Below are 49,660 nucleotides of genomic sequence, written 5' to 3'. Positions count from 1 at the left end.
GGGAGTTTCATAATGATTGTGCATATTCTGAGGCATAAGGACAGATTCCGGACAAGCCGGAATGACGGGAATAAGGGAGGCAATTTCAAATGCGTTTGCCCTGAGGATTTATCATTGACTTATCTTTTATCAGTAACTTATGATTAAGACGTATGTATTGTTAATCTAAAGATATTTCAGGTGGTGTGGTAGGGAGAGTGATGGCGTCTTTGATTCTATCGTTGGTTTCAGTCATAGTTCAAGCTGTAGCCGTGTACATGGCGTTAAGACTGATAAGGGTTACAAAAAATAGCTCCGCATGGGTTTTTATTTCTGTAGCTATTTCTCTAATGACGTTAAGAAGATTGGAAAATCTCTACAAAGTTACATTCGATAGCGGTGTTGTGAACCCTGTAGGTTTTGAAGTTCTTGGGCTTGTTATCTCAATATTTATGCTTGCCGGGGTTGTCAGGATTGCGCCGATTTTTCTTTCCATAAAAACGTCCCACGATAAGATACAGGAATCTCTCTCCGAAAAAGAGATACTCTTAGGTGAGTTAGGACAAACAAAGCAGCTCCTGGAAGCTGTGGCAAACGGAATTACTGAGGAAATACTGCTTATCGCAGAAGATTTTAAGGTATTATGGGCAAATGATGCCGTAATAAGAGCGCATAAAGTGCAGCATAATCAAATAATAGGGATGCATTGTCATAAATTAACACACCATCTCGATGTATCCTGTGAACCTCCTGATGATCCATGCCCTATTACAGTTTGCAAAGCAACCGGACAAGCTGCGGTTGTTCATCACACTCATATTATGGACGACGGTTCAAGTGCTTTTTTAGAGATTTCAGTCTATCCTATTCTAAACATGGATGGAGTGGCAGAAAGGTTTGTCCATGTATCTAAAGATATTACCGAAAGGGTAAGGCAAGAAGAGAAAATCCGCAATCTTAATATAATACTTGAGCAAAAGGTTAAGGAAGAGGTATCTTTGCGGGAGCAAGAGAGACAGCTATTGTTTCAACAATCAAAAATGGCAGCCGTGGGAGAAATGATAGCTGCGATAGCCCATCAATGGAGACAACCATTGAATGCAATATCAATAATATCACAGGAAATAAGGGACGCATATGAATGCGGAGAAATGACTAATGAGTACATGAAAGAAATGGTTGATGTTATTATTAAACAAATCAGCTTTATGTCAAAAACTATTAATGATTTCAGGAATTTCCTGAATCCTTCAAAAGATGTGACTACCTTTTCCATAAAGGAATCAATAGAAGAGATTTTATCTATGTTTAAAGATATATTGAGTAAATCCAATATTGCGGTTACATTGGAGGAAGATAGTCTTTCTGAAAAGTGCGCAGTGATGGGATATCCAAATGAATTCAAGCATGTTGTCTTAAATATTATAAACAACTCAAGAGACGCGATATCTTCTATGTGGGAGAAGGATCTTTTGGATAAAGAAATAGGGGGAAAGATAATCATCAGGCTTTCGGGCTATGAGGGCAAGGTATTAGTGTCTGTTATTGATAACGGCGGCGGTGTTCCCGATGAGTTTATTGATAAAATCTTCAACTCTCATTTTACTACCAAATCCGCTGAGAAAGGCACCGGGATAGGCTTATACATAAGCAAAACCATAATTGAGGGTATGGGCGGCACTCTTACAGTTAGAAATACTGATGGAGGCGCTGAGTTTACAATTAGTTTGGATGCAATAGAGTGAAGGGGTAGTGAAGGCCTTCCGCAGGATTAAACGCGTTGTAAAAAATATATTATTGATAACGATACCGGTGGTGGTATTGTTATTAGTTGCCATGGAGATAGTCTTCAGGTATGTCATTCCGGCATCTGAATCCCCCCTCGTTTATTATGACGAGAAGGACAAGATAAGCAAGCTCGACAACCGTGAGACAAGCGACGGCCTGTTTACCGCGGGTAATTTGGCTCAGTTGAGGGTCAAGTGGCACATAAACGGCGACGGTTTCAGAAGCGATATTGCGTATAGTACCGAGCATAAGAAACCCTTGATTGCCGTCATCGGGGATTCATTTGTCGAGGCCCTTCAGGTAAATATGAAAGACACTATGGCCTCCAAACTAAAGGATAAATTACACGGCCAATTCGATGTTTATAGCTTTGGCGTAAACGGCGCGTCTCTAAGCCAATACCTTCAGACGTCAAGATATGTTAACAAGCGGTTTGCTCCCGACATCCTCGTGTTTAACATCGTCCACAACGATTTTGACGAATCCCTCTGCTCAATGATACTTATGAGCGGTTTCATGTGTCTTGAGGAAAACGGTACCGGCTTTACAGAGACGATTAAGCCTGCTGTGGCATCAAGAAATAAGACCCTCTTTAAGAGGTTTATTTTTGAGCGCAGCGCCCTCCTTAGATACCTTTGGGTTAATCTGTCTCTTAAGCGGAGTATATCGTCGCTTTCTATATATAACAAGATATTTGCCGGTGGGACAGGGAAGTTTTATAACGCTAATGTGGATGTACAGAGGCTTGCCGGTTTAAAACCAAAGCTCTACGGCGTTGCCGATTATTTAATGGGCAAGATAAAAGAGGAAAACCCCAATAAGAAGGTTTTTTTCATTATGGATGCCCCCCGCGCCGATATATACGACGGGACGCTGAACAGTAGCAGCGTCATATGGCTTAACCGGCTCTTTATGAAAACCTGTATGGCACATGATTTTAACTGTGTTGACTTGACCGAATATTTTTACAGGCACTATAAGGCCACGCATGTTCACTTTGAATCCCCCTATGACTGGCATTGGAACGAACACGGGCACGAATCGGCCGCCGAGGCGCTGTTTAATGAGATGAAGATGGCCGGAGTTGGGGCGAAATGAATAAAAGGATTAAAAACGAAGGGATTAAAGACGAAGGGGGGTAACCCCCCTTCACCCGTATTTTCACATATGCTTTATCTCAGCAGGAGGGAAGTATCTGTATGTGTCCGCGCCTGCAGCCGCCTTGTTTAATATCACCCCTGAGAGCGTTATGCCTGTTATCGTGATATTTGAGATGGCGGCTTTTAAGGATTCGCGCGCTACAACGCTGCACTCTGCAACTATAATCATTGCCCCGGCCGCGCTGCCAATGAGTACGGCGTCGTCACAGGACAAGACCGGCGGGGTGTCAATTAATATGAAATCAAACTGAGATCCAAGCTCGTGTAACTGCTCCCTGAACTCAGAAGACGATAGGATATTAGAGGCCGGCTCCCCGGTGTTGCCTGCGGCAATTACAAACAGGCCTGGGGTAGAAGTATTCCTTATCAGGCCGGAGAGCGTCATGCCCGTGTGCATATCAGCAAGTCCCGGCGTTTGAGAAAGCCGAAACAGGTTGTGCAGCGAGGGGCTTAGCATGTTGCCGTCTATCGCCAGGGTCTTTTTCCCTGATGCGGCAAGTGTTGAGGCAAGGTTTGCAGTTGTGAAGGTTTTCCCTTCGCCCGTGGTTGCGCTTGATATGGCAAAGGTTTTCGGGGCATGCTTTCCAAGGAAAAGATTCAGACTGTTGCCGATAGTTCGAAAAGAGGCGGAAATATGTGGGTGAGCTGAGTCTGAGTAACTGGCATTGGCCGCGTCGTCCGATTTTGCAATAACGCCGAGGATAGGTAGATTTACAAGGGATTTAATATCATCAGGACATTTAATGGTTTCGTCTGTATACTCCATAAGGAAGGCGCCAACTATGCCAATTGCAAGTCCCATGACAAGGGCTACTACGGCATTAAGCGGCAGATTCGGATGTCTGTGCTTGCTTCCTTCGTGGACAATGGCCTCTTCAATTACCGTGATATTGGACAAGGAGATGTTTTCGGCCAGCTCTATGCGATAACTATGCGTCAGAAAGTTGCTGTAAACGGTCTTGGTAGCCGTGATGTCCTGGTCAAGAAAGTTCTTCATAAAGTACTTATCCGGCAGGGCGTTTAACTCATCCTCATATTTCTTTATTACGGTCGGATATATGCTGCTCTGAGCCTCATACGTACTAAGCTCAATATAGTATTCGAGAAGCTTTTTTCTGCTTTCATTATATACGGTATCAATGCCGAGCAGGTCGGGGCTCATCATTTTCTCGTACTCTTGCTGCATCAACTCCTTTATTCGGACGATTTGATTTTCATAATCCACGATAAGCGGGTGATTTGACGTATATTTGGATTTCGCGTCCGCGAGGTTAAGGTACAGGGTGGCGAACTGCTTTTTATAGGCGGAGAGGACATCGCTCTGGCCCATGTTGGTTATATCGTGAGAGCGCTCGGACATGTTCTTAATCTTTGACTCCAACTGGAAGATGGCGGATTTGGTTTTTGAGATAGCGAGGTCGTTGTTGTATTTATTACTCCTCATCTTCTGCAATTGCTCAATCGCGGCCTGCGCCTGATTGTCCAGGGACGGGGCATTTTCTCTGATTTGGAAATCCTTTACGGCCTGAAGGCTTTTTACATAGTTTTTCCTAATCTTGCTGATATTAGCGTCAATGAAGGCGCGGACATCGCCGTAGTTGCCTCTGAGCCGCTTGATTTCACTATCAACTATGGCGGCGGCCATCGCGTTTGCCATGTTTTTGGCCTCATCCGGGTCAGACGACAATGCAACTACTTTATAAACATCCGTGTCTTCGTACTGCTCTACCTTTATATTCGGACGTGGGAACAGTTTTGCCATCATGGAAGACTCAAGCAGCCTCTCAGCCGTAATCGGTCTTTGGGCCGAGTTGACATCCACGCCAAAGGCCCTCATGATGGGTTTAGAAAATGGTATGGCCTTCATAATCCTGTACCGGACACGCTCCCATTTCAGGTCCAGCTTTTCTATAACCTGCCCGGCATTGGGCCTGAGGGCGGATATAGCGAGGTAGTCCGCCCTGTCGGTACTTGACGTAGCCGACTGGAATTGCTCACCCGTCACGCCTATGGCCGAATTTAAAAAGTAGTTAGCCGGAGGTTTTCTGAGGAGTATTTTGGCCGTAGCATCGTACCACGGTGTAATCAGCAACGTTATCCCTACAACGGTGATAAACGTCACCGCGATGGAGAGGACTATGACCTTTTTCCTTTGTCTTAAGACCTCAAGAAATCTTAATAGTTCCATGGGTTATCCTATTCGTATTATGCACTTTGCGCCTTGTCTTTTAACCGATTTCTCAAGCGCTGTGAGCGTTTCGGTGAATTCGTAATATGAGGTAATCATGTTTTTTATCTGAAGCCGGCCAGTGGAAAGCAGTCTTATGATATTGTTGTATATGCCATGGCCTGAGTGCCCTCTTACGCCGATTATGCTGTTGGCCCCGGAGACCAGTATGTCAAGCTCAACCTCGGCGCTGGTTGCGGAGCGGCCCAGATAGACCAGCTTACCATTTACGGCAAGGGAGTTCTCCATCTCCGGCACTGTGCGGCGCGCCGCTCCGGCCGCTTCGATTTGCAACTCCGCACCGTAGCCGTCTGTCAGATCCATTATCTTTTCTCTGGGTAGGATACCGATTTTTTCTAAGTCTATGATATTAAATACGTAATCCGCGCCCATTGCTTTGGCAATGTCGAGCCTTTTATTGTGGATATCAAATGCGATTACTATGTTAGCCCCCGCAAGTCTTGACAGCGCCACCGCGGCAAGCCCAATCGGGCCGGCCCCGAACACCACCACCGCCGCACCGGGCCTAATCCCGCCACCTCCAATGAAAATCCCGTTATAGGCGCAGCCCACCGGCTCTATCAACGCGCCGAGGTCAAAGATGTCGTCCTCCGAATAAATGCGCCTGAGGGCGTTTATGTTCCAGCAATGGCGTTCCTTCGCGGTGATGAACTCGGCAAGCGCACCAGGGGCGGTTATCCCTATAAGCTCAACATTTTTACACTGGTTAAACGCCCCGCTTCGGCATGGCGTACATGACCCGCACCAGTGGATGCTTTCAACGGCTACCATGTCGCCTGCTTTGAAGTTTCTGACGCCGTCGCCTTTTTTAACTACAACCCCTGAGTACTCGTGGCCTATTGTCTGAGGAAGCCTGGCCGGCCCGGAGAACTGGATATAGCCGTCGGGGGTGGTTTCATATAAGTGGGTGTCTGAGCCGCAGATGCCACATCTCTTCACGGCAATCAGCAGCTCGTCGCTGTCAATAATGTCCGGCGTGGGAACTGTCTTTAGCTCAAAGGTGGGATTACGCCATACGCTGCTTCCGATTACTGCCCTTCGCTTTGATATCTCCTCAGCGGTTGGCTTATAGCCGCTTTTGGGTGCCCACTGTGCATCGGCAACGAAGGCCTTCATCTTATCTCAACTTTTGACAGGATTTTTCCCTCTAATTGTTTCAATTGCCTTTTATCAACCTTTCCGCTTCCTATACGTGGCAGTTCCTCCACTATCTTCACCTTCCTGGGTATCATATAATGGGCCATGTTTTTATTGCAATAGCGTGAGATTTCGCCCTCGGTTATCAATGAGCCTTCTTTCAATATGACAAAGGCGGCGGGGATGTCGCCCCTGAGCTTGTCTTCAACGCCGATGACCGCGGCCTCTTTTATTGCCGGGTGACTGAGCAAGGCCAGCTCCACCTGCATTGGGTAAACCTTCAGGCCGGCAACCTTCAAAAGGCCGCTTTTTCTGTCCGTAAAGTAGAAAAAGCCGTCCCTGTCTTTGAAGCCGAGGTCCCCGCTGTAATACCAACCGTCAACGAGTGGAAGCTCGCTGCCTTCCATGTACCCGGAGATTACGCCTGGCCCCTTAAAGAGCAGTTCTCCTGTTTCGCCTGTTTGCGCCTCTGTGTCGTTTTCTTTTAGCACTTTTATTTCGTAATAGGGGCACGGACGGCCCATTGAGCCATCCAACCGGTAGGACAAAGGGGTGTTGGCTATGGCGATACCCGTGGTCTCGGTGCTTCCCCACACTGATAAGACGGGGATACCGAAGGTATTATAAAATCTCTTCGATATTTCGGGCCTTGTGTACATGCCGCCGCTTTCGGCTATTCGCAGGGTGTCTAATTTAATATTTTCGGCGTGAGATGAGAGCATATCATAAAGCGGGGCAATCCCCATCATGGCCGTAACCTTTGCAGAGCGTATGACGGAGGCCATCGTCTTTGGATTGATTTCCTCCAAAAGGGCAACAGAAGCGCCGGTGAAAAGGGCGCGGGCAAACAGCTCATGCGGATGGGCGAAGGAAGAAAACATGCACATGTGTACATCATCAGCGGTAAGCCCCATAGCCTTGACGGCTGACGCTGTATTGGCGTATATGTTGTCGTGTGTGGTTAGGGCGCCTTTGGGCGTGGATGTAGAGCCGGTCGTGTAGTTTAGATACGCAATGGGCTGCTGCCCCTCGGCGCGTGTCACCACATTTGAAGGGCGGCAGGCGGTGTCCCATGGGATTAAACTTGCCGGATGGTGTCTCTTTTCGCCGATTATTATTATTGTCTTACAGGCTGCCGCGAGAATTTCGTGGTCAACACCGCCCAATAGTTTCTCGTGGATTACAGTTGCCACCGGTTTTACTGCCCGAATGAAAGATGCGGTCTCGATTTTCCCAATTGTGAAGTTGACCGGCACGGGCAGCGCCCCAATGCGCACCGCGGCCAAAAAGGCGATGACAAGTTCAGGTACGCGCGGCAGTACCATGCAGACCTTGTCATCTTTCTTTACACCTGAGGCGCTCAGAAACCCGGCTAAACCGTTGACAAGTTTATAGATGTCGCCAAAGGTAAGCGTATCCGCCTTATAGACGATAAATGTCTTGTCAGGATTGTTTATCCAATTGTCCGCAAGGGCCTCGTCTATGGTTTTATATTCGTCTATATTCAGCAAGAACCCTTTCTCCTGAGAACCGCCCCTATGGTTAGCATCAATATCTTCAGGTCAAGGAGCAGCGATTGATTTTTGACATACTCAATATCATAATTTATCCAGTCGGTGAATTTACAGGTATCTCTGCCCATTACCTGCCACAGGCCGGTGAGGCCGGGTTTTATACTGAGCCTGATAGATTTCCAATTATCGTCGCCAGCCATTTCTTTGTCCTCTAGCGGACGAGGGCCAACAAGTGACATCTCGCCCCTGAGGACGTTGAGTAATTGGGGAAATTCGTCAATGCTCCATTTTCGTAAGAATCTGCCTACGCGTGTTATTCTGGGGTCGTTTTTCACCTTGAACACCGGGCCTTCGACTTCATTGGCAAGCTCATCCTTGATATTTTCAGCATCTTTTACCATCGTACGAAACTTATACATGGTAAAATCCACGCCGCCTCTGCCGCAGCGCCTGTGTGAAAAAAACACCCCACCCTCCGTGTCTATAACAATTAACGCCGCGACAATCAACATATACGGTGAGAATATTATAAGCAGCAGTAAGCTTCCTATAATGTCAAATATCCTTTTTATAAGCACGTATCCCATTAATATATATAAATAAATAACCTTGCCATTGTTTAACGATCCGCTTATACACCCGATTCAACCATGGATATGATAATAACATATCCGGCGCGGCATTTACAACTCGTGAGTGGCCGCATGGCCGCACCGCACTGCCAGGGCAATCGCATTAGAAATTGCCTCCCTTATTTTTGTCATTCCGGCTTGTCCGGAATCTGTCCTTATGCCTCAGAATATGCACAATCATCATGAAACTCCCACTAAAGGGAAGATTCCGGACAAGCCGGAATGACGGCAAGGGACAAAGCCGGAATTATTGCATAGGTATCTTCTGATTTTTTTTCAAATGCGTTTACCCTGCCTGCACTACTGGTACTTTGTAATAATGGCACTATTTTTTGTACAATACCGGATGCTGAACAACTGTGAAGAGTCAACCGCAGAAGAGGCGGGCATGCACAATGCCCATCTTTGTATTGAGAATATCATCAATTTAATGCTGAGGGCTTCTCTGTCGCAGGTCTCCACGCAGGAGCAATTAACACAAATTTTGAGGCTTATCATGTCAGCGCCGTGGATTTCACCCGCTGCCAAAGGGCGCATATATCTTTATGATAAGCGAACGAGGATGCTGAGAGTTAGCGCTCATGTTAATTATACTATGGAGGAGTTAGACTCCTTCGCGCCAATTCCATCTGCCGAATGTCTGTGTGGAACTTCGGCCAGCACAAGGGATATAGTTTTTATGCCAACAGCCTTAGGCGGCGATCAAACACAAATGTGCGGCCACTACTGCGTCCCGATTAAATCAAACGACAGGCTGCTTGGCCTGCTCGGCATCTATGTGGCGGAGGCAGTGGGCTATGGCGCGCAACGGGCTGGCCTGCCCGCCCCTTGTGAGAGGGAGATGTTCTTAAAAATCGCGGCAAACACAATAGCCGGCATAGCGCTGCGTAAAGAGGCACACGAAAACCTGACGGGCAATTACCTGATACAGGATGTCATAAATAAGATACTGCACCTGTCGCTTGAGTCAATATCCCTGCAGGAGCACCTGCAAAAGACCCTCGACATCATAAGCAGTGTGTCATGGCTGTCAAACAAATACACGGGCAGCATATTTCTTATAGAAGGCCATCCTAAGATGCTTGTCATGAAGGCCCACAGGGGTTTTCCCTTAAACCTGCACGGTGTCTGCTCTGTCCTGCCGCTGGGGAAATGTCTCTGCGGCCTATGCGCCTTAACAGGGAAGATAATATTCAAGTCTACGATAGATGATAAGCACGAGGTAAAATACGATGGAATGCCTGACCATGGACATTATTGTATCCCCATAAAGTCAAAAGGACAGGTGTTGGGCGTAATAAACCTCTATGTCAGAAGGGGGCATGTGAGTACTCAGGAGGAAGAGGAGTTCCTTGTGTCCGTGGCCAATACGCTTGCCGGCATTGTGGAGCGAAAGAGGACAGAGGACGAGTTAAAAAAACACCACGACCAGCTTGAGGAGATAGTAAAGGAGCGAACCGATGAGCTGACCATCGCCTGCAACAAGGCGATAGACGCCAACGAGGAACTCAAACAAAGCCAGGAGATGTTGATACACGCGGAGAAAATGGCGTCGCTGGGGCAATTGGTAGCCGGCGTGGCCCATGAGATAAATACCCCCATAGGGATTGCCGTGACCTCGTCATCCCATCTTGAGCTGGCCACAAAGAAAATCTCCGCCATGTTCTACGATAAACAGATAACGAGGACAGATCTTGAAAAATACATATCCGTTGCAAGGGAGGATTCTGATTTAATCGTGAAAAACCTGTTTCGCGCCGGGGATTTGATAAGGAGTTTTAAAATGGTCTCGGCAGACCAGACGAGTTGGGAAAAGAGGCAGTTTAACCTGAAGTCCTATTTAAACGACATCGTGATGAGTCTAAGTCCTCAGTTGAGGAGAACGCCCCATGTTGTCACTATAAAATGTGACGAAACCCTTGAGTTGAACAGCTATCCGGGGGCGTTTGCCCAGATAATCACGAACTTGTTGATGAATTCTGTGCTTCACGCCTATGACGAGGGGGCAAAGGGGACGATCCTGATAGAGGCTGTCCCGTTAGATGATGAGATCATCCTGAGATACAGAGACGACGGCAAGGGAATCCCTGAGGCGAATCTAAAGAAGATATTTGATCCTTTTTTTACGACAAAGCGCGGACAGGGAGGTTCAGGCCTCGGCCTGTATATTACGTTTAACATCGTTACCCAGACGCTCAAAGGCAGTATCGTATGCGAATCTGAAGTGGGCAAAATAACGGTATTTACAGTTACATTACCAAACGTGTTGTAGTATAATATGTCCAGGTGAAATAATATGAGCGATTCGGATAATCTTTTTTGCGACGAGAGTTTTTTGAGAGAAAAGGTGGAGGCCACACCGGCGGAGGCCTCTGGCAAGTCAAACTGGAAGCTCATGGTTGTTGACGACGATGAGGAAGTCCACAGGATGACGGGTGCCGCCCTGAGGGATTTCACGTTTGACGGCAGGGGGCTTGATTTTATATATGCCTCATCGGCGAAAGAGGCGAAGGCCGCGCTTAATAACCACCCTGACACGGCCCTGATTGTCCTTGATGTGGTTATGGAAACCGAGTACGCGGGGCTTGATGTCGTAAAATATATACGTGAAGTCCTGAACAATAAGTTTATGAGAATCATACTGAGAACCGGCCAGCCCGGCATGGCGCCTGAAAACGATGTGATTGTCAATTACGACATCAACGACTACAAGACAAAAAGCGAGCTTACTATCCAGCGTCTTTATACATCTATAGTGACGTGTTTACGGTCGTATAACGATTTGGTAAGGCTGGATGATGCCTATAAGAAACTCAAAAAGGAGGCCGAAGAGCGCATCCTTATAGAGAAACAACTGGCTGAAAAAGAGTATCAGGCGGCAATAGGCATGGCCATTACGCAAATAGTCCACGGGGCCAAGAACATACTAAACGCGCTCAAAGGCGGTGAGTATATGATAAATACCGCCCTGAAAAAGAATGACAACGAACTGCTCCTAAAGGGCTGGGATGCCGCTAAGACAGGCATATCGCGCATGTCGGCGTTGACCCGTGATCTGCTTGATGTTTCCAGGTTCAATCAAATTGAATTTAAATATGGTTCTCTGACCACCCTCGCAGAAGAGGTAATAGGGATGTTTCAGGACACGGGGGACAGTCCTGGGGTTGAGGTATCAGGGGAAATAGATAAATCAATCCCGCCGCTATTATTTGATTACGAGGCGATTCACACGGCGCTGATGAACCTGGCGTCTAATTCAATAGACGCCTGCTCAGGCAAGCAATACACAGACCCTGAAAAAGGCAGGGTCATCATACGCGTACATTCGGACGTTGAGAGCGGTTTTGTAAACCTCGACGTAGAGGATAATGGACACGGGATGGCGGAGGAGGATATAGAAAAGATATTCGTGTTATTTTACTCCACCAAAAACGCAAAGGGCAACGGACTAGGTCTGCCAATAACCAAAAAGATAGTCGAAGGACATGGGGGGACGCTTGAAGTTACATCACAAAAGGGAAGGGGTACGATGTTTCGGATACGGCTTCCATTGAAGAGACAATAATCAAAAGGAGGAACATTAGTGAAAAGGCGAGTGCTGGTTATAGATGATGAGGAAGCCATAAGGGGATATCTTTCCACAATCCTGAGTGAAAGCGGTTATGACGTGGTAGAGGCGGTAGACGGCGAAGATGGGTTAAGCAAGGCGAGGGAGATGAGACCAGACCTGATAACTCTTGACGTGATGATGCCCAAAAAGACAGGGGTATTCGTATTGGGCGAGCTAAGAAGGGACGGTGAGCTGGCAAATGTGCCCGTAATCATGTTAACTTCGGTAAAGAGCTTTATTGAACAGTCATACAAAGAACTTGACAACGTAGATGCTATAAAGCAGATGGAGACCTTGCTTGATGAGCCGGCGAGCAAGATGCAAAAGTTCTTTTTGCGTTTCAAGTCTTTCCGTAAAATGCTACTTATTGACAGGGAGGCAATGATAGAGCAATTTCGCAAGGGAGAGTTAACGCTTGGGGGGATGCCGTCGCTTCCTGACATATTTCTTGACAAGCCTGTGGAGCCGGAGGAGTTTGCCCATGCGGTCAATAAATTAATCGGACAACCGTCAGAATAGAGACGGTCAATTAAATAATTAAGTTGATGTCAGTGCTGGTACGGCAATCTTGCCGATATGTCAGTCTGTGCGGGGTGCGGCCACTGCTTCCGCGCGGTTTTTTTGTAAGGCAATTCGTGCAGTTGCAGATGTGGACTGGGCTATGGTACAATGAAGCTGTCTGGCCGGGATAGCACAGTGGTAGTGCAGCTGATTCGTAATCAGCAGGTCGAGGGTTCGAATCCCTTTCCCGGCTTCCTTTTATTGAAAGGGGTTGCCTTTCATTATCAATCTTAGTTCACCGCCTGACTATGCAGTAAATATGCAGTTCGTTTTTCGTCGGCGTGAACGAGCTGATAGTTGACCCGTGGCTACCCCAGGCCGGTGCGATAAAGTCTGCGCTAAAAAACAGGCAACCTGAATTTCATTGTAACTTCACCGGTTTTCCTGTCAATAGTTATTGCCTTGTCATCTTTATTGGGGATTAGAGGCTTGCCTGTTGACATTTCCATGAGGCCGGAAAGAAATCTGACTCCGTTTTCCAAAACCTCTTCCATTTTCTCTGGTGGCATAAGCAATTGATTCCTATCTCTAATGTTGTTCTCATCATTCTCTTGTATTTCGGTTATTCCGCCATCCATCTCTGAATCAGCAGACACTTCTTCCTCAGCGGAAACATTTAACTCCCCCATTGCCTTTGGATTGAGAAAGTGGGGTGTCGCCTCAGGGATGTCCTCGGTTGAGGACGGCTCCCTGGTCAGGACTATCTGCTCCTCACCCATCATTTCCCGTATTTTATTAATAAATTCGGCTTTCTTCTCTCGTGTAAATTCAACTTTATCTGTAGAGCCTTCGAAAACACCGTCAAAAACCTCCTGTTTCAGCGTTATTCCCGCAAACACCTTCTCTTCAATAGAGTGTTTGGATATCAGGTTGATTACGTTAACGCATTTGCTCTTTTGCCCTATTCTCATAACTCTGCCTATGCGTTGGTTTAACCTTGATGGATTCCATGGCAACTCGAAGTTCAACACGCAATCGGCACTCTGTAAATTCAGGCCAACGCTGCCGGCATCTGTGGAAAGGAAGACTTTACAGTCAGGGTTATCGTTAAACTCATCTACAAGGAACCGCCTTTTATCTGCCGGCACTTTGCCCGTAAACTCTACAAAGGGTATCCCCATATCTGAAAGCATTTTCCCTATAAGATAGGTCATAGTGGTCCATTCGCTGAAGACGACCGCTTTCCGCTTGTTTTCAAGCACTACTTCCGCCAATATCCTCTCCATTTCCACCAGTTTTGGAGATATATTTGTTTTCCTGTCTATCAGGTAAGTCGAGTCGCACACCATGCGCATAGACATGAGAATCTCCTGTATTCGCCGTGCATCCATTGGCGTCTGAAACTTCTTGTTCAGTAGCGGCAGGAGTGCTTGAAGATAACCCCGGTGTATTTCTCTTTGTTCTATGCTCAGGTCTATGTAATAATTATTTGACACCTGATCAGGAAGGTCTTCTATCACTTCCTCCTTTTTCCTTCTGATAACCAGTGGTTTGAGCTTGTTATGAAGGATATCAAGGCCTTTGTATCCTAATATTTTATTCTTCCTGTTGTCTGCAGACATTATAAAGTGCTCAGCGGCGAATATCCATAAAGGCGTCAACAGTGCGGGGTCGGCAAACTGGACTATGGAATACAGGTCTTCCAGTTTGTTCTCTAACGGCGTTCCGGTAAGCACTATTGATTGTTTGTGTGATATTGATTTTATCGCTTCATGTGTCTTGGTTTCAAAGTTCTTGATACGCTGTGCCTCGTCCAGGATGACTATGTCGGGTTTATACCGATTAATAGCAAGGATATCACGCAATACTGCCTCGTAATTCGTGATCGTGAAATAATCCGTGCTGTGTTCATATATCTCCTGACGGTTCTTTTTATTTCCGGCTACGACAATGGCCTTCTCCCCTGTAAAGCGTTCAATTTCCCGCTTCCACTGCTCCTTGAGCGAGGCAGGCGTTACTACCAGGACTTTGCTGAAGTTAAACATTGATTTTTTAAGACATGATAACGTAATTGCCTGCAGGGTCTTGCCCAAGCCCATCTCATCGGCTATGATCACAGACTTCTTAAATAGTCCAAAATCCACACCAACGTGCTGATACGGATAGAGCGGCACTTTAACCACACCGTAATCAGCGGCATAGTTTTCCCTTAGGCCTTCCATTTCCTTTTGGTTCATTGCATCGTCAAGTCTCCTCAGTGTGTAGTCGTCAACCCTAAGCGCCCTCAAGTCTTTGACTTCTTCCAATAATGAGTTTAGCTCAATGATATCATCCTTTCTGTAAAGTCCGTGCTCGTCAAAATAGGGTTTAAAGTGGCCGGTAAATTCCCTGGGGAGCTGTCTGTCAAAGAAATACCGTGGTTTATCTTCTGTGGAATCCCAGTAGATGTGAACGAAAGGGAACTTCTCTTTCTCTATTGTCGCCTTAAAGTCTTTCCTTGTTTTCAGGCTGGAATGTACATAAATTAAGTGCTTGCAAGTCCCCAAACGGTTCGTATTGAAGTCAGGGCAACTACAGTGGCCATTTCCTTTCTCAGGGTCATGCAGGGTAACGATGTACTCCTTGCCTTTTGCATTAACAAGCATATGCTCACCCTTATATGTCTCTCCATCAATGAGTTTGAACTTTTCCGTCTGTGCACTTTTTTGTCGGCTTGAGAGAGCCAGTTCTCTTACCTCATCGTAGGACAAATATTTGTCATTGGCATGGACGGTTGTGCTGCCTTCAGCCGCCTCTCCAGCCGATTTATGGCGAGCCATTCTCCCGATTATATCAAGGCATACAGCAACCGTATGTTTGCAGCCGTCACTGTGATAAGGACAATTGCAGGCGTACTTTACGTCGCCATTGTCAAAAGCAACCCTTACATCGTACTCTCCATAGTTTCCGTCCACAGTATAATTGAACGTCTTTTTCTCATAATCCTCTTCTTTAAGGTAATAGTTGCCCAAGCGGAATATGCCCAGTCCTCTTTCAAATGTCAGGGTTGAATCAGAAATGTTATTTTTTATAAATTCCTTCGTAAAAGATACCACTTAAACCTCCCGTCTTGTCATTTTCTCATAATCCTCTATTTTAAATATTTGGGGAACTTCATAAAAAAATCCCGATATCCTGAAATGCCATAGCGAGGAATGTGTCTGACAGACATAGGGAAATTACCTATGGAGGACAAAAATAGGCCAGATTTATTTTCAGTCGCATCTGTAGCGTATAAAATAAAACCTTTCACCAGCCGAGTTTTAATGTGGTCTCTATCATGTCTTTTTCTTCTTCTGAGGACAGATAGAACTCTACGCCTATGTCGAACCTGTCATATGCCGTTCTTAAATATTTTATCATGCCCTTAATTGACTGTTCTTTAACTGTGCCGCCTGCGGGTAGAAAAAATATATCAACCGCGCAGTCTTCCTCGAATAAGAACTTCGCAGACCATCTGTCTAACATCCCCGATTCATATAAACTGCATCTGCAGCCAGTATGCGTCAGGTCCTCAATGCACGCCTTTATCTTATTTTCCTTTATAACGAGCACACAAGGCAGCTTACAGGTAGTCCTGCGTTTATCCCTGCGCTCTTCTCTTTGTATTGACTCAGGACACCCGATAATAGCCAACATCGTCGGCTCAAAAACCACATTTCTTAAAATACTTTTAAATCTGAATACCGTCTCTCCCGTAAAACATCTCACTGTAATTTCAGTCCCATTTGGTACTTTAGTGTGAAAATCCTCAGTACCACCAGGCCTGATTATAATATTGTCCGATTTTACGTCAACTATAAAACCCGACACCTTAGAAGGCATCGTATCCGATGTTATCTCCACACTTAACCCAGCGTCGAAAGCGTTTAAACGATATGCCTCCTCATTTGCAGCATTTTCTATATCCATATTGTTTCCCCCGCTTAATTAATTATGTGTCGGTTTGCTGTCAAGTGTCAATTTCGAATTCGTATTCCTCTATGACGGTGTTTACGAGGAGTACTTCGCACATATCTTTTACCTGTTTTTCAGCCTCCGCATCGGCAATCCCCTCGTCCATGTCCAGCACGATATACTTGCCTACCCTGACGTCTCTGACGCCGTCAAACCCAAGGGTCTTAAGCCCGCCAGAGACGGCCTTCCCCTGTGGATCCAATACCTCCGGTTTCAGCTTTATGTAAATCCTTGCCTTCATATTCCCCTAAACTACGGACTAATCAAGAATGCTGTCAAGGGCACTTTGAGTCTGGCTTTCAAGTTCCTTTGTCAGTTTCCTGAGTTTAAATAGCTCATCGGTTATGCTTAACGATGCCAGCAATGAGGCCTTCAGCGGATGCACATGAGGCGCGCTCTCAAACACCTCCTGGCATTTCTTGTTCAGATACAAGGCCAGCTCCATTACGTAGTCATCCGGCCCATCCCCGCTCAGGATATACTTATGCCCCATTATATATACTTCGGCGCTGCCCATAGGTCTTACTTATATCTCTATCGAATCAAGCTCGCCAAGTATGGCGTCTATCTGCTCAGACACAGAGTTTTTATCGCTTCTTACACTGGCAATCTCCATGTTTTTGTTGTTAAGCTCTTCCCGCAGGGAGTTGCACTCGTTCTGACTTTGCACAAGCTGCCCTTCAAGCTCTTCAACGCGCTTTTGAATGTTGTCTTTTTCCAGCTTCAACGCCTTTGCCTTTTCTATGACGGAGGATATCTTTTCCTCCAAACTCCTTAATTTTTCCACAGCACTGCCTCCTTAACTAACTTGGACTCATAATAAACCTGAACTCTGGGGATAGGATAACAAAAAGCCATATCTTATGTCTACATCATTTGACAGTCAAATGCAAAATTTACTGCCTCGCCGTCGGGATTAGATTCTCTTGTGTATTGAAAATATGTCTTTAGCACCCTCTTGACGTACTTTTCTGTTTCGTCGTATGGTATATCTTCTATGAACTCATCTACGGCCTTGTAATGCCCTGCCTCCAGCCACTTATACACGACATGCTCCCCCGCGTTATACGAGGCGACGGCCGCGGCCACACATCGCATCTCCTTCACAAGCTGGCTTACGTAGTACCCCCCGATGAGTATATTTTTTCTCACATTAAATATATCGCCTTCGTTATCTATTCTCTCCTGTACAACTCCCGAATATTTTTGCGCCGTCTGTGGCATCAACTGCATTAAGCCGATAGCCCCCGCCGGTGAAAAGGCATCCTCCTGAAAACGGCTCTCTTCCCTTATCACAGACAATATGAGCAGCGGATTAATGGAAAACCTCCGCGCGGCCTCATCCACCGTCGTCTTATGCCCGTACGGGTACAGCAACCAGTGTGTCTTTGCCGAGTACTGCAAACTCCCCGCAAGCATGATGGAATGGCGGTACATCGCCGCCTCATTAAGCATCACCGCCGCTTGCAGCATGACATTTGCCGGATACATCTGGGCATGCTTTGCTATGTAGAGGCTCTCTGTCTTAATGGCGTCGTCTATGTTGAGTTCAAGCAGAATGGAAAGCCTTTTCAGCTCGTCGTGGTCTCTTGCCGCCTTTAGCTCCGCCTGCGGGATTAACGACGGCTGGCGGCCTGTCTTGTAATATGACAGAAAGGCATAAAAATCATCGCCGGCGGTTAACTGTTTATACAAGGCAGAGGGGTCTTCTTTTTTGTTTTCAAGCGCTCTGGCCATCCAGTAAAGGTATTTGGAAGCGCCATATTTCGTGTGTAAGGTGTTGAATATCTTATATGAGTCATTGTATTTTCCTGTGAGGAACAACGTCCAGCCGATATGCCAGAGCGCCTCCTCTGCCATAAACTGGTTACCCCTCAGGGAGGTGAACACAGCCAGCGCCTTGTCAATGTCTCCACTGCGCCGGTAGTACAGGCCATGAATAAGGGTTAACTCGGCAGCCTTGCGGTCACTGTTTGGGTCTAGTGCCGCTAACTTTTCGCGAAATTTATCATACATCCCCGCCCTGAACAGGCAACGGGCCTCGAAATAGTTCATGCCGATTTTATTAAAATATCCCGCCGCTTCTTTGTAGTTCTTTTGTCTGAAAAGCGCCATGGCGATATTTTCAGTGTACTGCTGCTTCAGGGATTCGGGGGCGCGGGAGATATTAGCCATTAGCTCGTTTTCAGCATCCTTGTACCGGAACTTCCCTATGAGGTTTTTTGCCCTCGTCAGGATGGCCGATGGACTTAGGCTTGCGGTGTCTATATATTTTGCCGCCTCAGCCGAACTCGGTCCCCCGCTTAAGTATATGTGTGTAAATTCACGCAGTGAGTCCTGTTCTCTGCCATGCTCGCCAAGCATCTTCGCATATGTCAATCTCAGAGCGTTGTCATCAGGGTTGTCTTTCAGGTATTTTTCAATCAGCACGAGCGCCCTTTCGGAGTTCGATTTAGTCTCTATTTTGATCTCATATTGGAGGGCATTTTTTAAAAGAGGCGAGTTGGGGAATTCGTTTTTGATTTGATGAAGGTCACTCAGTGCCTTTTCCCTCTCCGGGAGGCCGTCATATGCCTTAGCCCTCCACAACAGGGCATAGTCGGCCAATAGATTTGGCTTTTCCAGAAACGCTGACAGCTCTGCCACCGCTTTTTCATAGTCCTTGTTATTCAGCGCGGCGCGGCCTTCCTTTAGATGCAGGTACTGTGCATCAGCCGCGTGGCAGTAGCCCGCCCCTACAAGGACAAGCAGCAGAGATACTATTAAAATTCTCAATCTCATGTATTCGCCTGAAAAATCCCCTTCCCCCGCGCCATCTCTAAGAGCTTCTCAAGTGCCCGTCGTCCTTCGCCGCCGGAGTCCATAGTATAGTTGTTTACGTAGAGATTGATATGGCTCATTATAACCTCATCCGAGAGTTCCTGGCTGTGGCGCCTGACATAGTCCATAGTCTCATCCGTATTGGCGTACGCGTATGAGATTGACGCCATTATCGCATTTTCTATCTGTGCGCGTGTATGGGGGGGAATGTCATTTTTTGCCGCAATCACGCCAAGGGGAATCGGCAAGCCGGTTTTCTCTTCCCACCATTGCCCCAAATCGGCCACTAAATTCAGGCCGTAGTCCCTGTACGTAAACCTGCCTTCATGGATTATCAGGCCACAGTCCGCTACCCCGTCCCTAACGGCAGGGATTATCTTATCAAACGGCATCACAATTATGTCCTTCCTTAGTTCAAAATCAAACAGGCTGGCAAGGCAATACGCGGTCGTCATCAGCCCGGGGATGGCCAGCCTCTTTCCCCTGAGACCTGAAAATCTCTCCCTTGATACCAGAAGAGGCCCGCAGCCCCGCCCCGCGGCCCCACCACTCCTAAGCAGCGCGTAGCCGCCGCTGATGTGTCCATAGGCCGCCGCCGATACCTTAGTTATGTCCAAACGCCCCTCAAGGGCCATCTGATTAAGCGTCTCGACGTCCTCTATGTGCCCGATAAAACTAATCCCCCCGCAATCTATCTTCTTATGGACAAGGGCATAAAAGATAAACGTGTCGTTGGGGCAGGGCGAATACCCCAATGTCATCATGTTGCCGGACGTGTCCACTACCCCGGCGGCCACGATAAAGACCTTCCACCAAGGAGATGAAGGTGGATATGAAACACGCTCTGCCCCGCGTCTTCATTACAGTTCATCACCAACCTAAACCCCTTGCCAGCAATGCCCCGCTCCCCCGCTATCTTGTTTGCCACCTGAAACATGTGGCCGACAAGGGCATTGTCCGTGTCAGCGATTTCAAGGTTGGTCGGGATGTGTTTTTTCGGTATTATGAGGACATGGACGGGGGCCTTTGGGTTTGTGTCCTCAAAGGCAACCACAAGGTCGTCTTCATAGACAAGCCGCGCCGGTATTTCTCTATTGGCTATCCTGCAAAATATACAGTCCATGCCATAAATATACCACAACGCGGGTGGTTTTATACAGAATAATATTGACTATACCATCAGGATGTTACTAATATACCGAAGCAAGGGTACTATTATATTCGGATTGCCAGAAGGGGGTTGACATGGATACGACAACTGAAACGTTGGTTGTAAACCGGAGTAAACTCAGATTGCTGCCATGTCTGTCGCGCCTTGGCGCTGATGAGTTTAAATCAATTGAGAGTAAGGCCTTTATCAGGAAAATAGCCAAAGACGATATGCTTTTTTCATCGTCCGACGAGCTAAAATACATATTTATTGTAGTGTCAGGCTCCATTAAATTATTTAAGGCGTCTGAAGAAGGCAGAGAAATAGTTATAAAGACAATGTCCACCGGAGAACATTTCTGCTGTGCCCCGCTGCTCACGGACAGGAAACAAATGGTAAACGCCATCGCCCTTGAAGACTCTTCAATTATATACATACCTGCTGAGATGTTTCTCGAATTGATGTGTGACGGCCTCAGCGGACAGGGCATTAAGATGCTGCAAACGCTTTGCGGAAAGGTACAACATCTGTCGAAAATGGTCGAAACCATGACATTCAAAGATGTTGAACAGAGAGTGCTGTCGTGCATATTAGGACTGGCCTCAGGGAAATCGCCTTCTGAGAACATAGTCGTAGTAGATATCACACATCAGGAACTTGCCTCAATGACAGGCAGTGTCAGAGAGGTAGTCTCCCGTGCAATGTCAAAATTAAAAAAATCGGGGATTATCCTTGAACGTACCTCCAGTGGATTTAAAATAGATAAACAGCTTGCCGTTGATTATATGAAACGCCTCGATACCCGCGTGCGCCGCTGCGTAAAGGAGGGCTGCCCAACAATAAAGTAAACAATCGCAGGGGCGGACAGACTCGAAGGATTAAGGGACTAAAAAATTAACGACGAAGGGGGGGTAACCCCCCCTTCACCCCGTATTTTTGCCATGTTTTATTTATTGATTTCCATCTGCCGCCCGTTGGCGGCTTCCAGTACTCAGATACTCCTCAAAACTTGTTGCAATCTCGTCCCACAGAAACCTCCTCGCGTAGTTTCTCCCGTTTTCGCCAAGCCTCCTGCGCGTGGCGTTGTCTCGTATAAGTTTTAACAAGGTATCAGCAAGGTCAGCGCTGTTACCACTTTTGAAAGATAGCCCAATGTTGTTTCGCTCAACAAAAGAAAGCTCCTCAATGTCGCTGGTCACTACCGGCACCGCGCACGCCGCGGCCTCTAAAATACTCACAGGCGAGGATTCGTGCCGCGACGGCAGGACAAATATCATAGCGCCGCTCAGCAGGGTTTGTTTGCCCGGGCCAGTAATAAATCCGGCGTATCGTATTTTGCCTGCCACCTTTGGAGGTACCTTCGCAATCAGCGCGGCGGCCTTGTCAAATTCATATCCCGCAAGGATAAGCTCTATATTGGGAAGTTGCTTGTTTATCTCAATAAATGCCTCAATTAACAGGTCAAGTCCCTTGGTGTAGGTATCTATTCTGCTAAAAAACAGGATGTATTCATTTCGGGAGGCGGCAGGGGTGGTCTCCAGAAGCCTCAGGTCTATGCCGTTTGGGATAACCGTGTGAGGTAGCCCCCTCATCCCGCGCCGCGACATTACCTTACCTCTGGTTACATCAGAAACGAACATCAGATTCTTATACAGGGCGGGGTAAAAACTCTCCACCGCATACATAGGGATAGAATAGAGTGGGTTGAATTTCTTTATTGAGTGATGCTCCATTATACCCTGTATTTGCAGGACAACGGGGGTTGTAGTAAGAAGTGTTGAGAAAAACGGCGTGGAAGGCAGAAAGTTCTCAACTATCACGTCGTAATCCCCTCCGTGTTTTTTTACGAATATGGATGATTTTATGGTATAGGACAGGACGCTCTTAGTAAGACTATTGCTTTCAGCGCCAACGAATTTGTGGTCTAAGCCTTCAATAAGGCCATCCCTTGCCCCCGGATATTTCATACACAAAAGGGTAATATCGTGTCTGTCCTTGAGCCTCTTATAAATTTCATACGCCCGCACCCCCGCCCCGCCAAATCCAAATGGACTGCTCAAACTCTCATATATAATCTGAAGTATTCTCATAGATACAAAGTATCCTCATTCAGTGAGGCGCATATTTCATAATAAATAAGAGGAATCTTTCTTCATACAGGGTGCTGTTTTCGAATGCTTTAATAAAACTTACATTGTTGTACATGGCAAGTGAATCCTTTGATGGGGGATATGTAAGGACAAGGAGTATGTCTTGTTTTTCCATGAGTAAATATTGCCCGGCATATTTGAGTATATTTGAAGCGTTGACCCCCTCGCGTTTGTTGTCCCATATGATAAAGGTGGCATGTCTTTGTGTTGTGGGATAGTAGATGGGGCGGTTTAAATAGGCCGCAACTCCGCTTACCGCATAGTCCTTATCTCCAAGTATAGGCATTTTGTCTAATCCATTGTCTTTGATAAATGTGGCCGTTTCCTTGTTTGCTGAAAAGGGATAGAGGTAATTCAGCGTGTTGGCGGTGATTGCGGCAACGACATTCACTACGAGGAAAGCCGTAAAGATAGCGCCCCTTTTGTCTTCAATAAATTTACAGATTTTAAATTCACATATTTTATTCAGGACGCCGGTTTGTGAGGCACCGGAATTAAATGGCTTGACTTCGTAGAGATTTGAGAGCCAGACGGCTGAGACAAAAACAATAAAGTAATGCCCCCAGTGTCTTATAGACCCGCCATAAATCGCATAACTAAACAGGACTATCCCAAACGTGCCGACAGTATAATAAAACAACGCGAGGCGGCGGCGGAGAAATAACGTCAAAGAGAAAATCAGCAGGATGATGGACAACACAACTGTCGCCTTTACCGCGTTAATAGGGTCGGCAAACAGATGGGAAACGAAATTATGCCCCCAGAAGTGCATATTAAACATGGGTATCGGCACATAGGCACGCCAGATAAAGGCGACGGCCTCAAGAAATTTTGTCAGCATCACGAGCTTGTTGTCATGAAGAAATGTTGGATGATACCAGACAGAATCATGCGGCGGGTGCATCTGTGCCGCCGAGACTAAAAGGCCACAGGCAAAAATTATGGCCCCGGCGGCAAACTGCCATTTCGTTTTCGTGGAAATAGGGGAGGTTGCATCATTTAAGAAAATTAATTCAAAGAGGAGCGTGAGGGCTAACGCAATCGCTATAACTGCCCCGTAGGGGTTGGTTTGGCAGAGAATGAATAAAACTATTGATAGATTGATGTAATTTTTTTTGACGCCCGGGCGCAACCCGGGTCGAAACATAGACAAAAAAATCAGCAGCAAGAGCAGCCCAAAAGCGTAGTTCCGGCTGATTACGCAGTACTCGAAAAATGGATAGTATCCGAAGATGAACAGGACTTTCTGGATCTTCGTAAATGGGGCAAACCTCAGTGCGACATACACGGTACCCACGGCAAGGGCAAGGTGAAACATTTGCATAATCACAGGGTTGGGGGTTATGCGGGACAGGGCGTACAGGGTCACAAACCAGAGAGCCGGATGTCCCTGATATTTGATATTATTAAACAGCTCACCAAGGGAAGACGCATCCCGCGCCATCATCCAGGCCTCAAGCTCATCGCGCCACATCACATGGTGCAGAATACTAAACAACCCAAGGGCCACAAAACAGAGGAGGCAGCCAAAGAGAAACTTGTTGTCAGGCGGGCTGTTGTCGAAGATTAATTGATTATTAAATGTCTTATGCTCACGGGCTGGCGCGTTGAGCACTATTTCTTTTTTCAGGCTTTTTTGTTTACCTCGCGGCACTGTTGTTTCCCTCATCTAACAAGCATGTGGCAATGGCCGCAATCCCCTCTCCCCTGCCTATAAACCCCATCATCTCGTTTGTCTTTGCCTTTATGTTAATTAGACCGGCGGAGATACCGGCCCCTGCAATGGCATTTTTCATGGAATCAACATATGGCCGCAGGCGAGGCCTCTCCGCTATGACTACACAGTCGAGCCATGTCAGCTCAAGGCCACACCCTGAGACACGGTCAACAACGGCAGTGAGCAGGGCGATACTATCGGCGTCCTTCCACCTTGCCTCTGTGTCGGGAAACATCATGCCTATGTCGCCAAGCCCGGCCGCCCCAAGTAGCGCGTCTATGATGCTGTGGACGAGGACATCGGCGTCGGAGTGCCCGGCGAGGCCCTTTCCATCGAAAGGAATCTCCACACCGCCGATTATCAGTCGTCTGCCCTCTGTCAGGCGATGTGAATCGTAGCCTATGCCAATTCTCATCGCCGCCGTTTTACTGTGGCTGAGAGTAAATAATCCGCGAAGACGATGTCCTCCGGCGTCGTTATCTTGATATTGTTATAGTCACCGGGGATAATCCTTATCCTGCCGCCATAGTGTTCCACAGCCGATGTGTCGTCGGTGAAGTTCAGCCCATCTGCTGCTGCCCTTTTATATGCGTCGAAGATTGTGCCATAGTGAAAGACCTGAGGCGTGGCAACGGCGGCAAGTAGAGCCCTGTCCAGTGTTTTTACCGCAAACCCGTCTCTTACCTCTTTTATCGTGTCCTTTAACGGCACGGCGGAGACCACGCCTTCGCAGCCGTCCAACGATTCAAGGGAAGAAATAATAAGCTCCTGAGACAGAAAAGGCCTCGCGGCGTCATGGATAAGCACTACCGAGTCCTTGTTGTCTACGAGTTTAAGGGCATTGAAGACCGATTCCTGGCGCGTTAGTCCGCCGCGGGCGATTTTTTTTGCCTTGCTGATGCCGTATTTTTTGATAAGAGCTGTGCCTGCCGCCTTATCGCTGTCCTTAAAGACAACTATTACCTCGTCTATGCTCCATGACGTATCCAGTATCTCCAGCACCCTTATCAGAACAGGCCTTCCGCCAACGGGGTGGAAGACCTTGTTTGTGACAGAGCCAAATCTGCTGCCCGCTCCTGCCGCGGGCACTATCGCCGTTGTAAACATGCTATTCTACGTTGGGCTTGGAGAAAATCATTCTCCCCGCCGTCGTCTGCAAGACGCTGGTTACTATGACCTCGACATTCTTGCCGATGAGCTTTCGGGCACTCTCCACCACGACCATCGTGCCGTCGTCCGTGTAGGCCACCCCCTGGTTGGATTCCTTGCCCTCTTTTATTATAAACACCTTCATCAGCTCACCGGGCAGGACGACCGGCTTGAGGGCATTTGCCAACTCGTTGACATTCAACACGGGTACTTCGTGCAATTGGGCAACCTTGTTCAGATTGAAATCGTTCGTTATGATTTTGGCATTCATCACCTTGCCCAGTGCAACTAACTTGGAGTCCACCTCTTTTATCTTAGGAAAGTCCTCGTCAATGATTCTCACTGTGATTCCCGCTAGTTTTTGCACCCTGTGCAGGACGTCAAGCCCACGCCGTCCACGGCTTCTTTTCATGGAATCCGCAGAGTCCGCTATATGCTGAAGCTCCTGCAGTATAAACTGTGGAACTATAAACACGCCATCAAGAAAGCCGGTGTCGCAGACATCAGCAATCCTGCCGTCAATTATCGCGCTGGTATCAAGGATTTTTAGATTTTCCTCGCCCCCCTGCCCCCTGAAAAGCCTCATAGTGCTCGCGATGGAGAGATTATCGCCCTTTGAAAAACCGATTAACAGGCCGATATACGATGATACCAGGTCAATTGTGGTTGTTATGAGCTGATTGTCCTTTATCAGAGACCGCAGTGGATATGTTACAAGTTTGGCTATAACTATCCCTATAAAAAGCCCTATAAGTCCGCCTATTACCTTACCCATGCGGAGCTTTCTGAAGAAAAACTCTGAGCCTAACACCAAAACACCGGCCATTGCCCCAACGGCAGGGCCTTCAAACGTGTACCCATAAGGATTAATCAGGATGTAACCGCTTATGACAAAGACGACAAAAATAAAAATACGCAATACATTTGTCATTTATTCATTCACCTCCCGGCTTTAAGATACTACCACCGCGCGAAACACGCGGCACACAGGCTCACTGATTATTTTATTACAGACGGCTATATTATTTCTCATGCTTTTTATTATAATAATCGCGTCGGTGTGTTGTAAACTATGAAAATAAAAAATATTTGCAAACAGCGAATTGTTTTTAAAATAACCGGAGGTGTAAAATGCTAAAAAAGTATCTGCTTGCGCCCGGACCCACGCCGGTGCCGCCTGAGGCCCTTGCCGCTATGTCTATGCCGATGATTCATCATCGCGCCCCTGACTTCATTCCAATCTTTGACGCCGCAAGGACAGGCCTTAAACATCTGTATCAAACCAAAAACGATGTCCTCATCCTTTGTTCCACAGGCACGGGGGGAATGGTTGCGGCAGTCACGAATTTTTTCAATCACGGCGATAAGGCCGTCGTAGTCAACGGAGGAAAATTCGGCGAGCGCTGGATTAAGATATGCAAGGCCTTCGGGCTTGAGATTATAGAAATAAAGGTTGACTGGGGCTATACGCTAAACCCCGCGCGCCTTGAGGAGGTTCTCAACAAAGAGCAGGGTGTGAAGGGCGTCTTTGTTCAGGCCACTGAGACCTCAACCGGCGTAAACCACGACATCAAAGCCATCGCCGGCATAGTTAATAAACATGGTGAGGCGCTTTTGGTTGTTGACGCGATAAGTTCCCTCGTTGCCCATGATTTAAAGACAGACGAGTGGGGCATAGATATTATGATTGGCGGCTCGCAGAAGGGATTGATGCTCCCGCCGGGGCTGGCCTTTATAAGCGTGTCTGAAAAGGCGTGGAAGATGGCTGAGACGTCTAAAATCGAGAAGTTTTATTTTAATCTGAAGGTAGAGCGGCAAAAGCAACAGGACAATCAGACGAATTTCACCTCTGCCGTGACGTTGATAATCGGCCTTAACGAGTCAATAAAGATACTTGAAAGGGAGGGGCTTGAAAACGTATTTAAGCGCCACGCACTATTGGCTGAAGCCACACGTCGGGCAGTTAAGGCCATAGGCTTGGGGTTATATGCGAAGGAGATGCCAAGCGACGCCGTAACGGCCATTGAGGCCCCTGAGGGCGTAGACGGCCAGAAGATATACAAGGTACTGAGGGAAAGATACGGCGTTACCGCCGCAGGCGGGCAGGACCAGGCTAAAGGAAAGATATTCCGCATCGCCCATCTTGGCTACTCAGACAGATTTGACATAATAACGGCCATCTCGGCCATAGAGATGACGCTAAAGACGCTTGGCGCACCAGTAACGCTTGGCAAGGGGGTCGCGGCCTGTGAAGAGATACTGCTGTAATAAAACCATTTTTGGGGGTATTGCCTGATGAAAGTACTTGTAAGCGATAATATATCAGACAAAGGGGTTGAGATATTAAGAAACGCGTCGTTGGAAGTTGACGTAAAGACCGGCATGACGCCGGACGAGCTAAAGGCGTGTATAGGGCAGTATGACGGTATAGTTATCAGAAGCGCCACTAAGCTGACGGCGGATGTGATAGAGTGTGCAAAGAATTTAAAGGTAATCGGGCGTGCAGGCTCCGGGCTTGACAATGTTGACAAGGCCGCCGCCACAAGCAAGGGAATCGTCGTAATGAACACACCCGGGGGCAACACCATTACCACAGCCGAGCACACGATTGCCCTTATTGTGTCGCTTGTGCGCAAAATTCCACAGGCCACGCAGTCTATGAAGTCTGGCAAGTGGGAGAAGAAGAAATTCATGGGCGTTGAACTGTTTGACAAGACCCTTGGCGTTCTGGGACTCGGAAACATCGGCTCTCAGGTGGCAAAGAGGGCGCTGGGGCTGAATATGAAGGTTATCTGCTATGACCCGTTTTTAAATGAGGAACTTGCTGGCAATTTGGGTATAAAGAAGGTCTCGCTGGATGAGCTATTCGCCGGTTCCGATATAATAACGGTACACACGCCCCTGACGCACGAGACAAAATATATCATAAACAAGGACTCCATCGGCAAGATGAAAGACGGCGTGAGGATAATCAACTGCGCGCGCGGCGGGATAGTTGAGGAAGTTGCCCTATATGAGGCGATAAAGTCCGGGAAGGTATCAGGTGCCGCCCTTGATGTGTTTGAGAAGGAGCCGCCTGAGAATTCCCCTCTTATGACCCTTGATGAGGTCATCTGCACCCCTCACCTTGGTGCCTCTACCCATGAGGCGCAGGAAAATGTGGCGCTGGCGGTGGCCGGCCAGATAGCGGATTATCTGGTACACGGTACGATTCGTCATGCCGTGAACTTCCCTTCCATACCGGCAGACCAGGTCAATACCCTGAGGCCCTACATAGATTTGGCTGAGAAGATGGGTTGTTTTGCCTCCTATTTCATGGACGAAGAGGTGAAGGAGATAAGCATAGAACTCAGGGGCGAGGCGGCTGAGATAATGAACGAACCCGTTAAGATAGCCGCTGTAAAGGGGTTCTTAACGCCTGTCCTTGAGCATACAGTGAACTTTGTAAATGCAACGCACATAGCAAAAGAGCGCGGGATAATCGTTAAGGTGACGAAAAATGCCGATGCGGGCGACTATAACACGAGGGTTGACCTTGTAATAAAGTCTGCGAAGAAGGACTTTAGCGTCTCCGGCACATTGTTCAGCAAAAAGGACCCGAGGATAGTAGCGATAGATAATTATATAATCGAAGTAATCCCCGAAGGGACGATGTTGTATATAAACAACAACGACAGGCCGGGCGTCATAGGCAGCATAGGAACCCTCTTTGGGCAGAGCGGTATAAACATCGCAAGGATGCACTTCGGCAGGGAAACCAAGGGCGGTATGGCCGTATCTGTGGTCAGCGTAGATGGAAATGTTGGCAAGGATATCCTGGACAAGATAACGAAACTTCCCAATATAATAGAAGTAAAGAAAATAACGATGAACGGTTGAACCTTCACGGAGGGGTGGTGACAAATACGGAGGAGCAATGGCAAATATCATAATAGTGGGCACACAGTGGGGAGACGAGGGCAAGGGCAAGATAGTGGACTGCCTGACGGAGAAATCAAACGTGGTGGCTCGCTACCAGGGCGGGCACAATGCCGGGCACACGGTAGTAATAGGGGGCGATAAGTTTATCCTTCACCTGATACCATCGGGCGTTTTACATAAAGACAAGTTGTGCATTATCGGCAACGGCGTGGTGGTTGACCCATTGGCGCTGATTACGGAGATAGAAGAGCTAAAGGCCAGAGGCGTTGCGGTAATGGAGAATCTGAAGGTGAGTAAAAATGCCCATCTGATAATGCCGACCCATGTGTCGCTGGACTTATCAAAGGAGCTGAAAAAGGGGAGTAAAAAAATTGGCACAACAGGGCGTGGCATTGGCCCGTGCTATACCGATAAGGCGTCGCGCTCAGGCATCAGAATGCTCGATTTGTTTTGGCCTGAGCAATTTAAGGAAAAACTCAGGGCAAACGTTGCCGACGCAAACTATATGCTTGGGCAATTCCCTGACACCAAAAAATTAGGTGCCGATGAGATTTATAATATGTATATGTCCTATGGCGAAAAACTTGCCCCATACGTTGATGACACGGACATAACTATAAATGAGGCGATAAAAAGCGGTAAAAGCGTCCTGTTTGAGGGTGCACAGGGCACACTGCTTGACGTTGACCACGGCACATATCCATATGTAACGTCGTCAAACGCCACCGCCGGTGGGGCAATGACAGGACTTGGCGTAGGCCCTAAGTGTATAGACGAGGTGCTGGGGGTTGCCAAGGCCTATACAACACGCGTGGGGGAAGGCCCGTTCCCATCTGAACTCATGGGGCAGGAGGGCGAACTCCTCAGAGAAAAGGGTGCCGAATATGGGGCTACTACGGGGAGGCCGCGCCGGTGCGGCTGGCTCGATTTCGTAGTTCTCAGGCACGCCGTAAGGGTTAACGGCCTTACGGGACTTGTAATCACAAAGCTCGACATCCTTGATGGGATGGACAAGATAAAGGTATGCGTTGGTTATAGGTATAAAGATCAACTGTTGAAGGATTTTCCAAAAGAGATGCCCATTCTTGAGGGCTGTACGCCGGTTTACGAGGAGCTTGACGGCTGGACGGGACACACTACCGCGGGTGTTCGTTCATATGGCAAACTACCTCAAAAGGCGAAGGACTATATGAAGGTGATAGGGGAGACGCTTGGGATTCCCATTGCTATTGTCTCAACGGGGCAGGATAGAGACGATATAATTTACAGTTGACGGCTCAATGCCATCATATACCAAAATCATGGAGGGGATACTTGGCATACTCTTCCCGTCGCTATGCCCGGTATGCGGCAGGCCCTCTGACGAATTGGCGACATCCCCGATATGTGGGGTCTGCTGGGCGAACATGAGCCGCCTGCCTGCTAATGTGTGCAGTGTGTGCTCTAAACCCCTGCAGGTTGAGGGGATTACTAAATGCGGGGATTGTTATGCGGAGAAACCGTTTTATTCTACTGTAAGGGCGTACGCGCGGTTTTCCGGTGCTATGAAAGAGGCGATACATCTGTTTAAATTTTCAGGTGTAAGGAGGCTTGCGCGGCCATTAGCCGAGCTGCTTAAGAAAATAGAAATACCGGAGGCAGACTTAATCGTGCCCGTTCCACTGACAAAAAAGAGGCTTACAGAGAGGGGTTTTAACCAGAGTCTGCTCCTTGCCAAGGCCATATCGGACTTCACCCAAATACCCCTTTCGTACGATACTCTGCTGAAGGTAAAGGAAACCCCTCATCAAACCACGCTCAGGGGGACAGAGCGGGTTAAATCTCTCAGGAATGCCTTCAGGTCGGCCATAAGCGTAAAGGGTAAAAAGATAGCCGTAGTGGATGATGTTATGACTACGGGAGCTACAATAAACGAATGCGCGAGGGCGCTCATAAAGGCGGACGCCCTGAGTGTCTTAGGCATCGTCGCGGCCCGCACCGTACTGGAGTAGTCCAATATTTTGCCCGATATTTTGCTTAGAACAGGACATTTCTACTTTGGCAGGAATAGGACATTTTTATTTTGGCTTGACACAGGTGTCATAGCGCAATTGACAACAACTCCCCGATTATGTTACCATTTCGCATGGATATTTATTGTCGGCCTTCTACGTGTGGGATTTGGGATGCTTGGGGGCTATGAGGGTGCTGAGGGTGCTGTCCAGTCTTTGGGTGCTGTCCAGTCTTTTCCCCAGTCCGTGTGGGTCAATTAATGCGGGGTAGTCGGCCATAGCAACGGTGTTCTTAACCAGGCTGATATCGTTGAAGATGGTGGCCCTTCGCTTTGTCCGTGAGGTTATAAGCAACAGGTATATGCTCAAATGCCTCGTGATTCGTGACTTGAAGAGCCGCTACACTGGCTCATTCCTCGGAGTTTTCTGGGCGGTCATTCACCCCGTTATCACTGTTATAACCTATACGTTTATTTTTTCATTCGTACTGAAGGCAAGGCTTGGGCCTGAGGCTGGAACCAAAAGTTTCCTGTTATGGCTGCTGTGTGGCCTTGCGCCGTGGTTATATTTCGCTGAGACGGTGCAGCGCAACGTGCAAATCCTCATCGAAAACAAGATGCTTATAACTAAAAGCCTTTTCCCTTCAGAGCTTTTGCCTCTCAGCATACTGCTTTCAAATATGCTTAACCACGCAATAATGTTCGGCATCATTGGTGTGGCCGCGGTGATAATCACCAAAAAGCTCACAATTCTCATACTCTATCTGCCGGTGTATATCTTCCTGTTGAGCCTGCTTATTATGGGTATCAGTTGGATGGTCTCAAGCATGAACATATTTCTCAGAGACATCGGGCAAGTCATAAACGTACTAATCGGGATGTGGTTTTTTTATACCCCCATCGTGTATCAACCGGCGGCGGTGCCGGAGGGTCTGCGAATTCTCCTGAAGCTCAACCCCATGTATTACGTTGTCGAAGGCTATAGACTATCCCTTTTGGGTATTGAGCAAAGCCACTGGAAGGGTATGCTGTTATTATTTATACTGGGAGTGGCGTCAACTGTGGCCGGAGGATTTATATTTAAACGCCTGAAACCGGACTTCGCGGAGGTGCTCTAAGTTCCTGAGTAATATATTATGGATACAACTATTTCGCTTAAAGGCGCGGGCAAGAAGTACAGGATATTCACACGCCCGACAGACAGACTAAAAGAGCTGTTAAATCCTAAGGGTAAAAAGTACCACCACGAGTTCTGGGCACTTCGCAATATAACCTTTGACGTTCCAATGGGTGAGGCGATAGGGCTTTTGGGACGTAACGGCTCAGGGAAAAGTACACTCTTGCAGCTCATATGCGGAATCCTGCGTTTGACAGAAGGGACAATTGAGACAAGGGGGCGCATATCAGCCCTGCTTGAGCTTGGCGCCGGATTTAATCCCGACTTCACCGGACGCGCAAATGTCCTTATGAATGGTGCCATCATGGGCTATACGATGGAAGAGATGGAGGACAAGATGCACTCCATCATAGAGTACGCCGACATAGGGGACTTCATTGACCAGCCGATGAAGATATATTCCACTGGAATGTACGTCAGGCTTGCATTTGCCTGTGCCGTTAACGTAAAGCCGGAGATACTTATCATTGATGAGGCGCTCTCAGTGGGAGATATATTTTTCCAGCAGAAGAGTTTTAATACGATAAGAGAAATCATTCAAAGCGGCACAACCTGCGTCTTTGTCTCACACGACATGGAGGCATTAAGAAGCCTCTGCGACAGGGCAATCCTGCTTGAAAACGGGGAAATCACCTACATTGGCTCCCCAATTGAGGCAATTAATATTTATTCCCACACGGTAAAAAAGGCCTCTGTTTTCATACCCCCGGCGGTTTATCACGCCCCGCTAACACTACCCGGCTCATCAGACGCACACGATGCCAGCAATGACCTGATGTCCCCTGAGGACATCCTTGCTCACAATATCCTCAATGAAAACACCAGAAGCTACGGCACAGGGGCAATGACTATCCTCGGCGTGAGGGTGCTGAACAAGGACGGCTACGATACGTTTCACGCGGAAATGATGGAGACACTCTCGTTTTACGCGCTCATACAGGCCAACGAACCTATATATGACACCATTGTGATTGTAAGCCTGTTTGACCGCATCGGGACATTCGTCTTCGGCGGCGGCAACAAAGAAGTGCGGCATGTGATTGCTGATATGTCCCCCGGACAACGTCTCGTTGTGAAAATAGACATAACGTTCAGCGTCAAGCCAGAGGAGTTTCTGTTTGGACTAGCCGCCAAAGGGGCAATCTACAAGGGTGCTGAGACAATTAATAGCCACGATAGAATTGACATGCTCGGGCCTATTGTCGTCACATACAGCAAGCCGACAAGCCAGATACCGTTTCACGGCATCGCAAGGCTCCCCTTTGAAGTAAAACACTTTTTAGTCAACGGCACCGCCCCGGTTAATGAACACGACAATATATCGCCCGCCCAAACTATCTCGTAACGGTGCCGCTTGAAACCAGACACTGCCCTCAAATCTGACAACCCGAGCCACATACTATGGATACGCACCGATTCCATTGGCGATAACGTCCTGGCAGCCTCTATGTTGGGTGCTGTTGCCGACAAATTTAAAACGGCCAGAATTACCGTTCTCTGTCAGGACCACATCGCTGAACTCTATGCCCCCTGCCCCTTTGTAGATAACGTAATCTCATTTAACAAGACACTTGCCTACACGGACGCCCATTACCGTGAGGTCATCATAAGGCGCATACAAGCCCTCGACGTGGATATCGCAATGAACTCGGTCTACTCCAGAGAGCTTATCGGCGATATATTCACAACCAGAAGCGGCGCTAAGGTCAGGGTGGGGTTCCTTGGAGACCTGTGCAATATCAGCGAGGCACACAGAAGCTCAAATAATTGCTATTATACGGCGCTCTTGCCGTCAGCGTACAGGCCTGAAACAGCCGAAATATATAGACATGCGGATTTCCTGAGGTATTTCGGCATTGAGACAGGAGAACCGCTCCATCCCGCCGTGTGGACAACCACGGAGGACGAAAGGTTTGCCGATGAGTTTTTTGAGCGCCATGACCTTCATAGTGCTCAGACCCTGGCCGTTGCGCCTGGCTCTCAAAACGACTATAAGATATATCCATTATTCAGCGAGGTATTAAAGGGCTTTACAAATTTTAAATTGATACTCCTTGGCGGTATGGACACGGTTGATGTCTCAGCCCAAATATTCGGGAATTTTAAGGGCACATGCCACAACCTGACCGGCAAGGCTACACTTCGCCAGACGGCGGCGATAATCCGCCGCAGCCGCCACCTGCTGTCCTCTGATTCGGCGGCCGCCCATATCGCCACAGCCGTGGGGACACAAAACGTGGTAGTCCTTGGTGGAGGGCATTTCGGGCGGTTTTTCCCATACTCGCGCCTTACGACCGCGGTGTGCCTGCCGCTTGAGTGCTATGGATGTGGCTGGAGATGCCGGTTTGAGGAGAAGTTTTGCATAACGGCCATTGACCCGGCGCTGATTGCAAGGGCAATGAGCGCATCGCTTAAAACGCCTCCGGATAAGCCTCAAATAGTTGCACAGGGCAGCGCTCTTTGGCCAGGGCAGCTACCTCACTGGCACAACGCCGGGACGTTCATTGACACTGCGCTTATCAATATACAAACATATGGCGAAATCCCTGAGCTGGCAGGCAGGACAATATCCACACCTGTCACCGCACGCGGTGATGTACCGGGCAATACGGCGGTAAACGCCATAGTTGAGAGATTAAAGACTGCCTCGTCGCAGCAGGAGACTCTTTCTCTTTATGAGTCATACCTCGAAATTCTTCCATTTGATCTGAACGCGGCACAAACGGCCCACACCCTGAGGCTGGATATATGGCGGCAGCGGCTTCCAAAGATAACCATCGTAACGCCTTCATTTAATCAGGGGGCATATCTTGAGCAGTGTATATTGTCTGTTATTACGCAGGGCTACCCGAACCTTGAGTATATAATAATGGACGGCGGCAGTTCAGACAACTCCGTTGAGATAATTAAGAAATATCAACGCCATATAACATACTCAAAAAGCGCCCCTGACGCCGGTCAGTACGCGGCCATAGACGAGGGCCTCAGACGCGCCACCGGAGAGATTATGGGCTGGTTAAACTCCGACGACAAGCTACACGCGGGTGCGCTTTGGATTGTGTCGCTGGTGTTTAGGGCCTTTAGCGAAGTCCAGTGGATTATGGGACGTCCAACCGTCTGGGACGAAAGCGGGATGCTCACAACAGTCCTTGAGCCAATCCCGCTATGGTCAAGAAAAATGTACCTTGAAGGGCACATAGGCCCGCCGCACATACAGCAGGAATCCACATTCTGGCGGAGGCAGCTATGGCAGGAGGCAGGTGGATACCTTGACACAACCCTAAGATATGCCGGGGACATGGAGCTATGGGCGCGGTTTTTCAGGATTGCGGCCCTTTACAGCGTGGACTCACTCATTGGCGGAATCAGGAATCATCCGCGGCAAAAGACCGCCAAACCCGCCTCAGACGGCAGCGGTTATTACGACTATGGGGACTATAACTCAGAGGCAGGGGTTATTATCGCCCGTGAGGCGGCACTTTACAACAAATCACCTCAGCCCCTCTACCCACCCCCCAGGCCCGTCTGCCCGGGGGATGCCGCCCTAAGACTGAGTGATTCGATTCTACCTGAGAACTTCTCATGTTTTACATATTCAAGGCAATACCACCGGGCATATTTTAACAACGCTGAACTTGACACGGCAGACACCTCAATCGAAGGCTACCGGTATAATCTGGCGGCTGCCTTTGCGGGGTCCAACTTACCGCCGCGTGGCAAGGTCATCTTTGCAGGCGGGGGTATCCGCCCTGGTGCCCTCGTGGAGCTAACCAGCGGATATGAGGTTTGGGTGCTTGGACACAATCCCAACACTCACGTCTCACACGGCGTTGTCTATGTTGAACAGTCCCCCCCTGCGGCGTTGCCACTTAACTACTTTGACCTCGCGGTTGCTGTTGAACCAGACCAACAGATGTGTAATGAGATAGAACAGTTCTTAAAAACAGGGGCATTCGCGATATTTTTCTTTGACGCTGTGGTAACTGACAACACCGTGAGTGTGTTTGGCGTCTTGCCATATGTCTTTTCCAAACCCCATGTGGCACATCCATACGTAGACACCGCGAGTCTGCGGCTTGAGCCGGGGGCATTATGCTTTGACGGTGGCAACGGCAAACATCGGCTGTCATATAACGTGCTATGGAAAAAAATACAAGAAACGCCTGAACCAACTGAGGCTGCCGCTCATTCGTTCAAACACGACACCCCCCAGATTAATTTGATTACCGTGGTTGCCATAGCAAACCACTGCCCGGAGTTCATCAGAGAGACCCTCGCAGATTTGGCAAATCAGACAATAGACGGCTCAATAGAGCTTATTATAGTTGACACAGACCCGGCTGCCAATAATCAGGACGCATTCATAAAAGAGGTACGAAAAATCATAAGAAATACCGTTTTTATATGTGCACCTGAGGGAAGTTCCACCGCGGCAATGTGGAATATGGCACTAATGGCGTCAAGCGGAGAGTTCATAACGCATCTGCCAAAAAAGAGCCGGCTTGGCAGTGAAGCCCTCAAGGCTATGGCTGCCGCCCTTAGGGCTCACCCCGAGGCAGCCCTTGTCTATGGCGATACATACCTGACAATGGGCCTGGCACACGGGGCAACCGCGAGTTTCGAATTTCACCACTGCTGCGGTGCCCTTCAAATCCCTGACAGTTCATACGAACGTCTGCTCGTTGACTGCAACCTTGGCCCGCACCCCATGTGGCGCAAGGCTGTGCACAAGCAGCTTGGATATATTGACGATGGAATTGAAAAATGGTGTGAGCGCGGCCTATGGCTTAAGATAGCGGAGCGCTATAAAGTCCTGCACATAGCGGCCTTTACCGGCCTTATGATGCAGAGCGCTGCGACCGCGCCCCTTCCGCATGAACTTGAAGGGATTGTCGCCAAATTTCAAAGGAGATACTGCGAGGGACTCAGGGACAAGCTGGCCTCAAACCCGCACATCCCTGTCTATATATGGGGCGCAGGAGTCGGTGGACATGAGACATACGGCATACTGAGGGCAATGAACACCACCGCGGCGGGGTTTATAGACGGCAATCCCGCGAAATGGCATACGAAAACCAAAGGCCTTGACATCATAGAACCCGCCGAAATTGAACATAGAATTAAAGGAAAAACCCAAGCGGCAAGCCGCCCGTTTATTGTAATATCTTCCATGTACGATTCTGAGATAAGACCTGTACTGGAGGGCTGGGGATATGTCAGCAGGGAAGACTACTGGACTAATATATTTCGATTCAGATACGCTGGATTTTGAAAATCGGGTTAACGGGAAATTAAGGGGCTTCAATTGAAGAAACGACTAAGGAATCTGGCAATACTTATGTCAATCATTGGGCCTGGCATCATAACCGCGAACGTTGACAACGACGCGGGCGGCATAACAACATACTCAATTGCCGGGGCGCACTATGGCTATTCGCTCCTATGGTCGCTTATACCAATAACCGTGGCGCTCATCGTTGTGCAGGAGATGTCGGCCAGAATGGGCGCGGTAACGGGCAAAGGGCTTGCCGAGTTAATCCGCGAAAATTATGGCGTGAAGGTAACCTTCTGGCTAATGTTGTTCCTGTCCATAACAGACATAGGAAATACCGCGGCAGAGTTTGCCGGATGGGCGGCAAGTAATGAGATATTCGGCGTAAACAAGTACATATCGGTCCCATTAGGGGCATTAATCGTATGGCTGTTCATACTAAAAGGCTCCTATCGTGTCGTTGAGATAACATTTCTAGTCTTTTGCGTAGTTTATCTCGTCTATATACCCGCGGCCTTCCTTGCCAGGCCGGACTGGTCACAGGTGGCGAAGGAGACAATCAGGCCTTCTTTCAGATTCGACACCGGATATATCGTCACGCTCATCGGCGTAGTCGGCACTACAATCGCGCCATGGATGCAATTTTACATTCAGTCCTCAATAGTGGAAAAGGGCGTAAAAAAAGAAAACTACTGGGCGTCACGCATAGACGTCATATTTGGCTGTTTTATGACGGACATCATAGCCCTGTTTATCATAGTAGCGTGCGGGGCAACGCTGTACAAGGCCGGCATACACATAGAGAGCGCCAGTGACGCGGCCGTATCGCTAAAGCCGATAGCGGGCAAGTATGCCTCAGTGCTCTTCGCGGTCGGCCTTGCCAACGCGTCCTTGTTTTCCGCCTCGATTTTGCCGCTTGCCACAGCGTACTACATTTGCGAGGGGATGGGCTTTGAGGCCGGCATCAACAAGACCTTTAGAGAGGCGCCTATTTTTATGAGCCTATATACCATATTTATCGTCATTGGGGCGTTGATTGTCTTATTTCCCGGTATGCCGCTGATAGCGGTGATGTGGATTTCGCAGGTAGTCAACGGCGTTATGCTGCCCTTTGTATTGTTTTTCATGCTCATGCTTATTAACAAAAAAGAGTTAATGGGGGACTATATAAACAAGGGGACATTTAATACGATTGCATGGGCTGCGACCATAATAATGTGCGCCCTGACTTTGATGTTCGTTGTTTCGATGTTTTTATAAACCGGAGGTGGTAATTTGACAACTCGTGTTCACGCCTGCACATCCGCGGCCCTTGGCGGCGTTATTTACGCGATTACCAACTCGTGGCAAGAGGCGGCTGCTGCCCTGATAACGGGTGTGTTCATTGATATAGACCACATATTTGATTTTCTCATTTTTTCTGGAGAGAGGCTTACTATGCGTAATTTCACCTCATGGTGCGGTGAGATGAAGTGGAACCGGATAACACTCATATTTCACTCATACGAATTATTTATTGTGTTGGGATTTATAGCATATTACAGCGGGTCTGAAACGGTCACGGGTATATTGTATGGGGCAGTCCTTCATGTCCTCCTGGATCAAACAGGGAATCTCAGGAAATACCAATTTTCGCAGTGGTTTTATTTCCTCGCTTATAGAATCATAAAAGGATTTAAAAAAGACAACCTAAGGAGCTTCAAGTTATGAGGTCATCCTGAGCTTGTGGGCTTGTCAATGTTTTGATTGTGAGATTTTAGATTCGTCAAATGGCGTGTCAGGTCGTTTTCAGAGACAAGACGCTCGGCAGTAAAATATTTGCCGAGGGGATTCTGGCTTTTTTGCTGCTGCCAGACAAGCATATTACACTGAAACGGGGTAATGATCTTTAAGCGCACAAGGGCGTCACCCAAGCGCTCGCCACGATTGCGGCTCTTCATAATCTCAAGTATCTTCCCTTCGGTCAACCATCCCCATCTTGCGGCAATTTCCCCGAGGCGCTGTCTCTGCTTTGTCTGCCATACGATTGAGGCAATAAGGTCCTTCCAGGCCACAACACCGGAGTAGTATAAATACTCACCGATGCGAAGTTTGCGTTTAGGCACACTCTTTTGCTGATACGAATATGACGATGTCTTTTGAGAATCAATGGAAGCAAAGGCGCTCTTCTGCGTAAATCCACTGTTGCCTGAGAAATTGGTAGCGGCGGCGGCCTTTTGTTGTGTGTTTTGCCACGTGGAGCCACTGTAATAACTATTGGCCTTCCAGGTCTTGTCTGAGGAACTGGTTGTTGTGTTTTGGGCGGTGTTTTGTGCCTGGTGCTGCCATGTCTTTGCGGAGTAGTCTTTTCTTTGCGTGCCTTCGCTGTATGTGCTGTAATTAGTTTTAAATCTATAACCGCTTTCTCTGAGTTTCAGATATTTCGTTAATTTTTCATAGGCGGCGGCAACTACCCTGAAATCGCCGCACTGCCCGGTCTGAAGGTCAACCCCCAGGACGGCAGTCCTGTCGGGATGTGTGGCAAGGGCCATCTTGCGATAGGCGCTCTTGACGCCGGAAGGCTGGATATACTCAAGAAACTGCCTGTCTATCCTTACTTCCTTGCCAAACAGCACCCTGCACGCGTCATATAACTCTAATTCATTCATATAGCCTACCTGCCGGTATAATAAATATTTTAAAGTTATTTGTCAAGATATTATACAAAACTATGTTTAAACAGAGAATTTTTATAACCGCTGACAGTTTTATAAATATCGCCGCAGACGGACAGCAAGGCCTCGACATTCTTTAATTCAAGCATATTAGGGCCGTCACAGAGGGCGTTGTCGGGGTCTGGATGCACCTCAAGAAACAATCCTGAGGCACCCGCCGCGGCGGCGGCAAGGGCAAGCGTTGGGACAAATTCCCTCTGGCCGCTTGAACGGTCACCACTGCCGCCCGGCAGTTGGACGCTGTGTGTGGCGTCAAATACTACGTTGCAGCCGAATGCGCTCATAATGGGTATAGACCTGAAATCCACGACGAGGTTGTTATAGCCAAAGGTCGTGCCTCTCTCGGTTAGGAGAAATGGGCCGCTGCCTGCCGAGTTTAACTTTGAGAGGATGTTTTTCACATCCCACGGGGCAAGGAATTGTCCTTTTTTCACATTGACTGCCCGACCAGTGCTGGCCGCTGTGGTAAGAAGGTCTGTCTGTCTGCACAAAAAGGCCGGTATTTGAAGTAAATCCACGACCTCTGCGGCCGCTTTAGCCTCCTCTTTTGAATGTACATCGGTGGTAATACACAATCCCAATGTTTTTTTTACCTCACCAAGTATTTCAAGCCCCCTTGCCATTGAATCTCTTCTTGCGTCAAACTCATTGATTTCACAAACAGTCCCGTCGGCATTGCATCGGATTGTCTGGCTGCCAAGACCGCGATAGCCCTTCAGAGACGTCCTGTTTGCCTTATCGTACGAACTTTTAAATATAAATGGGAGCTTTAGTCTGCCGCATATTTCACTGAGGGTTGCAGCAGTCTCCATGACGATTTCCCTTGTCTCGATTACGCACGGCCCTGCGATTATCAGGAGCTTGCCGTTATTCAATAAATCTTTGATATTCATAAATCCCACAGCCTCCTGCCAAAATGCAGTTTTGTAAGTCGCTTATAAAATCTGTCATTCCTGCGAAAGCAGGAATCCAGAAACATCGTTGCACTGCGAATCATTTTTTCAATAAGTCCCATTTTCATTACTGTTGCCATTTCTTATATCAAAAGTCAGTCAAAGAAGCAAAATGATGACAGCCCTTATAAACTGCCGTGCCGTGTGTCTTCAGGGGGCACCCCCTTTGGGGAGACGGCATCCATCCGTTTTCCCGCAAGACTGGATTCCTGCTTTCGCAGGAATGACAGATATTAAAATTACTTATCTGTCAGCAACATAGAATAAAAGAGGGGCTGACTTTTGCGGTCAGCCCCTCAATCCTGAATGCGCGGCAATTGTGCGCCACGCGACAATTAACTAGAAGTTCAACTGAATGCCGTTTCTGATGGCATATGCGTTGTCTCTCCCGTAGCTGTACGTGTTGTATGTGTACGCAGGAGTTGTGGCGTTTATGTAGGTAGCCACGCCAGTTTTGTAGTCATACGCAGAGCCTGTCCAGAAATAGCCGCCCTCTACCCAGTACTTCAGGTTCTTTGACAACGCATAGGTGACTTTCGCATCAAGTTCCCAACCCAGGTTCTTTGAGTAGTTGGGGGTGTAAGGCACGCCGTTGACAAACCCGGCCGCATCATTTAAAGCAACTGCCTTTGCCGCCTGTAACCAGTACAGGTAAGTCTCGGCGCTAAGCTGCTTTGTAATATTTACGTTTCCACCGCCCTTGATGTACAGGGTGTTGGCAAGACCTGAGCTGACTAAGCCAGAGGCCGACTTTACACGGTATTCATAAACGTATGTGTAGTGCTGGTCGTTTCCTAACGAGGTGATAAACGTAGGAGTGTCGGTGCTGGTATCGTTGCCGGCCTTACCGCTTCCATATGCGGTCTCTAAGGTGAGCTTAGCCGGCCCGATATTGTAATCTAAGCCTGCCAGTCCTGCCCAGCCTCTGAAACGTCCGTCGTTGGTGAACGGCTGGTTGCTGATGTACTTTCCGGCCTGCACTTCTAAGTCGCCTCTTAAGACCACCGGGCCAATGGTACCATCGCCACGAAGGCCGAAGTTCCAAACCTGTGCGCTGTCAGTAAATGTAGGTCCACCGGCAATCGGGGTATTTTGGTAAATGGCCTGGTCATTAACAGCGGTTATGTCGCCGCTGACGTTGAAGTTGCTGCCCTTGTACGAGGCTAACAAAACATATGCGTCTGAATCGTTGGCCTGTCCGGTACCGTTAGGGCCGCTGGCAGGGTTCTGCGCAGCCAAAGCGCTGGTTGCAGGCGTGCCGTTTCTAAACTTGGCCGTTAACGCCGCAATGGTGAAGTTCTTTACAGGATTTACGAATACTACGATTGCGTCGTCGCCGTACCTTGTGTGGTCAAAAAACAGGCCGTTGCCGAGAATCAGGAGCTGATGTCCGACTTTAACGCCGTACATCGGCTGCTCGTACTTAATCCATGCCTGGCGGATGAACATGCCGCCAACCTGAGAGTTGCCACTGGCGTAAGTGCCCGTTGCGCCGCTGCCTGTTGCTATGCCGCCGTAAGTAGAGTTACCCGTGTTTCCCCAGTTCCATGTGTCTGAGTTGGTTCCGTTACCGGACTCCAGCTCGATGTAGCCTTCCACGGTGTCCGACACCTTCGCGTCGAGGTTAATCTTTACCCTACCATCAGTGTATGCCTGGTGGTCATTGTTTTGTGTTATTGGTCCTTTGTTGGAATAGACCACTACCCCGAAAGGGTTTATGTACGTGGTGGTCGTATACTGGGAGCCGTCGCTTAACTGGTTATATCTGTCGTGCGTGTACTCACCCCTGAACCTTATCTCTCCGCCGATTGTTATCTTGGTGTCTCCCTGAGCCACCACGGCCGTGTCCGACGGTGCGTCGGCGGCGTAAGCGGCCAGTGCGAAACCGAGCGCGAACACCATCACCATTACTATCACTGCGAGCTTCTTCAATTTTCAGCCCTCCATAAACATCTCTTATAACGAGATTTTCTCTCTGCCGATGGCAGAATTAATATTGATTATTCAATTCCCTATGCAGCCGCCTCATCCAACCACGGTTTTGAACACCACCTCCCTATTTCTTGTTTTACACTGTGTGCCACTATAATCTTTATCATCAATATTATCCATCTTTATTCCTCGTTATACAAGCCACCGCAAAAACCTCACCGCGACAACTCATTTGCCACCTTTGCCACCTTTGCCACCTCAACCCACTCATAACAGCCCCCTTTACAAGCTTACATATTGACCGCAACCCCAAACTTCCCACAGAACAGGGGTTCGTCCTTACCCGACATAGTATGCAAGATACATACCAACCAGCGGCAACCGCCCAGTAAAGGCACTTATACCTATTGCACCCTGCGGCTGTCCAACGTTTTTGTTGTATTTTTACAACAGCCTGTGTAACTCAGACACATAGGACGGAGTCCACTTGTAATCTTTATCTTTATTCATAACATTGACCTTCCGCTGTTCTGTCGCTATTGCATAGACCATCAGACCTCTAAAATCGGCCTCTAAAATTGATACCTGCGGCAACAGAAACAACCCGAGCATTGGTCAGTTCTCTGCTTGTAGTATGATTGTACTTAGTGTTAAAGAAAAAAGTCAAGCAAAAAACGCCCATGAAAAAATATATTTTCGCCTTTGGAGGAAGTTAATATTTTGCGTGGATTTTCTAAGAATGGCTATGAGGCGGGATTATAGGCTAATTATGCGTCTTACAGCCTTCTTCTGCCTTCTATGGATTTCCCTAAGGTGACCTCGTCGGCAAACTCGATTTCCCCGCCCATGGGAAGTCCGTAGGCAATCCTTGACACGGTTATGTTTAGAGGACGCAGGAGACCGGCGATGTATTGAGCCGTCATTTCCCCTTTCGTGTTTGGATTTGTGGCAAGAATTACCTCCTCAATTGGGTTGTCTTTGATACGCAGCAGCAGCTCATTTATTTTGAGCTTGTCGGGGGTTATTCCGTCAACGGGCGACAATGCACCGAGCAGCACATGGTACAGGCCGCCGAAGGAGCGGCTCCTCTCGATGACGACTATATTGCCTGGCTCTTCTACGACGCAAATCTTTGTATTGTCCCTCGTGGGGTCGCTGCAAATAGGGCAGAGTTCCGATTCTGTGACGTTAAAACAGGCGTTACAAAAGCCGGCCCGTTCTTTTACGCTGACGATAGCATTTGCTATGGACAGGGCGTCGTCCTTAGGCATATTCAGGATGAAAAAGGCCAGCTTTTGGGCTGTCCTCCTGCCAATGCCGGGCAAACGGCAGAGTTCGTTTATGAGTGTGTCAATTATGCCGTAAACTTCGGCCATGATCGCCCTTACTTGCCGAAGAGATTAGATATATCAGGCATTCCTGGGATTTGAAGTCCTCCGGTGACTTTAGACATCTCTTCGTGCACCTGATCCTGTGCCCTTTTGATTGCCTCATTGCAGGCGGCAACGACGAGGTCCTGGAGCATTTCAAGGTCATCGGGGTTTACGACTTCTTTGTCTATGGTGATTGAGATAAGCTGCCCTGAGCCGTTTGCTACTGCTGTTACCATGCCGCCGCCGGAGCTGGCCTCGGCGGTTTTCTGAGCCGCCTCTTCCTGCATTTTCATCATTCTTTCCTGAAGCTTTTGCGCCTCTTTCATAAGGTTTCCCAGCATTTTCTTCGACATACAGTTCCTCCTTTTTTCAGTGTTTATTTTTTTACAACAGGTTTTACTTCAACTACCGCGCCGCCGAATAAATCAAGGGCGTCTTTGACCACGGGACTTAACAGCGCCTCGGCTCTTAGGTCCTTCTCCTGTACCTTTGCAGGTTTGGCGGTTTTTACTGATACGCTATATGTATTGCCTGACAGCTCATGGAGAATGCCTTCGATGATAGATTTTTTTTCCATAACTGAGTCCGCGTGGATGCTGTTTCCACCGCTGAAGACGATGTTAACCGAGGCGTCTTCGATTGTGGCCGCGGCGTCTTTGAGTATGCCCCACAGGGGGGGGGAGGTGTCATAAATTCGGTCTATGGCCATGAGCCACAATCTCGCCGGAGGGGGTGCGGTGGATGATTTATCTTGTGAACCCGTAGGTTCAGCGGGTTGCGGCATATCAGGAGATTCGGGCGATTCTATTGATTCAGGCGGGGCAGTTGAGATGATTCGTTCATCTGCCGCGCCAGCGCGTTGTTCAATCGTCTTTTCAACTGATAATGGTTTGGGTTCAGGGGAGTGGGTACCAGCCTTAAGGTCGCGGATTATCTCGTTTATGGTCTTGAAGGAGCTGAGGAAACTTATTTTTATAAGAGACATCTCAAGCACCGCGCGTGGGGATTCGGCGTTTTTTATCATTCCTTCGGCCTTTAGCAATTCATTAAGGACTACGGTAAGCTCCTCCTCTGAGGTACCCGCGGCAACATTGCCACCCTTACACGACGCTACGAGGGCGTCCCTAAAGTATTCTATCAGATCACGGTGAAATGACAACAGATCAATGCCGCCTTCGTAGAGGTCTGCGATGATTTCAAGGATTTTCTTTCTGTTGCCGGATGAGATGGCGGCGGCGGTTGCGGCAATAGCGGACGTATTTGAAGTGCCAATCAGGGCTGAGACATCGTCCTCGGTAATGCTGGAAGAGAACGAGGCGATCTGGTCAAGCAGCGTGAGCGAATCTCGCATACTGCCGTCGGCGGCCTTTGCAAGGGCGGAAAGGGCCTCATCGGTAATATCGAACCCCTCGGCCTTAGAGATGACGCTGAGTTGTTCTCTGATTTTATCAAGGGCAATTCTCTTAAAAGGCAGGTGCTGGCATCTTGAGAGCACGGTGGTGATAATCTTCTTTGGGGCGGTAGTGGCCAGGATAAATACAACATGGGCGGGAGGCTCTTCAAGGGTCTTTAACAGGGCGTTAAACGCGGCGTTTGAGAGCATGTGCGCCTCGTCTATGATGTAGATTTTATATTTTGCTCCTGATGGGGCGTATTTTACTTTTTCTATAAGTTCTCTGACCTCTTCAACCTTGTTGTTTGAGGCGCCGTCAATTTCGATAACGTCAAGAAACGAGCCATTTCTGATGGATACGCAATTAGGGCATGTGCCGCAGGGGGATGTCGTAGGGCCGTCAAGGCAGTTGAGCGCCCTGGCGAAAATCCTTGCGGCGGATGTCTTTCCAACGCCGCGCGGGCCTGAAAAGATATACGCATGGGCAATTCTTTGCTGAGAAATGGCATTTTTCAGGATTTTCACAGCCGTATCCTGCCCTGCGAGGTCTTCAAAGCCCCGCGGCCTCCATTTCCTGGCCAGAACTAAATATGGCAACGCTATTGCTCCTCTTGTGCCGGATTACTTTCCTTTATGCAGCCGGGTAAAGACTTACCACGGCACACAGACATAATGCTTACCGCTGCTTCCTTCCGGACCTGACGGGGTTCACACCTGCCCGTTGCGCAGGGCCATTACCCAACTGCATAAAAGAAAGTACTGGCGGAGAGGGAGGGATTTGAACCCTCGGCGAAGCTTTTAGACCCCGCACACGATTTCCAGTCGTGCTCCTTCAGCCGCTCGGACACCTCTCCGGTTCGTTATTGTACACGATTTTACGCGAATTTACCAGTACTAAATCTTGACATATAAATATTCATGGCAACCGCAATCAGGGCGTCCCGCCGCTGACACGCCACGCATTGGCTTGCCACGATGTTTATTTCACACAATGGTTACTCAGCTTGACATTTTTATTTTTTATATGACAGAATAGCTTCGGCGTGGGTGTGTAGTTGGCGTAGTTGGCGGCAACGCGCTGGTTTGCCGGATTTGCCGGTAAAAGGTACGGTTAACTCTTTGAGGTCGGCTCTATGAGGTTAGCTATATGGGATTGCGGGTAATGGAAACGTCACGCATCGGTAACACCATCGGCTTTTATCACGCTAAACCCTTGCCATTGAAGGCTTCATTTTATGAAGTTTTGATATATACACTAAGCTAGTAAGGAGGCGCGGTAGTTATGGAGGAAAAAACTGCTGGAATAAGCGAAGACTGGTTGTCGTTGTTTCTTGGTGTTTTTATTTTCATGGTATCTCTGGGGCTGTTCATGGGGCATGACCTTATGGGCTGGGGAATCAGCACCTCAATCTGGACTGACCCGACTAAGGCAATGTCCGCTATATCAAAGAAGTATAAGCCGGTAAAAGGAGAACTCACGAAGATTGACGGTGCCAAACTTACCCTTAAACTTGCCGATGGCAAAGAGGACAGCGTTACCGCCGAGGGTGATGTCTCCGCCCTTAAAGTTGGCGATGTTTATGAGAAAAAGGGTATAACCGGCGTCACCGCCCTGTTTCTCACATATGCGGCCATGCTCATAGTTATGCTTGTCGGGGCAAGGTTGATGGGCATTAATGTGGGTAAATTCGCAGTTGGATTCACTGTCCTGTTTTGGCTTAGTTACCTCTGCTGGTTTACGGGACACTACGCCCATATAGCGGCTACGAAAAACCAACTGGCGGGTTTTAAAATCAACTGGGCCTTGAGCCTGACCCCGGAAGCCGGTTTTATAGTGGCGTTAATTGCGGGTCTTATTGTGGGGAATTTCTTCCCGAAATTGTCCGGGACACTGAAAGAGGCGGCAAGGCCGGAGCTTTATATAAAGACCGCCATAGTAATCATGGGCGCTATGCTCGGCCTCAAGGCGGCGGAGTCTTTTACGCTGGCCTCGGCGGTGTTGTTCAGAGGGCTTTGCGCTATTGTAGAGGCATATCTCATCTACTGGGCGGTGGTGTATTACGTGGCAAGAAAGTACTTCAAGTTCAGCAGCGAATGGGCAGCCCCGTTGGCGGCAGGCATATCTATCTGCGGCGTGTCGGCGGCCATAGCAGTGGGCGGTGCAATAAGGGCGCGTCCGATAGTGCCTATAATGGTCTCTTCACTTGTCGTTATATTTGCCGTTGTGGAGATGTTAATCCTGCCGTTTGCGGCGCAGATATTTCTATGGAGCGAACCACTGGTCGCCGGTGCATGGATGGGGCTTGCAGTCAAGACAGATGGAGGCGCTGTGGCAAGCGGGGCTATAACCGACGCCCTGATACGCGCAAAGGCCATGGATATGTCGGGTATAAATTACGAGGCTGGCTGGATTACTATGGCCAGCACGACGGTAAAAATGTTTATAGACATATTTATCGGTGTATGGGCATTCGTTTTGGCAATTGTATGGTGTACGAAGATGGAATGCAAGCCAGGTGAAAAGGTTAAGGCCGTAGAGATTTGGCAGAGATTCCCTAAATTTGTCATCGGCTATGTGGTAACCTTCCTGCTGCTTCTCTTCATATGTTTCCCATCCACAAAGGCAATAGCCCCGGTGGACAATCAGGTGAAGACGCTGACAACTGAAATCGCCTCACTACAAAAGAAGCTGGCCTCTCCTGTACTCCCCATAGAGGAAGCGTCAATTAAGGCCAGAATAGATGAGTCTAAGGACAAGATAAAAAGCCTCAACGGTAGTGTTAAAAACCATAGAGATATGCTTGCAAAGGCCAAACTGGCCACCGACGAGAGTAACACCTTTAGGGTGATGTTCTTTGTCCTTACGTTTTTTAGTATCGGCCTCGTCTCCAACTTCAAAAAACTGTGGGAAGAGGGTATTGGCAAGCTCGCGGTTGTGTATGTCATATGTCTGTTTGGGTTTATCATATGGGTAGGGCTGTTCATTTCATGGTTATTTTTCCATGGGGTAAAACCACCGATAGTTACAGGTTAAATAAGGAGGACTTTATACGATGGCGGATGAACCGAAATTTTCCGAGGAAATAAAGAAGATGGAATATGAGCCGATTTCTCAGGTGGAGAAGAGGCTCATAGCGTGGAGTCTTGGGATTGGAGTAGCGGCTCTGGGGTTTTTCTATTTGTTGAGCATAACGTTCTTTCCGGGCGGCCACTGATTTAGTGGGGGGGGGAAGAAAGAAGACTGCCGTATGCGGCGCAGTGCCGTGTACGGCGGTTTTTATAATATCTGGTAATATCTCTTACCCTGTTCCGAGTAGTGATTTATGAAAACTGTAATACCAAAATAGAAATGTCCTATTCTACCAAAGTAGAAATGTCCTAAAG

Annotated in this window: 41 protein-coding genes, 2 tRNA genes and 1 other RNA gene; 18 read left to right on the top strand and 26 right to left on the bottom strand. The window is 48.2% G+C overall.

Features of this window, described 5'->3' with window-relative positions; all coding sequences use genetic code 11:
* Positions 1 to 200 precede the first annotated feature (200 nt).
* Positions 201 to 1,724, top strand: coding sequence for a PAS domain-containing sensor histidine kinase (locus AB7D94_RS02675; protein ID WP_420264176.1), 1,524 nt, complete (start codon positions 201 to 203; stop codon positions 1,722 to 1,724).
* Positions 1,725 to 1,731: 7 nt separating this feature from the next.
* Positions 1,732 to 2,865 carry an SGNH/GDSL hydrolase family protein gene (locus AB7D94_RS02670; RefSeq protein WP_420264175.1) on the top strand — a complete coding sequence of 378 codons (1,134 nt, stop codon included), beginning with the start codon at positions 1,732 to 1,734 and terminating at the stop codon, positions 2,863 to 2,865.
* Positions 2,866 to 2,928: 63 nt separating this feature from the next.
* Here AB7D94_RS02670 and AB7D94_RS02665 read toward each other — a convergent pair whose 3' ends face one another.
* The 4 genes from AB7D94_RS02665 to AB7D94_RS02650 are packed head-to-tail and all read right to left on the bottom strand — an operon-like array spanning position 2,929 to position 8,413.
* Positions 2,929 to 5,115 carry a GumC family protein gene (locus AB7D94_RS02665; protein WP_420264174.1) on the bottom strand — a complete coding sequence of 729 codons (2,187 nt, stop codon included), beginning with the start codon at positions 5,113 to 5,115 and terminating at the stop codon, positions 2,929 to 2,931.
* Positions 5,116 to 5,118: 3 nt separating this feature from the next.
* The gene (gene iolM / locus AB7D94_RS02660) at positions 5,119 to 6,291 is read right to left on the bottom strand and encodes a scyllo-inosose 3-dehydrogenase (protein WP_420264173.1); all 1,173 of its coding nucleotides are present in this window, start codon (positions 6,289 to 6,291) and stop codon (positions 5,119 to 5,121) included.
* On the bottom strand, positions 6,288 to 7,823 hold the full coding sequence (locus AB7D94_RS02655; protein WP_420264172.1) for a class I adenylate-forming enzyme family protein: 1,536 nt from the start codon (positions 7,821 to 7,823) through the stop codon (positions 6,288 to 6,290). The genes iolM and AB7D94_RS02655 overlap by 4 nt, the downstream gene beginning before the upstream one ends.
* The gene (locus tag AB7D94_RS02650; RefSeq protein WP_420264171.1) at positions 7,817 to 8,413 is read right to left on the bottom strand and encodes a sugar transferase; all 597 of its coding nucleotides are present in this window, start codon (positions 8,411 to 8,413) and stop codon (positions 7,817 to 7,819) included. The genes AB7D94_RS02655 and AB7D94_RS02650 overlap by 7 nt, the downstream gene beginning before the upstream one ends.
* Positions 8,414 to 8,888: 475 nt before the next feature.
* Between AB7D94_RS02650 and AB7D94_RS02645 the strand changes: the two genes are divergently transcribed.
* From AB7D94_RS02645 to AB7D94_RS02630, 4 genes are all read left to right on the top strand, one after another.
* The gene (locus AB7D94_RS02645) at positions 8,889 to 10,730 is read left to right on the top strand and encodes an ATP-binding protein (RefSeq protein ID WP_420264170.1); all 1,842 of its coding nucleotides are present in this window, start codon (positions 8,889 to 8,891) and stop codon (positions 10,728 to 10,730) included.
* 24 nt (positions 10,731 to 10,754) lie between these two features.
* Complete coding sequence (locus AB7D94_RS02640) at positions 10,755 to 12,023, top strand: ATP-binding protein (protein ID WP_420264168.1); 1,269 nt, start codon at positions 10,755 to 10,757, stop codon at positions 12,021 to 12,023.
* A gap of 18 nt (positions 12,024 to 12,041) precedes the next feature.
* Entirely contained in the window at positions 12,042 to 12,587 is a 546-nt protein-coding gene (locus AB7D94_RS02635) for a response regulator (protein ID WP_420264167.1), read from the top strand.
* A gap of 163 nt (positions 12,588 to 12,750) precedes the next feature.
* Positions 12,751 to 12,822: transfer RNA gene (locus tag AB7D94_RS02630), tRNA-Thr, on the top strand.
* 145 nt (positions 12,823 to 12,967) lie between these two features.
* On the opposite strand, the gene AB7D94_RS02625 is transcribed toward AB7D94_RS02630, so the two are convergent.
* The 8 genes from AB7D94_RS02625 to AB7D94_RS02590 form a co-directional block, all read right to left on the bottom strand.
* Entirely contained in the window at positions 12,968 to 15,664 is a 2,697-nt protein-coding gene (locus tag AB7D94_RS02625) for a DEAD/DEAH box helicase (protein WP_420264165.1), read from the bottom strand.
* 193 nt (positions 15,665 to 15,857) lie between these two features.
* Positions 15,858 to 16,520: a flagellar brake domain-containing protein gene (locus AB7D94_RS02620; protein WP_420264164.1), complete on the bottom strand. Its 663-nt coding sequence runs from the start codon at positions 16,518 to 16,520 to the stop codon at positions 15,858 to 15,860.
* A gap of 40 nt (positions 16,521 to 16,560) precedes the next feature.
* A complete protein-coding gene (gene purS / locus AB7D94_RS02615; RefSeq protein ID WP_420264163.1) occupies positions 16,561 to 16,806 on the bottom strand; it encodes a phosphoribosylformylglycinamidine synthase subunit PurS in 246 nt (81 codons plus the stop codon).
* A gap of 18 nt (positions 16,807 to 16,824) precedes the next feature.
* Positions 16,825 to 17,082 carry a cell division protein ZapA gene (locus AB7D94_RS02610; protein WP_420264161.1) on the bottom strand — a complete coding sequence of 86 codons (258 nt, stop codon included), beginning with the start codon at positions 17,080 to 17,082 and terminating at the stop codon, positions 16,825 to 16,827.
* Between the two features lie 9 nt (positions 17,083 to 17,091).
* Positions 17,092 to 17,352, bottom strand: a complete 261-nt coding sequence (locus AB7D94_RS02605) for a hypothetical protein (protein ID WP_420264160.1) — start codon at positions 17,350 to 17,352, stop codon at positions 17,092 to 17,094.
* 80 nt (positions 17,353 to 17,432) lie between these two features.
* Complete coding sequence (locus tag AB7D94_RS02600) at positions 17,433 to 19,346, bottom strand: transglycosylase SLT domain-containing protein (protein ID WP_420264159.1); 1,914 nt, start codon at positions 19,344 to 19,346, stop codon at positions 17,433 to 17,435.
* Positions 19,343 to 20,182 carry a 1,4-dihydroxy-6-naphtoate synthase gene (locus AB7D94_RS02595; protein ID WP_420264158.1) on the bottom strand — a complete coding sequence of 280 codons (840 nt, stop codon included), beginning with the start codon at positions 20,180 to 20,182 and terminating at the stop codon, positions 19,343 to 19,345. The genes AB7D94_RS02600 and AB7D94_RS02595 overlap by 4 nt, the downstream gene beginning before the upstream one ends.
* A complete protein-coding gene (locus AB7D94_RS02590; protein ID WP_420264157.1) occupies positions 20,167 to 20,508 on the bottom strand; it encodes a histidine triad nucleotide-binding protein in 342 nt (113 codons plus the stop codon). Before AB7D94_RS02590 ends, AB7D94_RS02595 begins: the two co-directional genes overlap by 16 nt.
* A gap of 122 nt (positions 20,509 to 20,630) precedes the next feature.
* Here AB7D94_RS02590 and AB7D94_RS02585 point away from each other — a divergent pair, with 122 nt between their 5' ends.
* Positions 20,631 to 21,383 (top strand): Crp/Fnr family transcriptional regulator, encoded by a 753-nt coding sequence (locus tag AB7D94_RS02585; RefSeq protein ID WP_420264156.1) that lies wholly within the window; start codon positions 20,631 to 20,633, stop codon positions 21,381 to 21,383.
* A 102-nt stretch (positions 21,384 to 21,485) separates the two neighbouring features.
* On the opposite strand, the gene AB7D94_RS02580 is transcribed toward AB7D94_RS02585, so the two are convergent.
* The 5 genes from AB7D94_RS02580 to AB7D94_RS02560 are packed head-to-tail and all read right to left on the bottom strand — an operon-like array spanning position 21,486 to position 26,482.
* On the bottom strand, positions 21,486 to 22,625 hold the full coding sequence (locus tag AB7D94_RS02580; RefSeq protein ID WP_420264155.1) for a glycosyltransferase family 4 protein: 1,140 nt from the start codon (positions 22,623 to 22,625) through the stop codon (positions 21,486 to 21,488).
* 19 nt (positions 22,626 to 22,644) lie between these two features.
* Positions 22,645 to 24,339 carry a hypothetical protein gene (locus AB7D94_RS02575; protein ID WP_420264154.1) on the bottom strand — a complete coding sequence of 565 codons (1,695 nt, stop codon included), beginning with the start codon at positions 24,337 to 24,339 and terminating at the stop codon, positions 22,645 to 22,647.
* Positions 24,326 to 24,817: a 2-C-methyl-D-erythritol 2,4-cyclodiphosphate synthase gene (gene ispF / locus AB7D94_RS02570; RefSeq protein WP_420264153.1), complete on the bottom strand. Its 492-nt coding sequence runs from the start codon at positions 24,815 to 24,817 to the stop codon at positions 24,326 to 24,328. Before ispF ends, AB7D94_RS02575 begins: the two co-directional genes overlap by 14 nt.
* On the bottom strand, positions 24,814 to 25,509 hold the full coding sequence (gene ispD / locus AB7D94_RS02565; RefSeq protein WP_420264152.1) for a 2-C-methyl-D-erythritol 4-phosphate cytidylyltransferase: 696 nt from the start codon (positions 25,507 to 25,509) through the stop codon (positions 24,814 to 24,816). The genes ispF and ispD overlap by 4 nt, the downstream gene beginning before the upstream one ends.
* A 1-nt stretch (position 25,510) precedes the next feature.
* Positions 25,511 to 26,482, bottom strand: coding sequence for a PIN/TRAM domain-containing protein (locus AB7D94_RS02560; RefSeq protein ID WP_420264151.1), 972 nt, complete (start codon positions 26,480 to 26,482; stop codon positions 25,511 to 25,513).
* A gap of 200 nt (positions 26,483 to 26,682) precedes the next feature.
* On the opposite strand from AB7D94_RS02560, the gene AB7D94_RS02555 reads away from it, so the two are divergent.
* The 9 genes from AB7D94_RS02555 to AB7D94_RS02515 all read left to right on the top strand — a co-directional run bounded on the left by AB7D94_RS02555 (position 26,683) and on the right by AB7D94_RS02515 (position 39,621).
* On the top strand, positions 26,683 to 27,819 hold the full coding sequence (locus tag AB7D94_RS02555; RefSeq protein ID WP_420264150.1) for a pyridoxal-phosphate-dependent aminotransferase family protein: 1,137 nt from the start codon (positions 26,683 to 26,685) through the stop codon (positions 27,817 to 27,819).
* A gap of 27 nt (positions 27,820 to 27,846) precedes the next feature.
* The gene (gene serA / locus AB7D94_RS02550) at positions 27,847 to 29,430 is read left to right on the top strand and encodes a phosphoglycerate dehydrogenase (protein ID WP_420264149.1); all 1,584 of its coding nucleotides are present in this window, start codon (positions 27,847 to 27,849) and stop codon (positions 29,428 to 29,430) included.
* A 37-nt stretch (positions 29,431 to 29,467) separates the two neighbouring features.
* Positions 29,468 to 30,745 (top strand): adenylosuccinate synthase, encoded by a 1,278-nt coding sequence (locus AB7D94_RS02545; protein ID WP_420264148.1) that lies wholly within the window; start codon positions 29,468 to 29,470, stop codon positions 30,743 to 30,745.
* A gap of 7 nt (positions 30,746 to 30,752) precedes the next feature.
* Positions 30,753 to 31,463: a ComF family protein gene (locus AB7D94_RS02540; RefSeq protein ID WP_420264147.1), complete on the top strand. Its 711-nt coding sequence runs from the start codon at positions 30,753 to 30,755 to the stop codon at positions 31,461 to 31,463.
* 286 nt (positions 31,464 to 31,749) lie between these two features.
* Positions 31,750 to 32,580, top strand: coding sequence for an ABC transporter permease (locus AB7D94_RS02535; RefSeq protein WP_420264146.1), 831 nt, complete (start codon positions 31,750 to 31,752; stop codon positions 32,578 to 32,580).
* 18 nt (positions 32,581 to 32,598) lie between these two features.
* Complete coding sequence (locus tag AB7D94_RS02530; protein WP_420264145.1) at positions 32,599 to 33,984, top strand: ABC transporter ATP-binding protein; 1,386 nt, start codon at positions 32,599 to 32,601, stop codon at positions 33,982 to 33,984.
* A 9-nt stretch (positions 33,985 to 33,993) separates the two neighbouring features.
* The gene (locus AB7D94_RS02525) at positions 33,994 to 37,911 is read left to right on the top strand and encodes a glycosyltransferase (RefSeq protein WP_420264144.1); all 3,918 of its coding nucleotides are present in this window, start codon (positions 33,994 to 33,996) and stop codon (positions 37,909 to 37,911) included.
* Positions 37,912 to 37,977: 66 nt separating this feature from the next.
* Positions 37,978 to 39,171: an Nramp family divalent metal transporter gene (locus AB7D94_RS02520; protein WP_420264177.1), complete on the top strand. Its 1,194-nt coding sequence runs from the start codon at positions 37,978 to 37,980 to the stop codon at positions 39,169 to 39,171.
* Between the two features lie 15 nt (positions 39,172 to 39,186).
* Complete coding sequence (locus AB7D94_RS02515; protein ID WP_420264142.1) at positions 39,187 to 39,621, top strand: hypothetical protein; 435 nt, start codon at positions 39,187 to 39,189, stop codon at positions 39,619 to 39,621.
* 2 nt (positions 39,622 to 39,623) lie between these two features.
* On the opposite strand, the gene AB7D94_RS02510 is transcribed toward AB7D94_RS02515, so the two are convergent.
* The 9 genes from AB7D94_RS02510 to AB7D94_RS02470 form a co-directional block, all read right to left on the bottom strand.
* On the bottom strand, positions 39,624 to 40,559 hold the full coding sequence (locus AB7D94_RS02510) for a J domain-containing protein (RefSeq protein ID WP_420264140.1): 936 nt from the start codon (positions 40,557 to 40,559) through the stop codon (positions 39,624 to 39,626).
* A gap of 50 nt (positions 40,560 to 40,609) precedes the next feature.
* Positions 40,610 to 41,518: a 3-deoxy-8-phosphooctulonate synthase gene (gene kdsA, locus AB7D94_RS02505; RefSeq protein ID WP_420264138.1), complete on the bottom strand. Its 909-nt coding sequence runs from the start codon at positions 41,516 to 41,518 to the stop codon at positions 40,610 to 40,612.
* A 399-nt stretch (positions 41,519 to 41,917) separates the two neighbouring features.
* On the bottom strand, positions 41,918 to 43,510 hold the full coding sequence (locus AB7D94_RS02500; protein WP_420264136.1) for an alginate export family protein: 1,593 nt from the start codon (positions 43,508 to 43,510) through the stop codon (positions 41,918 to 41,920).
* Positions 43,511 to 43,954: 444 nt separating this feature from the next.
* The gene (locus AB7D94_RS02495; protein WP_420264133.1) at positions 43,955 to 44,122 is read right to left on the bottom strand and encodes a hypothetical protein; all 168 of its coding nucleotides are present in this window, start codon (positions 44,120 to 44,122) and stop codon (positions 43,955 to 43,957) included.
* Positions 44,123 to 44,286: 164 nt separating this feature from the next.
* Positions 44,287 to 44,886: a recombination mediator RecR gene (gene recR / locus AB7D94_RS02490; protein ID WP_420264131.1), complete on the bottom strand. Its 600-nt coding sequence runs from the start codon at positions 44,884 to 44,886 to the stop codon at positions 44,287 to 44,289.
* Between the two features lie 8 nt (positions 44,887 to 44,894).
* Positions 44,895 to 45,236 carry a YbaB/EbfC family nucleoid-associated protein gene (locus tag AB7D94_RS02485; protein ID WP_420264129.1) on the bottom strand — a complete coding sequence of 114 codons (342 nt, stop codon included), beginning with the start codon at positions 45,234 to 45,236 and terminating at the stop codon, positions 44,895 to 44,897.
* A gap of 23 nt (positions 45,237 to 45,259) precedes the next feature.
* Positions 45,260 to 46,873 (bottom strand): DNA polymerase III subunit gamma/tau, encoded by a 1,614-nt coding sequence (gene dnaX / locus AB7D94_RS02480; protein ID WP_420264127.1) that lies wholly within the window; start codon positions 46,871 to 46,873, stop codon positions 45,260 to 45,262.
* A gap of 43 nt (positions 46,874 to 46,916) precedes the next feature.
* Positions 46,917 to 47,014: signal recognition particle sRNA small type (ffs, locus tag AB7D94_RS02475), an RNA gene on the bottom strand.
* A 22-nt stretch (positions 47,015 to 47,036) separates the two neighbouring features.
* A tRNA-Ser gene (locus AB7D94_RS02470) sits at positions 47,037 to 47,130 on the bottom strand.
* Between the two features lie 428 nt (positions 47,131 to 47,558).
* Between AB7D94_RS02470 and AB7D94_RS02465 the strand changes: the two genes are divergently transcribed.
* Both AB7D94_RS02465 and AB7D94_RS02460 read left to right on the top strand, forming a co-directional pair.
* A complete protein-coding gene (locus AB7D94_RS02465; protein WP_420264125.1) occupies positions 47,559 to 49,310 on the top strand; it encodes a putative sulfate exporter family transporter in 1,752 nt (583 codons plus the stop codon).
* Positions 49,311 to 49,329: 19 nt separating this feature from the next.
* Positions 49,330 to 49,491 (top strand): hypothetical protein, encoded by a 162-nt coding sequence (locus AB7D94_RS02460; protein WP_420264123.1) that lies wholly within the window; start codon positions 49,330 to 49,332, stop codon positions 49,489 to 49,491.
* The last annotated feature ends 169 nt before the right edge of the window (positions 49,492 to 49,660 follow it).

The sequence above is a fragment of the Candidatus Magnetominusculus dajiuhuensis genome, assembly GCF_046044395.1.
Classification (GTDB): domain Bacteria; phylum Nitrospirota; class Thermodesulfovibrionia; order Thermodesulfovibrionales; family Magnetobacteriaceae; genus Magnetominusculus; species Magnetominusculus dajiuhuensis.
Note: the sequence above shows the minus strand (reverse complement) of the source record. Positions and strands in the feature narration are given on the sequence as shown.

What these genes read in the sequence shown, in the direction of transcription:
- AB7D94_RS02460 (WP_420264123.1), top strand. Translation starts at nt 49,330, where the DNA reads ATGGCGGATGAACCGAAATTTTCCGAGGAAATAAAGAAGATGGAATAT.
- serA (WP_420264149.1), top strand. Translation starts at nt 27,847, where the DNA reads ATGAAAGTACTTGTAAGCGATAATATATCAGACAAAGGGGTTGAGATA.
- AB7D94_RS02510 (WP_420264140.1), bottom strand. Translation starts at nt 40,559, where the DNA reads ATGAATGAATTAGAGTTATATGACGCGTGCAGGGTGCTGTTTGGCAAG.
- AB7D94_RS02520 (WP_420264177.1), top strand. Translation starts at nt 37,978, where the DNA reads ATGTCAATCATTGGGCCTGGCATCATAACCGCGAACGTTGACAACGAC.
- AB7D94_RS02650 (WP_420264171.1), bottom strand. Translation starts at nt 8,413, where the DNA reads ATGGGATACGTGCTTATAAAAAGGATATTTGACATTATAGGAAGCTTA.
- ispF (WP_420264153.1), bottom strand. Translation starts at nt 24,817, where the DNA reads ATGAGAATTGGCATAGGCTACGATTCACATCGCCTGACAGAGGGCAGA.
- AB7D94_RS02580 (WP_420264155.1), bottom strand. Translation starts at nt 22,625, where the DNA reads ATGAGAATACTTCAGATTATATATGAGAGTTTGAGCAGTCCATTTGGA.
- AB7D94_RS02585 (WP_420264156.1), top strand. Translation starts at nt 20,631, where the DNA reads ATGGATACGACAACTGAAACGTTGGTTGTAAACCGGAGTAAACTCAGA.
- AB7D94_RS02495 (WP_420264133.1), bottom strand. Translation starts at nt 44,122, where the DNA reads ATGCTCGGGTTGTTTCTGTTGCCGCAGGTATCAATTTTAGAGGCCGAT.
- purS (WP_420264163.1), bottom strand. Translation starts at nt 16,806, where the DNA reads ATGAAGGCAAGGATTTACATAAAGCTGAAACCGGAGGTATTGGATCCA.
- recR (WP_420264131.1), bottom strand. Translation starts at nt 44,886, where the DNA reads ATGGCCGAAGTTTACGGCATAATTGACACACTCATAAACGAACTCTGC.
- AB7D94_RS02560 (WP_420264151.1), bottom strand. Translation starts at nt 26,482, where the DNA reads ATGACAAATGTATTGCGTATTTTTATTTTTGTCGTCTTTGTCATAAGC.
- AB7D94_RS02465 (WP_420264125.1), top strand. Translation starts at nt 47,559, where the DNA reads ATGGAGGAAAAAACTGCTGGAATAAGCGAAGACTGGTTGTCGTTGTTT.
- AB7D94_RS02555 (WP_420264150.1), top strand. Translation starts at nt 26,683, where the DNA reads ATGCTAAAAAAGTATCTGCTTGCGCCCGGACCCACGCCGGTGCCGCCT.
- AB7D94_RS02485 (WP_420264129.1), bottom strand. Translation starts at nt 45,236, where the DNA reads ATGTCGAAGAAAATGCTGGGAAACCTTATGAAAGAGGCGCAAAAGCTT.
- AB7D94_RS02545 (WP_420264148.1), top strand. Translation starts at nt 29,468, where the DNA reads ATGGCAAATATCATAATAGTGGGCACACAGTGGGGAGACGAGGGCAAG.
- AB7D94_RS02540 (WP_420264147.1), top strand. Translation starts at nt 30,753, where the DNA reads ATGCCATCATATACCAAAATCATGGAGGGGATACTTGGCATACTCTTC.
- AB7D94_RS02665 (WP_420264174.1), bottom strand. Translation starts at nt 5,115, where the DNA reads ATGGAACTATTAAGATTTCTTGAGGTCTTAAGACAAAGGAAAAAGGTC.
- AB7D94_RS02610 (WP_420264161.1), bottom strand. Translation starts at nt 17,082, where the DNA reads ATGGGCAGCGCCGAAGTATATATAATGGGGCATAAGTATATCCTGAGC.
- AB7D94_RS02600 (WP_420264159.1), bottom strand. Translation starts at nt 19,346, where the DNA reads ATGAGATTGAGAATTTTAATAGTATCTCTGCTGCTTGTCCTTGTAGGG.
- AB7D94_RS02530 (WP_420264145.1), top strand. Translation starts at nt 32,599, where the DNA reads ATGGATACAACTATTTCGCTTAAAGGCGCGGGCAAGAAGTACAGGATA.
- AB7D94_RS02675 (WP_420264176.1), top strand. Translation starts at nt 201, where the DNA reads ATGGCGTCTTTGATTCTATCGTTGGTTTCAGTCATAGTTCAAGCTGTA.
- kdsA (WP_420264138.1), bottom strand. Translation starts at nt 41,518, where the DNA reads ATGAATATCAAAGATTTATTGAATAACGGCAAGCTCCTGATAATCGCA.
- iolM (WP_420264173.1), bottom strand. Translation starts at nt 6,291, where the DNA reads ATGAAGGCCTTCGTTGCCGATGCACAGTGGGCACCCAAAAGCGGCTAT.
- ispD (WP_420264152.1), bottom strand. Translation starts at nt 25,509, where the DNA reads ATGTTTACAACGGCGATAGTGCCCGCGGCAGGAGCGGGCAGCAGATTT.
- AB7D94_RS02590 (WP_420264157.1), bottom strand. Translation starts at nt 20,508, where the DNA reads ATGGACTGTATATTTTGCAGGATAGCCAATAGAGAAATACCGGCGCGG.
- AB7D94_RS02645 (WP_420264170.1), top strand. Translation starts at nt 8,889, where the DNA reads ATGCTGAGGGCTTCTCTGTCGCAGGTCTCCACGCAGGAGCAATTAACA.
- AB7D94_RS02640 (WP_420264168.1), top strand. Translation starts at nt 10,755, where the DNA reads ATGAGCGATTCGGATAATCTTTTTTGCGACGAGAGTTTTTTGAGAGAA.
- AB7D94_RS02620 (WP_420264164.1), bottom strand. Translation starts at nt 16,520, where the DNA reads ATGGATATAGAAAATGCTGCAAATGAGGAGGCATATCGTTTAAACGCT.